Annotated in this window: 57 protein-coding genes and 2 tRNA genes (1 of these 59 running past the window's edge); 36 read left to right on the forward strand and 23 right to left on the reverse strand. The window is 40.3% G+C overall.

What is annotated here, in order from left to right:
- From G563_RS36330 to G563_RS0130720, 10 genes are all read left to right on the forward strand, one after another.
- Window positions 1-309: transposase family protein (locus G563_RS36330; RefSeq protein ID WP_037328664.1), on the forward strand; the 309-nt coding region annotated here is incomplete at its 5' end.
- Between the two features lie 424 nt (window positions 310-733).
- Window positions 734-1414: a hypothetical protein gene (locus G563_RS0130670; protein ID WP_028668702.1), complete on the forward strand. Its 681-nt coding sequence runs from the start codon at window positions 734-736 to the stop codon at window positions 1412-1414.
- Window positions 1415-1640: 226 nt separating this feature from the next.
- Window positions 1641-1931 carry a type III secretion system effector protein gene (locus tag G563_RS0130675; protein WP_028668703.1) on the forward strand — a complete coding sequence of 97 codons (291 nt, stop codon included), beginning with the start codon at window positions 1641-1643 and terminating at the stop codon, window positions 1929-1931.
- Window positions 1932-1933: 2 nt separating this feature from the next.
- Window positions 1934-2452, forward strand: a complete 519-nt coding sequence (locus G563_RS0130680) for a hypothetical protein (protein WP_028668704.1) — start codon at window positions 1934-1936, stop codon at window positions 2450-2452.
- A gap of 294 nt (window positions 2453-2746) precedes the next feature.
- Window positions 2747-3166, forward strand: a complete 420-nt coding sequence (locus G563_RS37395) for a hypothetical protein (protein WP_051211315.1) — start codon at window positions 2747-2749, stop codon at window positions 3164-3166.
- Window positions 3167-3564: 398 nt separating this feature from the next.
- Window positions 3565-3858 carry a hypothetical protein gene (locus G563_RS0130700; protein WP_157585741.1) on the forward strand — a complete coding sequence of 98 codons (294 nt, stop codon included), beginning with the start codon at window positions 3565-3567 and terminating at the stop codon, window positions 3856-3858.
- A 30-nt stretch (window positions 3859-3888) separates the two neighbouring features.
- A complete protein-coding gene (locus G563_RS39270) occupies window positions 3889-3999 on the forward strand; it encodes an HNH/ENDO VII family nuclease (RefSeq protein WP_510186889.1) in 111 nt (36 codons plus the stop codon).
- Between the two features lie 36 nt (window positions 4000-4035).
- Entirely contained in the window at window positions 4036-4482 is a 447-nt protein-coding gene (locus G563_RS0130705; RefSeq protein WP_028668706.1) for an SMI1/KNR4 family protein, read from the forward strand.
- A 463-nt stretch (window positions 4483-4945) separates the two neighbouring features.
- Window positions 4946-5386, forward strand: a complete 441-nt coding sequence (locus G563_RS0130715) for a hypothetical protein (protein ID WP_028668708.1) — start codon at window positions 4946-4948, stop codon at window positions 5384-5386.
- A 151-nt stretch (window positions 5387-5537) separates the two neighbouring features.
- Window positions 5538-6023: an Imm26 family immunity protein gene (locus G563_RS0130720; protein WP_028668709.1), complete on the forward strand. Its 486-nt coding sequence runs from the start codon at window positions 5538-5540 to the stop codon at window positions 6021-6023.
- A 701-nt stretch (window positions 6024-6724) separates the two neighbouring features.
- On the opposite strand, the gene cydB is transcribed toward G563_RS0130720, so the two are convergent.
- From cydB to G563_RS0130740, 4 genes are all read right to left on the reverse strand, one after another.
- Window positions 6725-7759, reverse strand: a complete 1035-nt coding sequence (gene cydB, locus G563_RS0130725) for a cytochrome d ubiquinol oxidase subunit II (RefSeq protein ID WP_028668710.1) — start codon at window positions 7757-7759, stop codon at window positions 6725-6727.
- Window positions 7759-9138: a cytochrome ubiquinol oxidase subunit I gene (locus G563_RS0130730; protein ID WP_028668711.1), complete on the reverse strand. Its 1380-nt coding sequence runs from the start codon at window positions 9136-9138 to the stop codon at window positions 7759-7761. Before G563_RS0130730 ends, cydB begins: the two co-directional genes overlap by 1 nt.
- Before the next feature lie 206 nt (window positions 9139-9344).
- Entirely contained in the window at window positions 9345-10730 is a 1386-nt protein-coding gene (locus tag G563_RS0130735; protein WP_028668712.1) for a sensor histidine kinase, read from the reverse strand.
- The gene (locus G563_RS0130740; RefSeq protein WP_028668713.1) at window positions 10727-11431 is read right to left on the reverse strand and encodes a response regulator transcription factor; all 705 of its coding nucleotides are present in this window, start codon (window positions 11429-11431) and stop codon (window positions 10727-10729) included. Before G563_RS0130740 ends, G563_RS0130735 begins: the two co-directional genes overlap by 4 nt.
- A gap of 134 nt (window positions 11432-11565) precedes the next feature.
- Between G563_RS0130740 and G563_RS0130745 the strand changes: the two genes are divergently transcribed.
- The 4 genes from G563_RS0130745 (at window position 11566) to nhaA (ending at window position 18431) form a co-directional block, all read left to right on the forward strand.
- Window positions 11566-12813, forward strand: a complete 1248-nt coding sequence (locus G563_RS0130745) for a TolC family protein (RefSeq protein WP_028668714.1) — start codon at window positions 11566-11568, stop codon at window positions 12811-12813.
- A gap of 129 nt (window positions 12814-12942) precedes the next feature.
- Window positions 12943-14028: an efflux RND transporter periplasmic adaptor subunit gene (locus G563_RS0130750; RefSeq protein WP_028668715.1), complete on the forward strand. Its 1086-nt coding sequence runs from the start codon at window positions 12943-12945 to the stop codon at window positions 14026-14028.
- 20 nt (window positions 14029-14048) lie between these two features.
- Window positions 14049-17159: an efflux RND transporter permease subunit gene (locus tag G563_RS0130755; RefSeq protein WP_028668716.1), complete on the forward strand. Its 3111-nt coding sequence runs from the start codon at window positions 14049-14051 to the stop codon at window positions 17157-17159.
- A gap of 117 nt (window positions 17160-17276) precedes the next feature.
- Window positions 17277-18431 carry a Na+/H+ antiporter NhaA gene (gene nhaA, locus G563_RS0130760; RefSeq protein WP_028668717.1) on the forward strand — a complete coding sequence of 385 codons (1155 nt, stop codon included), beginning with the start codon at window positions 17277-17279 and terminating at the stop codon, window positions 18429-18431.
- A gap of 81 nt (window positions 18432-18512) precedes the next feature.
- Here nhaA and G563_RS36340 read toward each other — a convergent pair whose 3' ends face one another.
- The 7 genes from G563_RS36340 to G563_RS36350 all read right to left on the reverse strand — a co-directional run bounded on the left by G563_RS36340 (window position 18513) and on the right by G563_RS36350 (window position 26244).
- Window positions 18513-20213, reverse strand: coding sequence for a tetratricopeptide repeat protein (locus G563_RS36340; RefSeq protein ID WP_051211316.1), 1701 nt, complete (start codon window positions 20211-20213; stop codon window positions 18513-18515).
- Between the two features lie 146 nt (window positions 20214-20359).
- Window positions 20360-21280 carry a DUF8428 domain-containing protein gene (locus G563_RS0130770; RefSeq protein WP_028668718.1) on the reverse strand — a complete coding sequence of 307 codons (921 nt, stop codon included), beginning with the start codon at window positions 21278-21280 and terminating at the stop codon, window positions 20360-20362.
- A gap of 121 nt (window positions 21281-21401) precedes the next feature.
- Complete coding sequence (locus tag G563_RS0130775; protein WP_028668719.1) at window positions 21402-22781, reverse strand: sensor histidine kinase; 1380 nt, start codon at window positions 22779-22781, stop codon at window positions 21402-21404.
- Between the two features lie 3 nt (window positions 22782-22784).
- Window positions 22785-23477 carry a response regulator transcription factor gene (locus G563_RS0130780; RefSeq protein WP_028668720.1) on the reverse strand — a complete coding sequence of 231 codons (693 nt, stop codon included), beginning with the start codon at window positions 23475-23477 and terminating at the stop codon, window positions 22785-22787.
- 7 nt (window positions 23478-23484) lie between these two features.
- Entirely contained in the window at window positions 23485-24771 is a 1287-nt protein-coding gene (locus G563_RS36345) for a DUF389 domain-containing protein (RefSeq protein ID WP_051211318.1), read from the reverse strand.
- Window positions 24772-24860: 89 nt separating this feature from the next.
- Entirely contained in the window at window positions 24861-25217 is a 357-nt protein-coding gene (locus G563_RS0130790; protein ID WP_028668721.1) for a hypothetical protein, read from the reverse strand.
- Between the two features lie 100 nt (window positions 25218-25317).
- Entirely contained in the window at window positions 25318-26244 is a 927-nt protein-coding gene (locus G563_RS36350; RefSeq protein ID WP_051211319.1) for a universal stress protein, read from the reverse strand.
- A gap of 375 nt (window positions 26245-26619) precedes the next feature.
- Here G563_RS36350 and G563_RS0130800 point away from each other — a divergent pair, with 375 nt between their 5' ends.
- The 5 genes from G563_RS0130800 (at window position 26620) to G563_RS0130820 (ending at window position 31327) form a co-directional block, all read left to right on the forward strand.
- Window positions 26620-28005 carry an aminopeptidase P family protein gene (locus tag G563_RS0130800; protein ID WP_028668722.1) on the forward strand — a complete coding sequence of 462 codons (1386 nt, stop codon included), beginning with the start codon at window positions 26620-26622 and terminating at the stop codon, window positions 28003-28005.
- 33 nt (window positions 28006-28038) lie between these two features.
- Window positions 28039-29328 carry an aminopeptidase P family protein gene (locus G563_RS0130805; RefSeq protein ID WP_028668723.1) on the forward strand — a complete coding sequence of 430 codons (1290 nt, stop codon included), beginning with the start codon at window positions 28039-28041 and terminating at the stop codon, window positions 29326-29328.
- An 82-nt stretch (window positions 29329-29410) separates the two neighbouring features.
- On the forward strand, window positions 29411-30043 hold the full coding sequence (locus G563_RS0130810) for an MgtC/SapB family protein (RefSeq protein ID WP_028668724.1): 633 nt from the start codon (window positions 29411-29413) through the stop codon (window positions 30041-30043).
- Window positions 30044-30234: 191 nt separating this feature from the next.
- The gene (locus G563_RS0130815; protein WP_028668725.1) at window positions 30235-30882 is read left to right on the forward strand and encodes an NAD(P)H-binding protein; all 648 of its coding nucleotides are present in this window, start codon (window positions 30235-30237) and stop codon (window positions 30880-30882) included.
- Window positions 30883-30892: 10 nt separating this feature from the next.
- Window positions 30893-31327 (forward strand): GNAT family N-acetyltransferase, encoded by a 435-nt coding sequence (locus G563_RS0130820; RefSeq protein WP_028668726.1) that lies wholly within the window; start codon window positions 30893-30895, stop codon window positions 31325-31327.
- On the opposite strand, the gene G563_RS36355 is transcribed toward G563_RS0130820, so the two are convergent.
- Entirely contained in the window at window positions 31324-31722 is a 399-nt protein-coding gene (locus G563_RS36355) for a DUF4174 domain-containing protein (protein WP_051211320.1), read from the reverse strand. The two genes, G563_RS0130820 and G563_RS36355, sit on opposite strands and share 4 nt — an antisense overlap.
- A gap of 86 nt (window positions 31723-31808) precedes the next feature.
- Window positions 31809-32669 carry a glycerophosphodiester phosphodiesterase family protein gene (locus tag G563_RS0130830; protein ID WP_028668727.1) on the reverse strand — a complete coding sequence of 287 codons (861 nt, stop codon included), beginning with the start codon at window positions 32667-32669 and terminating at the stop codon, window positions 31809-31811.
- Between the two features lie 52 nt (window positions 32670-32721).
- On the opposite strand from G563_RS0130830, the gene G563_RS0130835 reads away from it, so the two are divergent.
- Complete coding sequence (locus G563_RS0130835; protein WP_028668728.1) at window positions 32722-33453, forward strand: NIPSNAP family protein; 732 nt, start codon at window positions 32722-32724, stop codon at window positions 33451-33453.
- Window positions 33454-33462: 9 nt separating this feature from the next.
- On the forward strand, window positions 33463-34302 hold the full coding sequence (locus G563_RS36360) for a c-type cytochrome (RefSeq protein ID WP_037328668.1): 840 nt from the start codon (window positions 33463-33465) through the stop codon (window positions 34300-34302).
- Window positions 34303-34307: 5 nt separating this feature from the next.
- On the opposite strand, the gene G563_RS0130845 is transcribed toward G563_RS36360, so the two are convergent.
- A complete protein-coding gene (locus G563_RS0130845; protein WP_028668729.1) occupies window positions 34308-35171 on the reverse strand; it encodes an alpha-1,2-fucosyltransferase in 864 nt (287 codons plus the stop codon).
- The gene (locus G563_RS0130850; RefSeq protein WP_028668730.1) at window positions 35168-36313 is read right to left on the reverse strand and encodes a glycosyltransferase family 4 protein; all 1146 of its coding nucleotides are present in this window, start codon (window positions 36311-36313) and stop codon (window positions 35168-35170) included. Before G563_RS0130850 ends, G563_RS0130845 begins: the two co-directional genes overlap by 4 nt.
- 273 nt (window positions 36314-36586) lie before the next feature.
- Between G563_RS0130850 and rplS the strand changes: the two genes are divergently transcribed.
- Window positions 36587-36946: a 50S ribosomal protein L19 gene (gene rplS / locus G563_RS0130860; protein WP_028668731.1), complete on the forward strand. Its 360-nt coding sequence runs from the start codon at window positions 36587-36589 to the stop codon at window positions 36944-36946.
- Between the two features lie 92 nt (window positions 36947-37038).
- Window positions 37039-37833 (forward strand): diaminopimelate epimerase, encoded by a 795-nt coding sequence (dapF, locus tag G563_RS0130865; RefSeq protein ID WP_037328671.1) that lies wholly within the window; start codon window positions 37039-37041, stop codon window positions 37831-37833.
- 3 nt (window positions 37834-37836) lie between these two features.
- On the opposite strand, the gene G563_RS0130870 is transcribed toward dapF, so the two are convergent.
- The 7 genes from G563_RS0130870 to G563_RS0130900 form a co-directional block, all read right to left on the reverse strand.
- Window positions 37837-38142 carry a rhodanese-like domain-containing protein gene (locus tag G563_RS0130870; RefSeq protein ID WP_037328673.1) on the reverse strand — a complete coding sequence of 102 codons (306 nt, stop codon included), beginning with the start codon at window positions 38140-38142 and terminating at the stop codon, window positions 37837-37839.
- A complete protein-coding gene (locus G563_RS0130875; RefSeq protein ID WP_028668734.1) occupies window positions 38139-39521 on the reverse strand; it encodes a serine aminopeptidase domain-containing protein in 1383 nt (460 codons plus the stop codon). Before G563_RS0130875 ends, G563_RS0130870 begins: the two co-directional genes overlap by 4 nt.
- Before the next feature lie 84 nt (window positions 39522-39605).
- Window positions 39606-39998 (reverse strand): hypothetical protein, encoded by a 393-nt coding sequence (locus tag G563_RS0130880; RefSeq protein ID WP_051211321.1) that lies wholly within the window; start codon window positions 39996-39998, stop codon window positions 39606-39608.
- Window positions 39999-40009: 11 nt separating this feature from the next.
- Window positions 40010-41008: a M28 family peptidase gene (locus G563_RS0130885; protein WP_028668736.1), complete on the reverse strand. Its 999-nt coding sequence runs from the start codon at window positions 41006-41008 to the stop codon at window positions 40010-40012.
- Between the two features lie 269 nt (window positions 41009-41277).
- On the reverse strand, window positions 41278-41775 hold the full coding sequence (locus tag G563_RS0130890) for a hypothetical protein (RefSeq protein WP_028668737.1): 498 nt from the start codon (window positions 41773-41775) through the stop codon (window positions 41278-41280).
- A gap of 155 nt (window positions 41776-41930) precedes the next feature.
- Complete coding sequence (locus tag G563_RS0130895) at window positions 41931-42560, reverse strand: DJ-1/PfpI family protein (RefSeq protein WP_028668738.1); 630 nt, start codon at window positions 42558-42560, stop codon at window positions 41931-41933.
- Window positions 42561-42567: 7 nt separating this feature from the next.
- Entirely contained in the window at window positions 42568-43488 is a 921-nt protein-coding gene (locus tag G563_RS0130900) for an EamA family transporter (protein ID WP_028668739.1), read from the reverse strand.
- A gap of 180 nt (window positions 43489-43668) precedes the next feature.
- On the opposite strand from G563_RS0130900, the gene G563_RS0130905 reads away from it, so the two are divergent.
- The 7 genes from G563_RS0130905 to G563_RS0130940 all read left to right on the forward strand — a co-directional run bounded on the left by G563_RS0130905 (window position 43669) and on the right by G563_RS0130940 (window position 50086).
- Window positions 43669-44361: a sulfite oxidase-like oxidoreductase gene (locus G563_RS0130905; RefSeq protein ID WP_028668740.1), complete on the forward strand. Its 693-nt coding sequence runs from the start codon at window positions 43669-43671 to the stop codon at window positions 44359-44361.
- A 107-nt stretch (window positions 44362-44468) separates the two neighbouring features.
- Window positions 44469-45914 (forward strand): leucyl aminopeptidase family protein, encoded by a 1446-nt coding sequence (locus G563_RS0130910; RefSeq protein WP_028668741.1) that lies wholly within the window; start codon window positions 44469-44471, stop codon window positions 45912-45914.
- Between the two features lie 139 nt (window positions 45915-46053).
- Window positions 46054-47871, forward strand: a complete 1818-nt coding sequence (gene porG, locus G563_RS0130915) for a type IX secretion system protein PorG (protein WP_028668742.1) — start codon at window positions 46054-46056, stop codon at window positions 47869-47871.
- A gap of 252 nt (window positions 47872-48123) precedes the next feature.
- Entirely contained in the window at window positions 48124-48885 is a 762-nt protein-coding gene (gene porG, locus G563_RS0130920; RefSeq protein WP_028668743.1) for a type IX secretion system protein PorG, read from the forward strand.
- A 21-nt stretch (window positions 48886-48906) separates the two neighbouring features.
- Window positions 48907-49761, forward strand: coding sequence for a UbiA family prenyltransferase (locus G563_RS0130925; protein WP_028668744.1), 855 nt, complete (start codon window positions 48907-48909; stop codon window positions 49759-49761).
- A 118-nt stretch (window positions 49762-49879) separates the two neighbouring features.
- Window positions 49880-49952 (forward strand) — tRNA-Gly (locus G563_RS0130935).
- Between the two features lie 47 nt (window positions 49953-49999).
- Window positions 50000-50086 (forward strand) — tRNA-Leu (locus G563_RS0130940).
- A gap of 270 nt (window positions 50087-50356) precedes the next feature.
- Here G563_RS0130940 and G563_RS0130945 read toward each other — a convergent pair.
- Window positions 50357-50806, reverse strand: coding sequence for a DUF6756 family protein (locus G563_RS0130945; RefSeq protein ID WP_028668745.1), 450 nt, complete (start codon window positions 50804-50806; stop codon window positions 50357-50359).
- Window positions 50807-51394: 588 nt separating this feature from the next.
- Between G563_RS0130945 and G563_RS0130955 the strand changes: the two genes are divergently transcribed.
- The 6 genes from G563_RS0130955 to cas10 all read left to right on the forward strand — a co-directional run.
- On the forward strand, window positions 51395-51703 hold the full coding sequence (locus tag G563_RS0130955) for a helix-turn-helix domain-containing protein (protein ID WP_028668746.1): 309 nt from the start codon (window positions 51395-51397) through the stop codon (window positions 51701-51703).
- Entirely contained in the window at window positions 51700-52935 is a 1236-nt protein-coding gene (locus tag G563_RS0130960; RefSeq protein WP_028668747.1) for a type II toxin-antitoxin system HipA family toxin, read from the forward strand. Before G563_RS0130955 ends, G563_RS0130960 begins: the two co-directional genes overlap by 4 nt.
- Window positions 52936-53118: 183 nt before the next feature.
- Window positions 53119-53877 carry a hypothetical protein gene (locus G563_RS0130965; protein ID WP_028668748.1) on the forward strand — a complete coding sequence of 253 codons (759 nt, stop codon included), beginning with the start codon at window positions 53119-53121 and terminating at the stop codon, window positions 53875-53877.
- Window positions 53855-55468: a magnesium transporter CorA family protein gene (locus tag G563_RS0130970; RefSeq protein ID WP_028668749.1), complete on the forward strand. Its 1614-nt coding sequence runs from the start codon at window positions 53855-53857 to the stop codon at window positions 55466-55468. Before G563_RS0130965 ends, G563_RS0130970 begins: the two co-directional genes overlap by 23 nt.
- Window positions 55465-56715: a hypothetical protein gene (locus G563_RS0130975; RefSeq protein ID WP_028668750.1), complete on the forward strand. Its 1251-nt coding sequence runs from the start codon at window positions 55465-55467 to the stop codon at window positions 56713-56715. Before G563_RS0130970 ends, G563_RS0130975 begins: the two co-directional genes overlap by 4 nt.
- Window positions 56712-57671 carry the 5' portion of a type III-B CRISPR-associated protein Cas10/Cmr2 gene (gene cas10 / locus G563_RS0130980; protein ID WP_028668751.1) on the forward strand. It continues 711 nt past the right edge of the window, so 960 of the gene's 1671 nt are visible here — the first part of the coding sequence; its start codon is at window positions 56712-56714; its stop codon lies beyond the right edge, outside the window. The genes G563_RS0130975 and cas10 overlap by 4 nt, the downstream gene beginning before the upstream one ends.

Here is a 57671-nt window from a genome sequence, read left to right on the forward strand (position 1 = left end):
TATGTTGATTTAGGTTATCTTGGTATTCAGAAAGAATACAAATTTTTGTCTTTAAAGATTCCATTTAAAAAGCCCAAAAAAAGCAAAAAAAATCCTTATCCAAGCTTAACATTAGAGCAAAAAAACTACAACAAGTCTATTAGTAAAAAGCGAGTTTTTGTAGAAAATGCAATTGCAGGAATAAAACGTTATCATATTTTAATTAACAAGTATAGAGGAAAATCTAAGGAAAAATTTGATGAAAGTATTGAATTATGCGCAGGCCTTTGGAACTTCAAAATCGACTTTAAGAAAAAGATAACTTGTTAGTAATCAACAAGAAAACAACTCTATTATAAAGAATATCTCAAAACTAGATTAATTTTTGAGTCAGATAATGATATAATAGAGCTAATACAGGAGTTATTAGAAAACAATAATTAGTAATTTTTCGCATAAAAAAATGATTAGAAAATGATAAATAAAGTATAGTTATTAAATAAGAGTGTCGATGTTTTACTCATGATTTTACAAGATATGCCAACGTTACAATTGAGCAAGAAATACGAATATAATTAAAGTTAACTCAGTGTTTTCTAATACTATTTTTACACTATAATTTATAAATAAAGAAAATTGAAAAACAACTCTGATGATCAAAAAATCGCTTTTTATCTCCATAGCATGGTGGTGTAGAACGCGGATACTTTAATCAACTTATGGAGAACGAGGTCCTTCAAACCTTTTCCAAAGAATGGGATATGAAGGTATAACAACGAAAAATGGATTTATTGATATTTTGAAAAAATTTATTATAATGGTACTAAAAAATAATTTTTATTTATTTATTGGCTCTTTTTACTGGCTGACTTCTTGTGCTGACTGCTCTCCTCTCAACGAAAAAAAAGTATACCAAATATATCCTAATAACAACATAGTCTGTATTATTATTAACTGTGATGAGATAGATGATTGTGCTGAACAATATTTAAAAATTATAGACCGGAAAAGTAATAGTAGTATTCAAGTAAAAATACAGAGTGATATGCCAACTTGGATAGGTGAAATTGAAAATGATACAGTAGTCGTTAATATGAGCGTAGATAGTAGCATTTATATGAACATAAAAATACCTAATCGCCAAAGTGTATTTTTAAAAAATAAAAAATTTACAATAAAATACAATAAAGTGCTGACAAAGGGAGTAACTCAGATTGCTAGCTTAAAAACTATTTTTCTTAAAATACAAAGTGATTCATTGTTTATTCTTAAAAATGGAAAATCTGCTCAAATTCCTATTGGAAATGTAAGAAATTTTCATACATTATATCACTGTTGGTATTATCAAGATCAATACTTTATGCAAAAAATTGATTTTGATAATATTGACAAAGAAAAATATTTTTCAGCCTTAGAAAATGAGTATTTCGAATAAAATAATCTATTTTATAAAATATTGAGATATATAGAAGGTTCGGTGTTGTGTTCATATGATTTTTCACTTGATTCGATTCATATTTTGTAAGAATTGTGTCTTGGTTAAGAGTTAAGAGTGTGTTTGGGAAGGTTTTGCCAGTCCGTCGAAGGTGCTCTAAGGGATATAAGTTTAAACCTTGAACTTGCATTAAAGCCCAAACTAGGCCGCAGGCTTTGAGTTAAAAATGTCCTCACCCTCTTATATAAGTTTAGGAGATGAATTAGCTCATACAGAAGACTATTTAAAAGGTAAGCTGAATAAAAATAAAACTTGGATGGGTACACTCAACTATTTAGAAGCAGAGAAATACTCAACTCATCGTGAAAGTCAATTTAGGTCTGAAAATGGACTTCCTTTGAGAATACATTATGGGGTTCTAGAAATATCACCTAAGGTGTTTGTACCTGATCCATTAAACCCAATAATTGACAAAAAAGGGAGAAGTTTAATTTATCCAAAGATTAAATACAGATAGAAATGAAAAGCGATTGTTCAAATATAATTATACTTTTTATAGTAATAGTTGTTGCTTGTCAAACACAAAAAAGTGTTGTATCAACGAATATTTTTAAAAAGCAAAATGTGGTTGGCAAAGGTTTTGCTGACAGTGCAAAATGGACAAGGGACGATATATTATCAAAATATTCTAAAACAATTTTTCCTTGTGATACATTATTTTTGATTGAACGAATTGGCGAGCCAAGTTTAGAAGTTTGGGGTAATATATGGACTTCAAAAAGAAATGTAGTTTATGAATATGAAAGAGAATATGAAACCTTTAAAGATACGGTTCTAAATTACAATTTATGGAATAATCGTTATAAAACTAATGTAGAACAGTTCGATACAACCACAATAGATAAACATAAAATTTTAGGGGGTTATCGAACTTTTATTACCCAAGTGATACGAGGGAAAGAAGTCAAGACCTTTTACTTTTATGATTCATATTCTTCATTAAATATCAATAATTATAAACAAAAAAGCCTAAACTAGGCCGCAGGCTTTGAGTTAAAATGTTCTTTGAAATGTAAGTAAAAAGTAGCCTGTAGCTGCTTGGGGTTGGAATTTGGGGGGGGATTGAGGTACAGGGTGATGCTAAGCATCAATGGCAGTACCTTGACCGTGAAAAAATTAAGGATTTAGGGCTTGATTGGTACAACCTAAAAGCCCGTGGTTATGAGAAGATGATTTTTTTTCTTAAGATGTTATGGGTGTTTATAAAGTAAGAATAAATAACAAATTTAACGGGTTATTTATCAAAAATTATAACTTTAAATCTTAAAATTAATGCAAGACATTGTAAAAGAATTAAACCGAGATGTCAAGATTAAAAATGATATTGGTGTCTACCAAAAAGGTCATTTGAACGCTTGGATTTATTGCGATGGAAAAACACTGATTGAGATAGATGCATTTGGTAAAAAATTTTATTCTAAAGAACGCAGTAATTTATTTGATTGCCTTATAGATATTAGAAATGTTTTTTCAGAGTTAAATTGGTTAATCTTGTGCAATGGCGCACGAGAAGACGTATACCCTTCTGGAATGAGGCGTCAAATGAATAAAGGACTATTAGCTTATCAACTTACATTTGGCAAAGCTGTTGCTCAATCGGACTTGGTAGACATATTTCAAGAATGTTTGGAGGAAAGAATAGTTACGCCTGAGAAGCAAAAAGCATATTTTGAAGAATGGTTTAACGCTTAATATCCCCAATTTGTTTTGGTGTTTTAAGATATAAAAGTACCGCTTTAGGAAATAAGCGATTATCAAACGAAGCTATGCTAGAAATATCTGAGCAGCATAATGTAGAATTTGCTCAAATCTACGAACTTGGGAAAGGGGAGGTAGGGGCAATATTTTTTATATTCAGGGAACGTAAATAGTGCTGAAATACCTGTAGGAAATAATATTATTTGGATTAGTCATACTCATCCAGCTGGAACAAGAGTGCCAAGTGTATTTGATTATGATGCTTTAAAATCTTTGATTAATGCAGGATCACCTCAAAAATCATCAGTAATTTTACCTGTTAAAAGCTCTCCAGTGAGATTTAATTTAAAGACTCCATACCTAACACCGAAAACCCCAAATCAATAAATAAAATGATAAAAGATTTTGAATATTTGTGGACAACAAAAAAAGATGAGTATTGCTTAGTACAAATAGATACTAGATATACAATCATTAATTTGAATGATTATTTCCTGACAATTATAGAAGATAATGAGTTGGGTATAAAAGTAATCGAAAATATGATTAAGAATGGTGTTAGAGTATTTACATCAGAAGAATTTAAAGAATATAGAGCACAAAACCCAGTGTCATTTCCTAGCCCTGATCCTTTCTTTGGTGTTCCACCTAAAAAATTATTAGACAATCTAAAGCCATACAAATAATCAGAACTATTTAGTGCAGGAATGGTAGAAATGACGCAAACTTTCCACAAAAAAAACCATAAGGTTATACATATAAATCCCAATACCATTCCATCCGGTATTAAACGAGATGAATTTAACTCTTGGAGAAGCAATTATTGAATAAATAGATCTAATGACTTTAAAGAATAAAATACAATGGAAAATAGATATTATGAAATTGTTAAAATAATAGCTTCGAATGAGAATATAGCTCAATTTGGAGAATTTGGGAATGGGGCTTCTGATGAATGGGTCAAAAGAGCGCAAGAACGATTAAAGGTTCAATTTCCGCCTTCATATATTTGGTGGCTTAAAAATTATGGAGGTGGGGAAATTCACGGAAATGAAATATATAGTATTTATGAAATTGATTTTGATACAGTAGTAGGAGGCGATATTGTTTATATGAATGAATTAAACAGGAAGAACTTAGGCTTTTCTATCCATCAATTAGTAATACAAGAGAATGATCAAGGGGAAATATATTATTTTGATTTATCACAAATTGATGTTAATGGAGAAGCACCAGTTTACTGTGATATAACAGGGGATAAATACGCAAATGATTTCTTCGATTTTCTTAAAAAGAAAATTGAAGAGTAGGTTTCAATTCACTGTAGTCTTCTGAGAAGCACAGGCTTACCGTTGTGCTTTGTCTTCCTAGTAAAGACTGCTTACTGAAAATAACTGGAGAGTCTGTGATACGGTGAGTGCCTATAACCTGCCTCAAAGCCTAAACTAGGCCGTAGGCTTTGAGTTAAAAATGCCCTTTGAAATGTGGGTAGAGAGTAGCTTGTAAGTTTGGAAGGTTTGGAATGGCCCCGATACTAAAAAATATAATATTGCAAGGGGCGCAAGTGTATTCTGCTCAAGCTACTAATGCGATGAATAAAGCAAATAGTATGCTCAGTACAGATACATATAATGTATTCACAAATAGTTGTGTAAGTTACGCAAAAGATGTAATGAAAGCAGGAGATCTTAAACCTAAGCCTACAATTCTTGCTCTTAAAGGTTTAGAGAATTATATAAAACGACTTAAATAATTTTTTATAAGAAACACATTATGGGGCTTAGAAGACATGTATTTTTTTTTGATAGAAATCCGTCAAGAACGGATATTGAAGAAGGTTTAAATAAAATAACAGGGCTGAAACTAGTGTATGAAGAAATTGGTCAAGATGAAGCCGGCGAATTATGTTTACTTATAAAACATCCTATTAAAAAAAAGGAATTAATAGAGTTGGACTGGGTATATGAGGGTCAATCAATGCCAATTAATAATAAGGTTATGAAAAATTGTATTAGGGTTGAATCATATACTGGCCAAATAAAAAATAATTATATAGAAGTATCTGTTGTGTATTTATTAAAAAAAATGGGAGGAATAATTGATTCTGAATACAAATTAAAACTTCCAGGCTGGGCTGGCAAAAAATGGATAGAGGTTAAGCGTGTTTATCTTAACCATTTATGGAAATGTTTAAAAAGTAGTTGCTTTATTTGAATTTTGTAGTAATAGAAGTATTTTTAAATTTATTAAAAATATAATTTATCAATTTTACTTATAAACTAACAGCTTAAAGTGCGAGGTCGCTTTTGAGAATAAAAATGTAAACGTCCTTTGAAATATAGGTGAAAGACCAAATGAGTAAAAAATGGCAAAAATTAGAAAAAAAGAATGGAGCTTTGGTGATATTTTTTTAGTCCCATTGAAAAACGGCAAATACGGAACTGGTCAAGTGTTAGACTTACAAATGCCTAATATTGTTAGAGTGGCGCTGTTTGACGAAGTAATAAATAGCTTAGAAGAATTTAACATTGAACAATCTTGTTCTATTCCAAATCTTATTTCATTAGTGGCTTCTAGCTGTGAACAATTGGATTATGATGTTTGGAAGCTGATGGGAAATAAATGTATAGAAATTCCCAAAAAAAACTTTCCTAATGAAGAGTTTAGGCGTAAAAACTGGATAGGAGCAAGGCATTATGATGCAGCTTTGTTAGAAGATTTTTTAAATTCTTTCTATGCTTTATTGCCCTGGGATGACTGGTTCAATCCAAACTATTTAGATGAATTTTTAATAGATATTTCTAAAAAACCGACAAATTTAATATACAACAAACCATCTAGTTCATCATAGTATTTCAGTTTAAATCATTTCTTTATTCTTGAAACCAACCCTTAAGTAGGTGAATTTCAATTGTTCGCTCAAGGAAAATATAGCCCAATTTTGTTTGCTACGCTCTTTAGTAGATACTGTATTAATGGGCATTAAGCAAACTTTTTGTAATCAGGTTTATTGCTATGTCAGGTCTGAAGTTCATCATCTCAAAAGAAAACTCTGTCAATTTTTCAAGGTATGAGGTCGCTTATTAAGAATAAACTCCAAGTCTCCCGACTATCCCACTATTTTTCAAATACTCTTTTTTACACTATCGTTTATAAATAGACAAAAGTAAACAACAACTCTGATGATCAACAAATGGCTTTTAGCACCATACTTTGGTGGTGTGGAACAGGGGTACTTTGTGCCTAATCGGACTTCGTACCCAAGGTAGAATTGACACCATCAGAGTCGTAGATAACACAGTTATCAAATATATCTTTGCCTACAAAGAACGTGGGTACGATGATGATGAAGCAAGTTTTGGCAAATGCCACGTAAATGCAATATGTTGAGCCGTCCAAACTGCTTATAGGTAAGTTAGTGTTAATATGTCTAATTTTCATTTGAATTCTAACCCATTGCGTTCGATTTTTTGAGGCGCTATTTTACATACCTACTCCTCTTGTGGGGGCAGGTTGAGTTTTGTCTAAATAGGTGGAAACGGCATTTTTTACTCAATAACTCGTCTCATCAAGTTTGACTTTGCCTCGAAAAGTCCAAAAAACAAAACTCGTATAAAGTGCCACCAATGGTACGCCAATCGCCGCAAAAGTAAGCATGATTTTAAGGGATTTGTCGGTCGATGCTCCATTGTAAACCGTGATATGAAGGTTGGGGTCGATAGTAGAGAGAACGATATTGGGAAAAAGACCTACTGCTACCAAAATCATCAACATCGCCGTCACAAAAGCCGATGATAAAAAAGCGTAAAAATAACGCCGCCGTGAGATTTGGCGCGTAATGTTGGCTACGGCCAAAATAGCCAAAACCGGAAACGCAAACATATAAGGAACTTCGCGATAGCGGTTTATCATGTGAGGGATGAACAAAAGAGTGGCTAACGACGTAATCGCAAACATCAATACAAAAAAGATAGTCGTGTTTTTGGCCAAAACAGTGAGTTTAGCGTAAAGCCGATTTTCGGTTTTCATCACCAGATAGATAGCCCCGTGCATCATAAATAACGCCAATGTAGTGACCGATACAAGAAGTGCATAAGGGTTGAAGTAGTCGAGCAACGTACCTCGATAAATGTAGTTTTGGTCGATAGCAAAGCCTTGAATCACATTTCCCAACACCAAACCCAAAGCCAAAGCCAGCAAAATACTGGACACACTGTAGCTAATATCCCATGTCTTGCGCCACCAAAGCATGGGTTCTTTGGAACGAAATTCTATGGAAATTGCCCTTAGAATGAGCATGACCAAAAAAATCATAAACAACTCATAAAACGCCGAGAAAACCGTAGCATATACCACTGGAAAGCCCGCAAACAAGGCTCCGCCGCCAATCACCAACCATACTTCGTTGCCATCCCATACGGGGCCGATGGCGTTGAGGGCAATGCGCCTACTTTCTTCTTTTTTGAAAAACAAATGTAAAGCACCTGCTCCGAGGTCGAAGCCATCGAGAATGGCGTAGCCGCTAAATACGCCACCTACTACCAAAAACCACCAAGTGGGTAAATCAAGTCCGAGTATTGTTTCCATTAGTTGAGAATTGGGTTGTCGCGTTTTGAATAATCAGGAATCACTTCTTCGTGTAAATCGTCGGGGCCGTGTTTGATTTTTTTATTGAGTAAATACAAAAACAGCGCAAACAGCAAGCTATAAACCAACGTAAACAAAATCAATGAAAACAAAACCTGCTCGGTACGAAGTGATTGAGAAAGCGCATCGGAAGTACGCAAAAGCCCGTACACTACCCACGGTTGTCGGCCTACTTCGGCAGAGTACCAGCCTACTTGATTGGCGATTTGGGGGAGTAGCACCGCCCACGCAAATATTTGCAAGAGCCATTTTTGGTCAAAAAGACGACCTCGCCACCATAAAAACATCCCCAACAACGAAAGCCCAATCAATGCCATACCGATGGCTACCATGAGGTGATAGGTCTGAAACACGAAGTTGACGGCCCTGGCGGAAGGCCGTTGGTCGGTCGGAAAAGCGTTTAAGCCCGTGACGGGAGCTTTCAAATCTTGATGGATTAAAAACGACAGCCCACCCGGAATTTTGAGACCACTTACTTTCTGAGCTTGGGCATCTGTCCAGCCCAATAAGTACATATCAGCCACGGCTGAGGAGTCATAATGACCTTCAAAAGCGGCTAGTTTGGCAGGTTGGTTTTTGGCTACTCCATCAGCGGAGCGGTGCCCTGTAAAAAGCTGCAATAGCGAAGCTACCGTAGCTACCACAAGGGCGATTTTGAAGCCTGATTTGGCGATAGCTACATGGCGATTTCGGAGAAGATAATAAGCATTGACGCTCAAAACCAAAAACGAACCTGCTAAAAACGAACCGATAATGACGTGCGAAAGACGGTCAACACTCGAAGGATTGAAGACCATTGCCCAAAAATCCGTGATGACAGCCCGCGCTTTCATACCTTGGCCTTCGATTCGAAAGCCCGCAGGCGTTTGTTGCCAAGAGTTGGCGACTACAATCCAAATGGCCGAAAACATAGACCCCAACGCGACCATAATCGTAGAAAAGAAATGAACGCGAGGGCTGACCCGATTCCAACCAAAAATCAAAATACCCAAAAAACCAGATTCGAGGGCAAAAGCAAAAATACCTTCGGCGGCCAAGGCACTTCCGAAAATATCTCCCACATAGCGCGAATAAACCGCCCAGTTGGTGCCAAATTCAAACTCCATCACAATCCCCGTGGCTACGCCAATCCCGAAAATCAAAGCAAAAATTTTAATCCAAAACCGGGTCATTTGCTCGTAGATTTTTTGACCCGTGCGGAGGTACATACCTTCCATGATGATCATGACGACTCCTAAGCCGATACTTAGCGGAGGATAGATGTAATGGAAAGCCACCGTAAAAGCAAACTGAATGCGCGAAAGTATTTCAGTATTCATAAAGAGGGGCGCTGTATGATGAACTAAAAGTCTGCTCAGCAAAAAAAGCACTCTGCCCAGCGAAAGGAAAATTTGGGCGATGCGCAAAAGACACAGACAGATACCATTTGGTACCTGAAAATCTAACAAAATCAACTAGGCTTTTGTGCCTTTTGGGGAGGAAGAAAAGTAAACTTTTGTGACTTTTTTATTTTAAGGACAAAATTTTATTTGGTATCGCTAGAAGCATTCGCATTAGGAAAAATTACCGTAAAAGTACTGCCTTGATTAGGCGTACTGGTTAAATGAATTTTGCCCCGGTGCATCTCAACTATTTTTTTGCACACCGATAGCCCTACCCCAAAACCCGAAATCGACAGTACATTTTTGGAGCGGTAAAAAGGTTGAAAGATGCTTGATACGTCTTCATTAGGGATTCCGATTCCTTCATCTTGGATACTAATCATGGTCATGTCATTTTTAAAATCAATAACTACCAACGCTTGATGAGGGGAAGAGTATTTGCAGGCATTGTCGATAAGGTTGGTAAACACTGTCTTTAAAAGATTCTCTTCTCCAAGTACCGTGATATTGTTTTCATCTTCAGGGTCTTGGGCGTATTCTACCAAGATTTTATATTCGGGTCGGGAGAGGAGCAAATCATCTTGGGCTTGAAAAATCACATCGTCGATGCGTACTTTTTGGGCATTGCTAAGGGTTGTTTTAAAAGGCTTTACAATTTGTAAAAGACTATTGGTGAGGTTGATAAGTCGATTGATGTCTTTGCTGATATTTCGTAAAATACCTTTGTGTTGGGCCAAAGTGAGTTTTTCTTCAAGGCTGATTTCGACTTCTGACTTGAGAGCGGCGAGGGGTGTTCGGAGCTCATGAGACGCATGCGAAACAAAACTTTTTTGAAGTTCAAAAGATTCTTCGAGGCGATACATCATTTTGTTGAAGGCCGTAGCCAATAGCCCAATCTCATCTTTACCATTTCGTTCATCAAGCCGTTCAGTAAGGTTGTTGGCCGAAATCGCGCTGATTTGAACAATAAACTGATTGACCGGCCCCAAGGCTTTTCCCGCAAAAAATATCCCCAAAAGTATAGTTACGACGATTCCGAATACAAGCCCTACAAACAGCGTTTTGCGGAGGTTTTCCATTTTACTACGCCCAAATTTATCATAGGCAGAGGCCAAAATAATATATTTCTGTTGGTTAAGTTCGTAGATAAGCCCTACCACTTCGTTGTCGCCGCTGTTAGTTTCCACGTATTTTTCGCGTCTTACGCGTTCGAGCAAATCATTCCCATAATGAATCACGTGGTCGTCGAGACTACTGTAGAAGAGTTTATTGTTTTGGTCAAACACCAGTACCTTTTCATCAATTAGGGCCGTAAGGGTGTTTTTGTCGATGATTTTGAGGAGGTTACGGTCTATTTCATCTACCTTGATGAGCAATTGGGCCGTCGTGATTGCCTTGCTTTTGAGGCGGTCGTAGTATTCTTGCTCCCTAAATTCGGCAAAAATCTGATACACTATAAACGAAAAAATAGCCAACAGACTTCCTACAATGAGGGAAAATAGGATAGAAATTTTGGTCTGGATTTTCATGGTGTTTCTCTCAATAAATAGCCCAAACCGGGGCGGGTATGGATGAGTTTTGGTTCAAAATTTCGGTCGATTTTGCGGCGTAAAATATTGATATACACTTCTATTACATTGGTTCCTGTATCAAAATGTACATCCCAAACATTGGCAGCTATATCGTTTTTAGAAACCACTTTACCTTTGTTTTTTACTAAATAAACCAAAAATTCGTATTCGCGGGCTGTAAGGTTGATTTCTTGCGCTGCTCGCTTAACGAGCTTGCTATCTAAGAAAATTTCCAAATCGGCAATACGCAATACTTTGCCGACGGCTTGGGCTTCGGAGTGGTTGCGGCGCAGACCTACCAATACCCGATGATACAATTCCCTAAAATCGAAAGGTTTGACGAGATAGTCGTCGGCTCCTGCCTCAAAGCCCTCTATTTTATCTTCGATTTCGCTCATAGCGGTAAGCATCACAATCGGGAGCGAAGGTTTTTGCTCGCGAATTCGCTGACATACTTCATAGCCGCTTAGTTCGGGTAAATTGATGTCTAAAATCACTAAATCAAAACCAACAGCCAACGCACGGCGTAGCCCAAGAGTGCCCGTATAGGAGACTTCTGTCTCAAAACCTTTGTTGGTGAGGCCACGCGTGAGTAGTTGAGCAATGCGCAAATCGTCTTCAATGATGAGGATTTTCTTGGGTGTGGCGTCGGTTTTCATAAAGAAAAATAGATTTTTTGTTCAAATATAAAGTATAAGCATCTTCGTGATAGGCTATTTAGTTTTTTTTAAGGTGGTCTTTATAGGAGCTTAATCTTCGGCAGTCACCTTTGCAAAAAAGTATTGCCGACCTTATGCGAATTCTTCTTTTGATAGTTTTTTTGTGGCCGTTGCGAGGGCTTGCTCAAGATTCACTCCGAATCTCACTGAAGCAAGTGGATAGCCTTTTTTTGACCAACAACCTTCAGCTTTTAAGTGAGCGTTTTAGGATTGATGCGGCTCAAGCGGCAGTGATACAATCCCGTCTTTGGGACAATCCCACGCTTTCGGCCGAATGGAATATTTATAATCCTAACAAGAGACGAGTGCTAGATGTAGGAAAAGGAGGACAAAAAATCATTGCTATTGAGCAGCTGCTTCTTACGGCTGGCAAGCGCAGTAAGCAAGTTGCCCTTACTCTCGAAAACGCCCGCATGACCGAATATGAATTCATGGATTTGTTGAGGGTATTGAAGTTCGAGCTGCGCAATCACTTCTTTGATGTTTATTTTCTCCAAAATACCCTCAGTCGTTATGAAATTCAGATTCGAAATCTTCAAAATACAGTAGGGGCTTTTGAAAAACAATACGAAAAAAACAATGTATCGCTGCGCGAAATGCTGCGATTGAAGGCTTTGCTTTTTCAACTCAACAATGACAAGACGGAAATCTTGTTTGAGTTGGCCGAAAAACAAAAAATGTTGAAGACCATTCTTCATTTGGAAAAACCGCTTTCGCCGATTGTAAGTCAGGAAGAACTGACACGTTATCAATTGCGGAGCGACGATGTGGCTTATTTGAGCGATTTAGCATTGCAAAATCGCGGTGATTTAAAGGTCGTTTCGTCTTTGGCGCGGCAGGCCGAATTGAATTATAACTTACAGAAATCACTTGCGGTACCGGATTTGAAATTGGGTGCGGTTTATGACCAATCAGGGAGTTATGTCAATCATTATACGGGGTTGACGCTGTCGGCTGATTTGCCTTTTTTTAATAAAAACCAAGGGAATATCAAAGTAGCGAAACGCATGATTGAGTATCAAAAAGGGATACTTACGCAGAAAGAACAGCTGATTAAAAATGAAGTAACGGCTGCGCTCCAAAAAGTCAAATACGTAGAAAATATGGTCCAAAGTGTAGATGTGAGATTTACCGAACAGCTAGAACTCCTCAACCGTGGGGTGGTCGAAAACTTCCAAAAAGGTAATCTGACGTTGCTAGAATTTATTGATTTGATTGAGACTTACAGCGAAAGTATCAAAGAGCTAAATCGTCTCAAATCAGACCGCGTAGAGGCATACGAAGAATTGAATTTTATGGTAGGGCAAGAACTTTTTAACTAACTGACTTTCCAAGTTTTCGACTCGATCAAATCCAAACTTGGAAACTCTAACTAACTGACTTTCCAAGTTTTCGACTCGATCAAAACCTAAACTTGGAAAGTCTGACATATTACAAGAACTTTTTAACTCATGAAAAAGAGCCTTTTATTTTTACTAATTTCTGGAGGCGTTTGGCTGGTAGGCTGCGACAAAAAACAAACTACTGCCGAAGAAATCAAGGCCTTTATGCTATCAGATACGATGATGAAGCGTATTGAGCTTGCCACCGTAAAAACCGAACCGGTACGGAGCGAATTGACCCTTGTAGGGAAGGTGATTGCCGACGAAAACCGCGTCATTAAAGTGTTTCCGTTGGTGGGCGGCAATGTCGAAAATGTAAGCGTAGAGCTAGGGGATTATGTTCGCAAAGGCCAAGTCCTTGCTACGATACGTTCGGGCGAAGTAGCTGATTTTGAGCGACAAATGATTCAGGCTCAAGCGGAAGTATTGGTAGCCGAAAAAAACCTTAAAACCGCCGAGGAGCTTTTTGATAGCAAGCTCAATTCGCAACGAGAAGTGGTGGCAGCCAAAAAAGAACTCGAAAATGCGCAGGCCGAATTGAATCGTATCAAAGAAGTATTTCGGATTTATGGACTCGGCAAGACTCCCGTTTACTTGGTCAAATCACCGATTGATGGTTTTGTGATAAGTAAAAATGTGAATCCGGGTATGCAGCTACGCTCCGACAACGACGAGCAGATTTTTACCGTCGGTCAAATCAGCGAGGTATGGGTCATGGCCAACGTCAACGAAAGTGATATTCCGAAAGTGAAATTAGGAATGAAAGCTGATATTCAGACTATTAGTTATGGTAATGAGCTGTTTAGAGGGAGCGTTGACAAAATCTATAATGTACTCGACCCCGACACCAAAACCATGAAAGTGAGAATCAGACTCAACAATGTAGGGTACAAACTCAAGCCTGAAATGCACGCTACGGTATCGCTCAAGTTCAACGAAGGAGGAGAGATGATAGTGATTCCGGCAAGTTCGGTGATTTTTGACCGTAGCAAAAACTGGGTGATGGTGTTCCGCAATCGTTCTGATATTGAGACGCGTGAAGTGCAGGTTTACAAAATGCTTCATGACATAGCGTATATACGTGCAGGTTTGAGAACTGATGAACAGGTCATATCCAAAAATCAATTGTTGGTATATGATGCTTTAAATGATTAAAGGCAGATCCTTATTGACTTATGAACAAATTTATTAGAGGAATAGTAGGTTTTTCACTCAAAAACCGATTCTTTGTTTTCTTCATGACGGGCGTTTTGGTGATTTCGGGAGTGGTGAGCTATCTCAACACTCCTTTGGAGGCGTTTCCCGACGTGACCAATACCCAAATCATCGTAGTTACGGAATGGAACGGACGTAGTGCCGAAGAAATAGAGCGTTTTGTGACAGTACCTATCGAAGTAGCCATGAACTCCGTACAGCGCAAAACCAATGTACGGAGCGTTACGATGTTTGGGTTGAGTATTATCAAAATCATTTTTGAGGATGATGTAGAAGATTTTTTTGCGCGACAACAAGTCAACAACCAACTCCGAACGGTATCATTGCCCGACGGAGTGGAGCCGGATGTGCAGCCTCCATACGGCCCCACGGGCGAAATCTTCAGATTTACGCTTGAAAGCAAAGACCGCGACAGTAGAGAGCTACTGACTTTGCACAATTGGGTGATTGATAGACAATTAAGAAGCGTGCCGGGCGTGGCAGATGTGGTGGCGTTTGGCGGAAGAGAGAAAATCTACGAAATTCAGGTCAACCCTACGCAACTTGCCAAATATGGTATTGCGCCCTTAGAAGTATATGAAGCGGTGACCAAAAGCAACGTGAATGTGGGTGGAGATGTAATCGAAAAGAATGGACAGGCGTATGTAGTGCGGGGAATAGGATTGCTCAATTCTATTGCCGACATCGAAAACATCATCGTACAGTACGTCAACGATAACCCTATTTTGGTCAGAAATGTAGCGGACGTAAAAGAATCTAACCTGCCAAGGGTAGGGCAAGTAGGCCTTGACCAAAACGACGACGTAGTAGAAGGTATCGTAGTGCAGCGTAAAGGCGAAAATCCCAGTGAAGTATTGGGGCGAGTCAAAGCCAAAATCGAGGAGCTAAATACCAAAATATTGCCACCAGATGTAAAAATGGTGACTTTCTATGACCGCGACAATTTGATTGATTTTTGTACCAAAACAGTCTTACACAATCTTTTTGAAGGGATTTTGTTCGTGACGGTCATTGTATTTTTGTTTATGGCCGATTGGCGCACCACGCTCATTGTGTCTATTGTGATTCCTTTGGCGTTGTTGTTTGCTTTTATGTGCTTGCGTATGAGGGGCATGTCGGCCAATCTGCTCTCTATGGGAGCCGTCGATTTTGGGATTATCATTGACGGTGCGGTGGTGATGGTAGAGGGGATATTTGTGACACTCGACCACCTTGTCCACAAAAAAGGCATGGATAAGTTTAACAAATTGGCCAAATTAGGTCTTATCAAAAAAACGGGTGGAGAGCTTGGTAAGGCCGTCTTTTTTTCAAAACTTATCATTATTACGGCATTGCTGCCCATCTTTAGTTTTCAGAAAGTCGAAGGCAAAATGTTTAGTCCTTTGGCTTTTACTTTAGGCTTTGCCTTACTAGGGGCGTTGTTGTACACGCTCACTTTGGTACCGGTGCTTTGCTCGTTTTTATTACGAAAAAACGTAAGAGAAAAGTCAAATCCTATCGTTCGATTTTTTGATACTTGGGTAAGTCGTGGCTTTGAGTTTTGTTATAAGCACAAGAAAATAAGCGTTTTTGCCTCATTAGTGTTTTTAGGAACTACTTTGTTTTCGGCCAAATTGCTCGGAACTGAGTTTTTGCCACAGCTCAACGAAGGCTCTTTGTGGATTACGGCAGAGTTGCCGATGAGTTATTCTCAAAACGAAAGTGTGAAGATTGCCCGGATTATTAGACAAAAAATCAATAATCATCAAGAAGTAAAACAGGTACTTTCGCAAGAAGGTAGGTCAAACGACGGTACCGATCCCAATGGCTTTAACTTCTTGCAATTTCAGGTAGATCTTAAACCCAAGGAAGAACTCAACGGCAAATCCGTAGATGATATTATTGGTGAACTGGATTATGATTTGTCTCAATTTCAGGGAATTACCTATAATTATTCGCAGCCTATCATTGACAACGTAGCCGAAGCAGCTGCGGGAATAAAAGCCTCCAATGCCATCAAAATCTACGGCGAAGACCTTGATAAACTAGATGCCTTGGCCGACCAAGTGTTGGAGGAAATCAAGGTAGTACCGGGTGTAAAAGATGCGGGGATTTTAAGAAATACGGGGCAGCCCGAAATGAGTGTCATCTTGCATGACCACAAAATGGCGCTTTATGGCGTAAGCATTGCTGATGCCCAAGCGGTGATTGAGATGGCGATTGGCGGAAAAACGGCCTCTATTCTCTACGAAGGAGAGCGCAAGTTTGATATTAGGCTACGTTATCAAGAGCAATACCGCCGCAATGAAGACGATATTTTGATGCTGATGGTGCCTACTTTGAAAGGAAGTAAAATCCCGCTCAAAGAAATCGCTACGCTACGCAAGGTGACGGGACCGGCTTTTGTGTACCGCGACAACAACAAACGATTTATTGGGGTGAAATTTTCGGTGCGGGAGCGCGATTTGGGAAGTACCATCGCCGAAGCGCAGAAAAAAGTAGAACCTATCTTAAAGACATTGCCAAAAGGCTATTCGATTGATTGGACGGGAGAGTTTGAAAACCAAGTGCGTGCTACCGAGCGTCTTGGTCAAGTAGTGCCGATTAGCCTTGCGGCCATTTTTGTGTTGCTTTTTATCACTTTCGGCAATGCCAAAGATGCCGGGTTGGTTCTCATCAATGTGCCCTTTGCATTGATAGGAGGTATCTTGGCCTTGCATTTTACCCATATGAATTTTGGGATTTCGGCAGGGGTAGGTTTCATTGCCTTGTTTGGGATTTGTGTTCAAAATGGGGTCATTCTGATTTCGGTGTTCAACAAAAACCTAGCCTCCCGAATGTCTCTCGACAGTGCCATACGAGAAGGCGTAAAATCTCGGATTAGACCCGTAGTAATGACGGCTATGATGGCGGCGATTGGACTATTACCTGCGGCTGTTTCGACGGGTATCGGCTCCGAAACCCAAAAACCTCTGGCGATTGTGGTGATTGGAGGGTTGATTACCGCTACGGTATTGACGTTGCTTATCTTCCCGATTATTTATCGTTTCTTCTATCGTCACAACGTTCACACAATGAGGGATTTAGAGTAAGATAGTTACTTTAAAAGTTGTTTGTTTACCAAGATTTACCAGATAGTTGGCAAATCTTGGTATTTTAAGGCTGATTTGGTCAGTTTTGCGATAAAAGAATCATAAATCTCCGTAAATATGAAAATAACTCAACTCTTTAAAGAGTTTTTTGAAAGCGAAAAAACAGGAGGACTAACTCTTATTGCTTGTACAATTGTCTCACTTTTAGTCTCTAATTCACCATTAGCCAACGATTTTAATCACTTTTTGCATATTCAATGGGGCGGGCATAGCCTTGTCCATTGGGTGAATGATGGATTGATGGCTATTTTCTTTTTATTGATAGGTCTTGAGTTAGAAAGGGAAGTTTATGAAGGAGAGCTTTCGAATGTCAAAGATGCTTTGTTGCCGATGTTTGGCGCAATAGGTGGTATTATAGTTCCCGCTAGTATTTTTTTAGGATTCAATTGGGGAAGCGACACCCAATCGGGTGCCGGTATTCCAATGGCAACGGACATTGCATTTGCATTAGGTATTTTATCTTTGTTGGGTAATAGGATCCCCCTTTCTCTAAAAGTGTTTTTGACGGCATTGGCCGTGATTGATGATTTAGGAGCTATTTTGATTATTGCTATATTTTATACCAAAACGTTATATTGGAGCAACCTCCTGATTGCGATAGGTATTTTTGGAGTTCTCTTAGTTCTCAATCGTTTGAGGGTCCGGAATCTTATCCCATACTTAGTAGGAGGAATAGGGATGTGGTATTTTATGCTACATTCGGGGGTTCATGCTACCATTACAGGAGTATTGTTGGCTTTTGCCATTCCCTTTGGCAATGGAGACCAAAAATCAACTTCTTACATCTTGCAGCATTTTCTTCACAAACCGGTCGCTTTTATTATTTTACCCATTTTTGCTTTGGCCAATACCGCCATCACCGTAAACGGAAACTTGGGCGACATACTCACTCAAAACTATTCTTTGGGAATTGCGATGGGGCTGATAGTAGGAAAGCCTTTGGGGGTTTTTGCATTGAGTTATTTGGCGGTATCATTGGGATGGTGTAAGCTCCCTGTGGAGCTCAACTGGAGAGCAATAGTAGGAGTAGGTTTTTTAGCGGGTATTGGCTTCACAATGTCTATTTTTATAACCTTGCTTGCGTTTGAGAATGAGGTTATTGTCAACAATGCAAAACTTGTGATATTGCTTTCGTCGTTGACTGCGGGGCTGATTGGGTTTCTGGTATTAAAAACCTTTAAAGAAGGGCATGAGCCTGTAAGGGAGTTTTGACAAACCTTAGGATATAAAAAAATTGACTACTACCAGAAGTAGTAGCCAATGAGTCAACATACAGCCACGAAAACAATCAGATTATTGGGGTTTAGGACTAGCTGAGTCGGGGGCTCGCTTGTCAAGTTGAGCTATCATATCATTAAAATCTTTGTCGGCGGGGTCAAGTTCTTTCCCTTTTTGGGCAAACTCTAAGGCTTTGGCAGGGTCGTTTTCGATGGCGGTATAGTAAGAATACAAGAATTTAAGGGCGATTTTCATGTCATACTTAAACTTCTTTTCTTCTTTTTTGGTGTAGGCCAATTCTACAAAACGCTCATAAAACGGAACCGACTTCGCAAATGTGGTATCTTGACCCGCGTAGCCATAGTAATTGGACTTGGCTCGGTACAAAATAGTAGGAAGGTGGTCGGGGCTACTTTCCTGTACGGCGGCAAAAGCCGAATCTGCTTTGAGATACATGGTAGAGTCGTTGGGGCCCATTTTGTAAGCCGCCATAGCAAGCCAAAATTTATCTTTCACTGACGATTTGTTGAAACGTTTTTCGCCAGCTTCCACGTATTTTACTACATCTTTGTAGTTTTTGAGGCGGTAGCTCATTTCGGCAATTTCGCTGTAGAGATTCTCGGTAGTGTCGGTTTTTGCAGCTTTGGCCAAATAAAACACCGCTATCGAATCTTTGGCAATGGTAGTATCGGTAGTGTTTTGATAAGCTCTGCCAAGTAGTTTATATTCAAGTCCTTCGGCTTTGTCGGGCGCTTTTTCTAGAAAAGTTTCTAGGTTTTGGATAGATTTATCATAGTCTTTTAGACTAAAATATGACCTCCCCAATAAACGATATTTGACGGGTGTTTCTACCTCATTTTTGACTTGTTCTAGTTTTTCGACGGCTCGTGAGTATTGGCGAGCTAGATAATCAAACTGTGCTGAACGATAGCGAAGTTCGGCCGTAGGCGTTTCGACTAGCCACAAATATCTGTCCATATTGGCAGCGGCATCCTTGAATTTATTGGTTTGGAAGCTTAGTTCGGCCAACTGCAAATAGGAAGGAGCGTAGAGTGAATCGGCTCCGAGGGCTGCTTTGTAGTAATCGGAAGCGAGGTTGTAGCTTTTGCCTGCCCAGTATATATTTCCAATACGGTGATTTGGAAGACTGCGATTAGGAAGGTATTCCATCGCATATTCGTAGGCGGTTACGGCAGGGCCACCGTTGGTAGGAGTAGCCAAGGCTCGCGCGTCGCCTAGGGTAAGCCAAATACCTCCATTTTTCTTATCGCGTTTTAGGGCTTGCTCAAGATACTCAATGGCTTTTTGAGCATTGTGATGTGGATAAAGGGGCGTATCTACATCGTTGATTACTTGCGCATACCCAGTATAGGCTTCTCCGATTCGCCAAAGGATTTCGGGGTCTTTACTTTTGCTAGCTTTTAAAGCTTCTCCCAAAATTTGGTCAGCGTCGGCGGTACGTCCTTCTAAAAAAGCTACAATTCCTAAGCCCGTTTTATTAAGAGGGTGGCGTTTTTCGTCGAGCGCTGTTCCTTTTTCAAAGTATTGTTGAGCTTCGGAGAGGCGATTGGTGCGGATAGCTAAATAGCCGCTATAAAAGTACGTCTGACGCGTAGGTTGGATTTGGTGAATATCCTGTAACGTTTGTATTGCTTTATTGGGTTGATTTCTATCGAGCCATTGGATAGCACTTTGAATATCTTGGGCTTGCAGGGATCGAATTCCTAAGGTCAGACATAACAGACTGACCGTTAGGGGGCGAAAAATCTTTTTCATGCGTGTGGTTGTTTTAGGTTAACGAAAAAGATGTAAGGCGGGCAAATCAAGTAATAGAAAAGGTGTGGAGAGCAAATAATAACGGTGTGGAATTAACGGGTAACTACGATTTGGGGGGTTAGTAACTACGATTTGGATGAAATATTTTAGAAAAACAGAAAGCTATCTCTTAAATGAAACTCGACGGAGCCTAAGTAGGCATTGGTGGTATACACATTCGCTTTGTAAGTGCCGTCGGGTACTTTGGTAGAAGGCTCAAATTCAAAAACAATCTTTTGAGGATTACGGCCAAAATCCGCCGATTGAACTACATGAACAGGTACTTCGAGGGTAGATTCATTGTTTTTTACGTTTACATTTTGGATAGCCCCACTCAGCGGGCGATTTTCTAAATCGGTGAGGCTCAAATAGACTTGTTGAGAGCCTTCTTCTGAGAGTGCTTTGGGCAGGGTCAACGATACCAGAATGGTATTGGCCTTTTTGGCTTTAGCGGTTACTTTGTTGTTGTTTTTCAGTACATCCACCCTAAAGTTATTGGCCGTAATGAGGTCTTTTGAGACCATGCCACCAAGCTGAGTAGTAAGGTCATTGACTTGCGTTTGAAGACCTTCATTTGATTTTTTTAGAGAATTGTTTTCGGAAACCCATTTATTCTTTTCGTTTTGATAAGTCTCAATCTCTGCCTTCAAGTCGTTTTTGAGCTGTGTCAGCTCTGCTACTTGGTTGTTGAGTTCAGATACATCTTCTTGTTGTATTTTACTCTCTTTTTGAAGACGGGTCAGAATTTGGTTCTTTTGAGAAAGGAGTTTTTGGGTTGAATTGAGTCTTTGATGGAGCGATTCTTTATCAGTATTAGCAGAGGTAAGTTCTTGACTGAGGTTATGAATATCGCGTTCGAGATTGAGCTTGACCGACAACAGCGAATCTGCCTTAAGCGTTGTTTTGTCATTTTCTTTGGCCAAGTCTCCTGTTTTATCCCAAAAATAAATGCCTCCTATTACGCTGCCGGTGAGCAACAAAGCCAGTACGCCAGCGATGAGTTTTGAGTTTTGAGCAGTCCATTCCATAGTCTTGTGTTTTTGGGTGGAACTTTCATTTTGATGATACAAAGGTTTTACCCAAAACTTAAGAACACCTTAACGACACATTAGAATTTTCTTAGAAGACAAAAAATGGAGTTACAACGTCCTAGCTTTGAGGGTCTAAGTGCCTGATTTTAACCACAAACGATGTTCCGAGGTGTTGTTTGCTTTGTACTTCGATACTGCCCTCATGAAGGTCTATAATACGCTGCACTATCGACAGCCCCACCCCAAAACCCTGATAATCAATAGCGTTTTTGGAGCGATAAAAAGGCTGAAAAATATGAGGCAAATCTACTTTAGCAATCCCAATTCCTTGGTCAATCACCCTTATGATGCAATACTGCTCATCAAACCCTAAGCGAAGCGTGGCTTGGTGGGTGGGGGTATATTTGCAGGCATTTTCTAATAGATTTACAAATACATTTTTTAAGAGCGTTTCATTGCCTTTTACAAGTGTGAAGTAATCTTCTTCAGGAATCTGATCAAAATCAAAATTGATATGATAATCGGTGTGTACAGAAAGTACCTCCTGCTGTGCATTCAGTAGTACTTCTTCCATCCGCACTTCATCGAAGGGAAGTTGGTCGGGCGTTTCATGAATTCTGGCCAGTTGGAGCAGGCTATTGGAGAGTTGGATGAGGCGGTCGGTATCTTTGAGGAGATTTTGTAAAATATGATTATGGTCTTCTAAAGAGTGAAGCATCGACAATCCCACTTGTATTTCGGTTTTGAGGGCAGAAAGGGGCGTACGAAGTTCATGGGACGCTTGAGAAACAAATTGCTTTTGCTGCTGAAAAGCAAGTTCGAGCCTTTCTAGCATGAGATTAAAATTGGTAGCTAGCTGCGCTATTTCATCTTTACCGTTGCCTTCATTGATGCGTTTGCGGAGATTGCGAGCGGTGATTTCGCCTACTTCCTGATTGATAGTATGGATAGGACGTAACGCTTGATTAGCAAAAAATAAAGACAAGGCGATAGTGACAGCAATACCTCCCAAAAAAGCAAATAGAAGGGTAATCACCAACTCCTGAAGCTGGAGTTGTCCGTTTTTGTCGATTCCCGATGCAATGACTACAAAGCGGTCGTATCTTCCTTCAAATACGAGACCAATCACGGCTCTTTCTTCGTACAAAAACCTTATTTCTCGTCGGAGGCGGCTATTGTTGATGAGTTGTTGATTGACATAAGGAGACACCTTCTCGACGTTGGAGTAGAGCAACAAATTCCGATAATCATAGATGAATATTTCTTCGGCGGGTAGCCGAGACGAAGAGTTTCGGTCGATGAGCTTGAGGAGCGTAGTGTTAAATTCTTTGACATCAACTAGTAAGCGAGCGGTAGTTTTGGCGCGGCGAGCAAGGCGGTCATAAAAATTGGTGCGGCGTTGATTTTCTGCCCTAAAGTACACAATAGCCGAAAATACCAACAAAATGGCCAGTACTATCAAGGTAAATTGTAAGGCTATTTTGTACCGTATTTGCATAAGCTAGTCGGCTTTTAGATAGTACCCCAGCCCTGTTTTGGTATGAATCAATTTAGGCTCAAAATTTCGGTCTATCTTTTTTCGTAAATAATTGATAAATACTTCTATGACGTTGGTATTGGTGTCAAAATTAAGCTCCCATACGTGTTCGATGATGTCCATTTTTGAAAGTACGCGACCTTTGTTTCGCAGCAAAAACTCTAGCAGCTCAAACTCACGCGCCGTAAGGTCGATGAGCTGATTGTCCCGTCTCACGGTCTTGTTGACCAGATTCATCTCTAAGTTGGCCTCTCTCAGTATCTCCGAAGCTTGCTCATGTGTGGCATTGGTACGTCTCAACAAGGCGTGGATACGAGCTACTAATTCCCTAAAATCGAAAGGTTTGACCAAATAATCGTCTGCTCCAAAATCAAGTCCTTTGACGCGGTCGTCGATTTCGCCCAAGGCCGTAAGCATCAAAATCGGCGTAGCGACTCCGTGCTGTCTTATGGCCTTACATACCTCAAAGCCATTCATGAGTGGCAGGTTGATGTCCAAAATGATGAGGTCATAACTATAAGTAGTGGCAAGGCGAGCCCCTACAAAACCATCGTAGGCTGGCTCGACCACAAAACCATGTTTTTGGAGGCCATTGGTGGTAGCATCGGAGATGCGTTTGTCATCTTCTACAAAAAGTAATTTGGTGGAAGTCTCCATGGTGTGTTTAGAGATTTCTTAACAACAAAGTGTCTTTTTTTAAACGTATTTTTAGATAATTGTTGAGCCGGTTAAGGTCGGCGGTAGGAAGAGGACGCTTCTCTACTTCCAATAGTACTTGGGATATAGTGTCGGTTTTGGGGCCTATAAAAACCACTTCTCCAAAACCTATTTGTTTGACTTGGGGATAAAGGGCTTGAATTTCTTTCAAAATATTAGTTTGCGTGCGATTAGTCGAATCGGGTCTTTGGTTTACATTCAGTGTTTTGAGGAGGTTTTGAACGGCTTCATTGCTCATTTCGGAGATTTCTTCGCGACTCAGGTTCATCCTAAATAGTCGAATTTCGTAGTCAGGGATGTTGTTGAGTCGCAGACTTTTATTAAACTCCTCCATTTGAGGCTCTTCTAGCTGTTCGCCCGAATAATAAATCTTGACTTGGCGGGGGGCTAGTTCGCGATGAATCTCCCATTTCAATACTTCATTGCCTCGTTTTGTGATTTCATTGACTACTTGAGTTTCGATGATTTTTTTCTCACGATTGTTTTTATAAACGGTGTACAAAAAGTAAATACTTGGGATAAGCGTCACAACCAAAGCACCATAGATAAAATTGCGAACTCGTTTACGAACCGTATCATTTACATACTCTTTGAGGGGAAATCGTAAGTACTTTGCCACGGCAAATGTAGCCAGACTAATAAAGACGGCATTGATAGCAAAAAGGTAAAAAGCGCCACCGAAGATGCGCCAATCGCCATGCGCCAGTCCAAATCCTGCTGTACATACGGGTGGCATCAAGGCCGTAGCAATAGCTACACCCGGAATCGCGTTGGTTTTTTCGGAACGAGAACCTGCCACTATACCCGCTACGCCTCCAAATAAGGCGACCATTACATCTAGCAGGTTGGGTTGGGTACGGGCGAGCTCTTCAGCAGTGGGTTCGCTCAATGGTGATACCCAAAAATACACCGTACTGGTAGCCAAGCTAGCCACTGTCGCGATGGTAAGATTGCGGAGCGACCGCAGTAATATGTCTTGGTCATTGATCGCCAATCCTAACCCTACTCCTAAAATAGGAGACATAAGAGGGGAAATCAACATCGCCCCAATAATGACCGCCGTGGAGTTGGTATCAAGGCCAATGGAGGCCAGCATGGCTGAACAAATAAGAATCCATAAATTGTAGCCCCTCATGGAGATTCCACCCGAAATCTCACGGATGGTTTTGGGGGCATCGGTAGTATCAAAAAGATGAAAAAGGGAGTGGAATTGGGTTTGAATAAAATTCTTCATAGACTATACTCAAACGATAAAAACGAATAGAAAAAATAAGACAATTTGACCAAATGTCGAGGCACAGGCAAATTGTCTTATACGACTGACTAGGCGATTTTCACAACCTCACCGCTGATAGAATGCTTGAGGGCTAGCTCTTTGGCAAAATTGAGATGGCCAGAAGGGGCCATCATAAACAGTCGTCCACCTTTTTGACTAGCCAACATGCTCAGTAGCCGGAGTTTTGAAACTACTCTGTCGGGGTTGTCGGTTTTAAGAACTACCTCAAAATAAGATTTTTCATAAAGCAATTTTGCTGTCACATCTGGTATGAAGCGTTCGTCATCATTTTGACGTTCGTAAGCAATGGGTACTTCGAATCCCTCTAAGTTGGCTTTTATTTGTTCGTAACCTTTACGTTTTACCCACTCTACTACTTTGGGTATATAAGAATCTTTGTCCATGATTAAAAAAAAGTTTATGATTCGTAGCTGTGTTACCTAAGCAAAATAGGAATGGAGCAGCTACCAATCTAAATGAATAAGAAATTTTTAAAAAACAACCTTAAAAGGGTATTGTCAAATAAGGATTGGGGAAAATATTCGGCTCATGTTTTGTCTGTGTACCTTCTTGCTGGCTGGGGTGAGGTCTGATAGAAAGCACTGGGACTTTGGCATGATTGACGATTTGCTGGGCAAAAGGCCCAATGAAAAGTTCTTTGATTTGGTAATCAAGAGAAGCCGTTACTACTAGTAAATCTACTTCTAACTCATTGGCTTTTTCTAGAATAGTTTCGGCCAATGTATCCGAAAAATGAAACTGTGTTTCTACGATTACGCCATCTTCTTCAATGATTTTGATGAGTTTAGCTGCTTCGTCATTGAGGGCTTCAAAAGTATGATTCCCAAGACGTTCTAATACACCCATAACAATAAGCTTCGCGTTGTTTTTACGGATGATTCGCCGCGCAAAATCATATTTTTCTAAGGCATCAGCAATAGGCCGTACTGGAAACAGTATCTTTTTGAAATCGAGCCATTGCTGATGAGGCGGAATGGTCAAAACAGGGCACGAGGCACTCCGAATAACACTATAAGCGGTAGAACCCATAAAAAACTCCCGCAATCCCGATGCACCATGACTACCTAACACAATCAAATCTACTTGATGAGACTTGGCCATGTGTACAATCGAGTCTGTGACACTGCCTGTTTCTACTAATCCTTGGGCATCTATGCCATGAGTTGTGATAAGGGTCTCTACCCATTGTGCTAACTGCTGATTGGCCGTTTTCAAAACCTGATCAAGTCCCGAATCCAATATGACGCTTCCTTCGGGCATTACAAATGCGGTATTGACACTTACAACATGCACCAAAACCAATTTCGCTTGGTGTCGTTTAGCCATAGCGACGGCGGTTTGGAGCGCATTGAGCGAGGTATCGCTAAAGTCGATTGGAACAAGTATTTTTTGTAAGGCTAGAGTATCCATAGTGCTGATTTTTAGAATAAAATAAAATGCTATGCAGGGACGGTGACCGTAGCAAAAACAAACAATTCCCCAACTTCTAAGTGCGTTAGCTATTCGCATACCCAAAAGAATATGCAAATATACGACCATTATAGCTACAAATTTACTTATTCTAAACTTAATAAGGGCTTAATGTAAAATTAGAATTTTATAAAATACAATGAAGGTAGATGCGGTGTTTTTATTATAAAGATCTGAAAAATAGTAACTTATCTGGTGTTTGTTTACAAAAATACTGATGATTAGGTAAGTTTAAACTACGAAATTCACCACTTTTTAAATAAGAGTTATTTGAATAAATCATTAATATTGTCCGAATAAAATAATCCCAACTGTATGTTTTCATCTCAAACTTATATACAGCGCCGTGCTGTTCTCAAAAACTCCCTGCAAGGCGGGCTACTTCTATTTCTAGGAAACGAAGAAACGGGCATGAATTATACTGACAATACCTATCATTTTCGGCAGGATAGTACTTTTTTGTATTATTTTGGGCTTGATAAAGTAGGGTTGGCGGCGATTATTGACTTAGAATCGGGCGAAGAATGGATTGTAGGAGATGAGATTACGATGGATGATGTCATTTGGGCAGGGCCGCAGCCTACCCTTTTGGCGCAGGCTTTAGAAGTGGGAGTAACACAAGTGTTGCCCAAGTCAGCATTAGAAACCAAAATCAAAGGAAGCCTAAGTATAGGAAAATCAGTTCATTACTTGCCACCTTACCGTCCCGAGCATACCTTCAAATTACATCAGTTGACGGGCTGGGCGTTGGGCGAAATCGCGCATAAAGTTTCTCAGGAGTTTGTAATGGCCGTGATCAATCAGCGGTCTTATAAAACCGACGAAGAAATCATAGAAATGGATAAAGCCGTTGATATTTCGGCCCAAATGCACCTCAATGCTATCAAAGCTACGCAAGCTGGTAAATATGAATACGAAATCGTGGGAGTAGTGCATGGTACGGCACGGAGTGGGGGAGGAGATTTAGCTTATCCCATTATTTTGTCGGTCAATGGTCAAACACTCCATAACCACTACCATGGCAATCGTCTTACGAGTGGCAAACTCGTACTAGGAGATTTTGGTGCGGAGGCGGTTTCACATTATGCGGGAGATATCACGCGTACATGGCCTGTGGATCGTGTATTTACCCAAAAACAAAAGGAAATTTATCAGATTGTACTAGATGCTAATCTGAACGTAATCGATGCCCTCCGACCCGGAATAACGTATCTTGATTGTCATTTGATAGCTTGGCGCACTGTAGCAGAAGGTCTCAAAGACCTCGGTTTGCTAAAAGGTGACATTGACGAAATGCTTACACTTGGCGTACCGGCGTTGTTTATGCCTCATGGCGTAGGACACATGATTGGCTTGGATGTGCACGACATGGAAAACCTAGGCGAAGACCTCATCGGCTACCGTGAAGGCATGACGCGTAGCTCGCTATTGGGTCTCAAATCCCTACGTTTGGCCAAAGAGCTGGAGGCGGGTTTTGTACTTACGGTAGAGCCCGGGCTTTATTTTATTCCTGAGTTGATCCAACAATGGCATAGTCAAGGCAAGTTTTTGGAGTATGTAAATTATGATGCCTTGAAAGACTACTTTGATTTTGGAGGAGTGAGGATTGAAGACAATTATCTCATTACCCACGATGGCGCTCGCCTTATCGGAGCGCCTATTCCGAAGACCATAGCTGAAATAGAAGCACTAAGGGCTTAAAAATCCACCCGTTAGATTGACAGTGATACCAAAATGCGTTACGATATTATTGATAGAGAGCTGTTTGTACAAAACCGCCAACGACTTTATAAATTGCTAAAGCCTAAAAGCTTGGTAGTATTGAACGCCAATGATGTAATGCCTACCAATGCCGACGGTACCATGGGCTTTCAGCAAAATTCAGACTTATTTTATTTGTCGGGCATTGACCAAGAAGAGACTATCCTTGTTTTGTTTCCAGAGCATCCTGACCCGCGTTTTCGCGAAGTGCTTTTTTTACGTGAAACCAACGAATTGATTGCTGTTTGGGAAGGCGAAAAACTATCAAAAGAGCAAGCCACTAAGATTTCGGGGGTAGAGCGTATTTATTGGACTCATCAGTTTGAGGCGATTTTTGGCCAAATGGTATTTGAAGCCGACTATGTGTATCTCAATACCAATGAGCACGCCCGTGGTGAATTGCAGGTACAATCACGAGATGCGCGTTATATCCGTGATTTTAAGGAAAAATACCCCTTACATACCCTACAGCGCTTAGCACCTTTGACCTACTATCTGCGGGCTACCAAACAAACACCAGAAATTGGGTTGATTCAGCAAGCTATTGATATTACGAGGGAGGGGTTTTTGAGGGTGCTGAAGTTTACAAAACCAGAAGTGTGGGAATATGAGATTGAAGCGGAGTTTGTGCATGAGTTTATCAAACGACGCTCAAAAGGCTTCGCTTATACGCCTATTATTGCTTCGGGAGCCAATGCTTGTGTGCTTCATTATGTTCAAAACAATAAGCAGTGTAAAGATGGAGAAGTGTTGCTACTGGATGTAGCAGCCGAATATGCCAATTATAACGCCGATTTGACACGTTCTATTCCTGTCAATGGACGATTTACCCCGCGCCAACGAGAGGTGTATGAGGCTGTTTTACGGGTAATGAAAGCCGCTAAAATGATGCTCACCACGGGCAATACCTTGGATGAATACCAAGCCGAAGTGGCCAAAGTGATGGAAAGCGAATTGTTGGGGTTGGGTTTGTTGATTAAAACTGACATCGAAAATCAAGACCCCGAATGGCCTGCGTATAAAAAATATTTTATGCATGGCACTTCTCACTTACTGGGCTTGGATGTGCACGATGTCGGCAGCCGCTATCGCAAGTTTGCACCGGGTATGGTTTTTACGTGTGAGCCTGGGATTTATATCAAACAAGAAGGGCTGGGGATTCGGCTCGAAAACAATATCCTCATTACCGAAAGTGGTAATATCGATCTCATGGCTCATATTCCCATAGAAGCCGATGAAATCGAGCAATGGATGAATCCATAATGAAGTAAATGACACCACTCAGCGAGTTTCTGAAATGTGTTTTGGAAACTTACTGGCTTTTAATTTGATTTAAGTACACTCTATGGAACTCTTTCTAAGTGAGGATATAGTCAAGTTGCTTATTGCGGCTGGGCTGGGGGCATTGATAGGATTGGAGCGCGAATACCACAGCAAATCGGCAGGGCTGCGAACGATGATGCTTATATCGTTGGGAGCGACCCTGTTTACCGTTATTTCTACCAAATTAGGAAACGATACCGGACGAATCGCCGCCAATATCGTAACAGGTATCGGTTTTATTGGAGGGGGGATTATTTTTCGAGAAAACAACCGCGTCGTAGGGATCACTACCGCTGCCACCGCTTGGGCTACGGCGGCACTTGGGATGTGTGTTGGAATAGGGTTTTATCATATTGCATTAGTAGCTTCTGGATTGGTATTGGTGGTGTTGTATGTTTTGTTGCCTATCCAAAACATAGTGAAACGTCGCAATCAACTTCGTAACTACCGCATTGTATGTAAATTCCAGCAAAAAACACTCAAAAATTACGAAATGCTATTTAGGGATTTAGGGCTTGATGCCAAAAGAGGCATACAAAGCCGAGTCGGTAATACAATCACAGGTACTTGGATTGTGCAAGGTTCGGAAAGAGAGCATGAAAAATTGACCAAAATTTTGCTGAATGATAAGGAGGTAATAGAGTTTGATTTTTAACCAACACCTTGATGTAACAACTTTTGAATCTATTCTTCAAAACCGTTTAATAAATTGTTGAGTGCCTATTTTTTTTAATTAAACAATTTCTATTTATCTTACCCAAGAACATTATTATCAAAGTAGCATAAAAATGAAGACATATGTCTGAAATATAAATTAATTATACCAAAACAACCATTCAATAAAATATGGTCTCCGAAAAACGTAGTGCATTAGTGATTGGGGCTACAGGTTTGGTGGGAGCAAAAGTCGTAGAAAAACTACTGACTTCCGAAAAATACACACATATCAAAGTTCTTGTTCGTAAGCCATTGAATATCAGCCATTCGAAACTTGAGTGTATTGTTTTTGATTTTGACAAACCAGATATATCGCTCATAAAAGCCGACGACGTGTTTTGTTGTTTAGGCACTACTATGAAAAAAGCAGGTTCAAAAGAAGCTTTTTACAAAGTTGATTATACTTATCCTTACCAAATAGCCCAAATGGCTCTTACCAATGGTGCCAAACGATTTGCGATTGTGACGGCAATGGGCGCCAATTCAAAATCGCTTTTTTATTATAATCGGGTAAAAGGTGATATTGAAGAAGCCTTAAAAAAATTAGGGTATGAAGCGGTACTTATTTTCAGACCGTCGTTGCTGCTTGGTAATCGTTCCGAAAGCCGTACTGGTGAAAAAATAGGAGAAGCATTAGCCAAATTTTTTCAAGGTATTATCCCTATCAAGTACCGAGCCATCGAAGCCGAAAAGGTAGCTGCTGCTATGGTTTCTATTACTGCTAGCAACGTAAAAGGAGCACTTGTGTACGAATCAGACCTGATGCAAGAATTTTGACCTGAAATGTATGAGTCTCACAATTAGACCCGCGCTAGCACTCGATGTATCCATTATTTATCAATTTATCAGCGAGTTAGAGGAGGAAGTTTTTGATTTCGAGGAGTTTAATAGAATATATGCCCAAAACCTAGCTAATCCTGATTGTCATTATTTCTTGGCTTTCGACGCGGATGAGTGTATAGGGTATGCAAGTATACATGCTCAGTGGCTGTTGCATCACTGCGGTAAAGTAGGCGAAATTCAGGAGATGTTTGTCAAGGATGCTTATCGTGGCAAAGGCATCGGGAGTCTTCTTATAGAGGCAATTTTTGAAGTGGCAAAGCGCGAAAATTTCAAAATTTTAGAAGTAACAGCCAACAAAAAACGAATGGACACGCATCGGTTTTACGAAAGTAAAGGCTTGCTACCTACGCATTTTAAGTTTGTAAAAAAGTACGATTAACTTTTTTTCTTCTCTGCCTGACGCATAGGCATTGCATCTATCAGTCCAAAAAGCACTGAGCTATTGACTGGCTCATAGCTACTTAATTTGATAGTACCGTCTTTACCTACAAGCCAGCACCCAAAGCCCCGGGGATTGTATTCAAATCTTTGATTTAAAACCTGCCTATCTTCTACTGATAGATTGACTAGGGTGTATTCGAGTACCACTAAGTCTCGTTCCAAAAAATCGTTATAAAAACCTTCAAACAGTTTTTTCTGAAGTTGAAACTCAGCATCGTTGCGGTGAGGGCTATAAATCACCACTACTCGTTTTTTCCACGTCAAATTTTGGAGTTTTTCGGTAAGAGATGTTTCTCCTAGCAGTAATGCCGCCCATGCGAGATAAATCATCATGACATTTTGGATTAATATAGCTACTAAACTACTCCTCCCCAAATTATGTTTTCAGAGTATCTCATCAGGTCTTCATCGAAGGTATTCTATTGGGGTTTTATTGTTCTCCATGCTTCTAGAGGACGGTCCGAAGAAAGAATATCAGCCCCTTTTTTGACAAATTCTTGATAAAGCTGGTCTCCGCGCGCTGCTGCCATTTTGTCTAGGTTGCCAAGAGTCCCTAGTATACATCTGATGCCTTTGGCGTGCAAAAACTCACAAAGAGACGAATTGGGCTCTCTCGTACCCACAAAGGCAATCATGCGATTGTCGGGAATTCCTAGGTCGTGGTGGCGTTGGTATTCGTCTTGGCTACGGATTGTTACCGAAATCATCACTTCGGGGGCAAGGCGGTGTACCTTCGCCGCATCTTGGGCGTTGTAGGTAATAATAGCGGCATAGCTGTCGGCTTTATGCTTTTTGACTAGTTCTATTACTTTTTCGAAAGGGACGCTTCGTTTCACATCTAGGGTAAACAAAACTTTATTTTTGCCCCATTTCAGGACGTCATTGAGGGTCGGGATCTTGTAAGAAGTGAGCGTTCCTTTATTGTCTTCTAATCGCAAACTTTGGCAATATTTCCACGATACTTCTCTTACTTTTCCAGTGCCATTGGTGGTACGTTCAAGGGCATCATCGTGCATCATCATCATGATGCTGTCTTGGGTCATAGAAATGTCACATTCAATGATAAGAGGCATTTGCTTAGCCAACCATTCAAAGGATTCGATGCAGTTTTCGGGATAGCCCGCATAGTCTCCTCCTCCTCGGTGCGCGCTGATGAGAGGGGTACTAGAAGATTGGTATTGGAAAATAGCTTGGGAAGTACTATGAAGATAAGTTTTGGGCGAACAACCCATCAACAATAAACCTAACAAAAAAGAAAGAAAACTTGTTTTGAGAGACATAGAATGTGGTATGATGTGTCTTTAATAACTGCAAATAAACAAATAAGCACTTATGTTTAAACAAATTCTTTTTATTATGCTCATTTTAGGAGCGGTATTGTCGGCTGATGCACAAGATACCCGTTTATACGAAACCCGTATTTACTATACCGAACCAGGTCGTTTAGATGCTTTATTGACACGTTTTCGTAATCATACGACCAAAATCTTCGAAAAGCATGGGATGACCAATGTCGGATATTGGGTGCCCTTACACGAAGAAAACAAGCTCATCTACGTACTTTCGTACCCTGACCGAGCCGCTCGTGACGCTGCGTGGAAAGCTTTCGGGTCTGATCCTGAGTGGAAAAAAGTACAGAGTGAGTCGGAGTTAAGTGGCAAAATTGTTTCTAAAATAGAAAGCATTTTTATGAAAGCCACTGATTTTTCGCCCAAAATCAAATCCTCTAAAAGTAAAAAAGAGCGCGTATTTGAGCTACGAACGTATACCACCAATACAGGAAAATTGCCTGATTTGTTGACGCGTTTTAGGGATCATACGCTCAAGTTGTTTAAAAAACATGGCATGACCAACGTTGCCTATTGGACCGTGGATGGTAAAGATGATACATTGATTTATATTTTAGCACATCCTAGTGAAGAAGCTGGAAAACAGGCGTTTGAGGCGTTTAGGGCTGATCCTGTCTGGATAAAAGCACGCGACGAATCAGAAAAGAATGGTAAGTTGGCAGCTAAAGTAGAATCAGTCTATATGAAAGCTACCGATTTCTCAACTATTAAGTAACCGGAATCAATGAAAACCCAGCTCATTTGTTTGACTTTGGGAGTTGTTTTGGGTAGTTGTGGAGGCTCAGAAAAGCAAGCTTCTCACTCGACTGTGGCTGATACTACGGTAGTAAAGGTTGTGAAAGACAGCCTGAGTGTTTATTTGCCTGATGTGAAAGCCTCTCTTCCCGAAGCTCAAACGGTAGAAGTCAAAGATGACCCTGTATTTTTTAAGGCCAAGTCTTATAAAGCTATTCCTTTGCAGACGGTTCTTGATCAATTTTTGCCGGCTTACAAAAAACTTGACCTCAGCCAAACCCAAATTGTATTTGAGTGTGAAGACGGCTACAATCCTTCGATGTCGCTCGCAAAAATACTGAGTAAAAAAGCGTATCTGGCTGTGTCTGACACAGATGCTCCCGCAGGCGAAGATTGGATAAATCCCAAAAAAGGGAATCATGAAATGAAAATAGCGCCGTTTTATGTAGTCTACACAGACGTGCCTGCCAAGGATGTAACTTATAAATGGCCTTACAATTTGGTCAAAATAAGTTTGTCAGCCGCTTCAAAGGAATTAGCGGTACTGTTTCCTAAAGAAGATGATACGCAAGTCAAAGGATTTGAATTGTTTAAAGTAAATTGTTTGACTTGCCATTCGCTCAACAAAGTAGGAGGAAAAATGGGGCCTGAGCTCAATTATCCCAAAAGTATCACTGAGTATTGGCAAGTAGAGCATATCAAACAATTTGTGAAAGCTCCTTCATCGTATCGTAACGACTGCAAAATGCCAGCCGTGACTCATTTGAGCGATAGAGAACTCGACGAAATCGTGAGGTATTTGCAGTACATGGCGAAGCATAAAGTATAGGATTCTTAGATTCTAAGCCAAGACTCAGGAAGTAGGTCTTTGGTATCAAATCGCCCCGAATGGAACCACTCCAGCGGGGCGATTACTATTTTATTGGGATTGGGATTGAGCCAAGCGCCCCACCAGCTAAAGGTGCTGTTGGCGATGATGTGATGCTGACAAGAAGCCATCAGCCACAAGTCTTCGGGAGCAGAATGAGGCTCTACAAAATGGGTAGGATAGGAAAACGATAAATTGGCTTTGCACCATTCTATATCATCCGAAAATACAAATAAAGTAAAAGAAGAAGAGATTTGGGAGGTGAGCAAATCAAGCGCTCGGTGATAATAGTCTTGTGGGCAAGTACACAGATAAAGATTTGATTTGGAATAGTGTAGATAGTCTCCACGGCGTATATGTACACTTACGGCTAAAGTACTTTTGATTTTTTTTGACCAATTCTGATAAGCACCAGAAGGAGGAAATTGCATCACCAAATCTTCCCGGATAGTGGAGGCAATGGGAGCGAAATATTTTTCGGATTGCCAGTATCCATCCAGATAGGTATTGTCGGGGATAGATAGTATAGAAGGTGCAAAGTGAAAATAAGGCTCTCGATAATAATGGGTATGTAAATGTCTTGGAAGGTTTATTTTTGATAGCCAAGGCGAGAAAGTGCCTTTCAATGATTTGATTTCAGTTTTATTGGCAGCGGTAGCTTGGATATGAAATGCTTCCAATGCAAAACTACGATAAGTCCATTGATGAGAGTTGTCGAGGTAGGAGGTGTCAAATCTCAATTCAGTCTGATGCCGGAGAGCCAAATGCCTCCCCAAAGCATACTGAAAAAGTTGATTGCCCAGACCTCCTCGGAGTTTCGTGATAATCATGAGACTAATTTTTTTATTAATTCATCATAGGTCTTTATTACTTTTTGCCAATTATAGTCTGAGTGGAAGGCTTTCTTTCCAGCTTCACTCAATTGCATACGTTCTTGGGAATGTTGCAAGAGAAAAAAAACTTGTTTTTTGAACTGCTCTGAAGTACGAAAACACATCCCACCTGCTAGCTCAGATACGCTTCCTACGTCTCTACATATGAAAGGAACCCCAGCTGCCATCGAATCTAATAACACCAAAGGCTGAACTTCGGTGAAGGTAGCTGATACAAACAAAGTGGAGGCATGATAAGCGGCCTTTATATGTGATTGAGATAGTTTGTCAAAGATAAAGATAGTTTTGTTTAATTTTGTAGAAGCTAGTTTTTTTAGCTTTTTGGTATAGAAATTGACATGGCTTCCAATCAAAATCAAGGCAGTATCTTCCAAATTCATCTCTAAAAACCACTTTATCAACTGATGTTGGCCTTTGGATTTCATGAAATTACTTACACAAAGGAGCATATTTGAGGTAGATATTCCGTAGTGTTGCTTAAAATTGAGGCTTGGAGGTATATCAAAATCAGGTTGGGCCGCATTCGGAATCACCGAAAAGTTTGGTAGTGAGAGGCGTTTGAACCACACCACATCTGTCATGCGAAGTAGATCAGGTTTGTGGCTAAGAAAAACATAGTGGTCAAATTTTTTTAACTTTTCAGGAAAACGCCACGCCAATGGCCGATTGATCAACCACCTTATCCATCCTTTCACGCCGGGAAGTATTAGATTGAGAGTGGTGCCATGACTTACCAAGACGGTCTTGCCCCTAATATGCTGCCACAAGGGCAATGCAAGTTCAGACACCCATGTTTCCCAACAATGAAAAAAGAAAATATCCGCATTTGACTCAAGCAAGTAGGTCTGATAATCTTTTTCTTGTTCGGTTTTGGGGCGAAGCGAAAATCTGCGGTAGTGGATAGGAAAATAGACAAGTTTGAAGGGGAATTTTGGCACCTGTTTTGACAAAGGTTGCGTGACGACCGTGACATCATACCCTAGTTGATGCAATCCAAAGGCGTGCTGAAATGCTACTTGGGCTATTCCATGCTGGGCTGGATAAAAATCAAAACTAGCAATAACAATCTTGAGTGACATAACGCAAAAGAGGAATAGAGTTTTGCTTTTGACCCACTTATTCAAGAAAAGCAACATAAATTTTATAAAATTTATGTGAGAAAGATAAATCGCTGTGCTACTACCCACCTTGTAGCATACCTACGAGTGGATACTTGTGATAAAAAAATCTTTCTTCTAGTTTTAGTTTGCGTTTAAAATGTGTACTTTTGCGGGCAATTTTTTGATAACTCGCTTTTTTGAATGACGGTTTGTGTCCGTCCGCTGAAAAAAGCACCAATTTAATTTACAACAATGTCTAATGAGTTAATCAAGTTGGTTGATGCAGAATTCGCTGGAAAACGCGAAAGCATCCCTTCGTTTCAGGCAGGGGATACCCTCAATGTTCACCTTAAAATTATTGAAGGTACCAAAGAGCGGATTCAGGTATTTACTGGAACCGTAATTCAACGCCGCAATGTAGGTGGAAGTGGAGAGACCTTTACTATCCGTAAAGTATCAAATGGAGTGGGTGTAGAGCGTATAATCCCTATTCTGTCACCAAGCATCGACAAAATCGAATTGGTACGTCAGGGTAGAGTACGTCGTGCTCGTTTGTTTTATCTTCGTGGTAAACAAGGCAAAGCCGCTCGTGTTAAAGAGAAAAAGAAATAATTTCTCAAAGCGAGTGGTTATAAAAAAGCTGTCTTTTGAGGCGGCTTTTTTTATGTTTGTATTTTTGATTTTATACCAAATAGCTTCTTCCAATGCTGCCCGATAAATTTTCTATTAGATTTTCAAAGTACCAAGGTACAGGCAATGACTTTATCATGATAGACGACCGTGATGAGCAGTTTCCTGTCGACAAAAACTTTATCGAATTTTTATGTCATCGCCGTTTTGGAATAGGTGCTGATGGCCTTATCTTACTTCGCAATGCCGAAGGATATGATTTCAGAATGGTGTATTTCAACGCTGATGGAGGCGAAGGAAGTATGTGCGGCAATGGCGGGCGTTGTACCGTAAGATTTGCCCAGGATTTGGGACTTTTTGAAGAAAATACGCTTTTCATTGCCGTAGACGGTGAGCACAAGGCCGTCGCGTGTGAAGAAGAGATTTTCTTAAAAATGGGAGATGTGACAGGGGGGAGCCCAGATGGCAACGACTACTTTTTAAATACAGGCTCTCCTCACTATGTTACTTTTGTAGAAGCGGTAGAAGCGGTGGATGTGGTGACCGAGGGTAAAAAAATACGCTACGGAGATGTATATGGCCCGAAAGGAGGAACCAATGTCAATTTTGTGCAAAACCTCGATGAGCAGACGCTCTATGTACGTACTTATGAGCGAGGCGTAGAAGACGAAACCTACTCGTGTGGGACTGGTGTGACGGCCTGCGCTTTAGTAGCTCACAAACGATTTGGAATGACTGAGCCTATCAATGTCAAAACCAAAGGAGGAGACCTCCGAGTCTCGTTTGTAGAAGATGAGACAGGCTTCAACAATATATATCTAATCGGACCTGCCGTCAAAGTATATGAAGGCGTTTTTGTGGTCGATTAAGATTCAATCTTCCACTTCCAAAATACCCCCTTGGAGGTGGAAAATTGACTTTGTTTGTAATTCCTCCGCACGGCAGTAGTCTTTTGCTGCTACTTTCGAGCGCGTGCCATTGGTGCATACTACGATGATATTTTGGAAGGGTACCACCTCTTTTCGTCGCTCTCGAATGTCGGCCAGTGGAATATTAATCCCTCCTATATTAAACTCCTCAAACTCCCAAGGCTCGCGCACATCTACAACGACAGTTTGGGGATGTTGGGCCAGAATTTCTAAAGTAGCTAGCGAAATATCTTGATAAACAATACTCATTGCTGCTGCTGTTGTTTCATCCACTTAACAGTTACATCCACAATTTCGTGGTTAAAATTTTGCTCAATGTGCCGGGTGTATTTTTTACTTTGGATGAGTTTGTAATACTCTTCAAAAGACTGTATTTTCCCAAACCAGTGGTCACTATTTTTGATGAGTTGATAGCTACCTTTGTCTCCCAAAACTTCATTTACAAGCTGAGCAATATTTTGGGCAGATTCTGGACTCATGGCCTTTTCGTCAAACTCCCCATGCAGAGATAAGGTAGGAGTAGCTGCTTCTATCCATGCCTGAGTGATGTTTTGCTGATTGAGTTCAGGAAAAAAGAGTGCTGCTTTGCCAAAAAATGTTCCTCTGTAGTATTGTAGTGGATTTTCTTTAGAAGTAAGAATCGCTTCAAAATCTGGATTTTGGATTAAATCACTTACGCTTTTGTTTTGGACGAGCCATTCAAAAAGCAAGGGTGTGACCATGCGAGTCGTGGCGTCAATAGCTTGGAGAGATTCCTTATGAAGCAGAGGCTGTTTTCTGAAAACATCAATCATGTGTTCAAACCAAGGTTTGGTAGTACTACCATAAACCATGATACCACGCGGCTTATTAGGGGCTTGAGCTGCTAGGAGAGGGGCAATCGAGCCACCTACACCATGTCCAAAAATAAAGGCTTGGGTACTATCTACAAAAGATAGTTTTTTGAACGTAGTAAAAGCATTTTGAAAAGCAGAAAGCTCTTCTTGAAAACTCAACCGAGAGCAATCTTTTGTTCCTTGGCTTTCACCAATTCCGGGTTTTTCAACCCTAAACACCACATAACCAGCCTTTACCCAGCCATCAATAAGCTTTTTGACAGGAGATAAAGAATCTTTAGAAAAGTCGATAGAGCTACACTCGTAGTCTTGAATATAAAATATAGCAGGAAAACGAGCCGCCCCGTATGGCTTATGGATAAGGGTACGTAAATAACCTCGATTGTACGCCATTTCTTCGTATCTTACCTCTCCTTTTGATGATTCTTTTCGACCCGCTACCACCTGTCCGACGACTCTATTTTTACGACGTCCTCTGATGTATGTAATCGAAATAGGTTCGTTTTCGTAGATGCTTTTTTCTAATTTCTGAAAATCATATAAGTAAAGAGAGTCGATATTGTTGACAGCCACTAAAATATCATTGACTTGAATACCCAACGCCGCAGCGGTGAGACCTGGCGTAACGGATTTTACCCAAATTCCCCTGGTTTCTAGTACACGTTCTTCGGCCAACAAAGAATCAGATGCTTCGACGTATTGAATTCCGAGGGAACCTTTGTGCCTTAAATGCTGAGCTAGTACTGTAAAACCTGTCAGAAATAAGAGAAAAAATAATAAACTAAAACGCATCTGATTGGAAATTTTAATCGTTGATAGGCATATAGATTGCGACTGTTTTGTAACTTCTAACAACAGTGACATTGATAGGGTTTATTACAAAGGTTGTGCCTGAAAAGTGATTTCGGAGAGCAAACCTACAGAATTGAACCTCAAAATTAGTTTTTGAGCGTTGGATTTTTGAGCGATGTCGTTGCAATGAGGCCCTTTTTCTAAAAAATAGACATAAAATTTTTGGTCTCTTCCCGCCAACTGATTAATGTCTGGACGGCCAAACATCCTGCCTACTTCTTCAATATGCTTTCCTAAAAGTTTATCTTGGGTTTGTTTTAAGTCATTTTCAAGCCCTTTTCTGACGTCATTGCACCCGCCTCGGTCACTTCTCCATTTTACTAAATCTAAATTCCCGAATTTGTCGGGGGCAGAACTACATCCTACCCAAATAGATGACAAAAAGAAAGAAAAAACTAAAATACGTAGATGTTTCATGACAGCGGAGATTAAGATTCTTGATATAATGCTTGCAGCAATACCTGTCCTACCGCTTTCAAAGTAGCGGGATCGATATTGCGCATATCATCTTCATGGGTATGCCAATCTTCAAAAAAAGTTTTTTGAGGATTATTGAGTTGAAGGTGGATAATATCAACCATCGGAATCTTCGCAGTTTCGTTGACGGGCAGGTGGTCGTCAGTAATGGCCGAACCGTCTTGTTGGATAAAATACGAACTATACCCAAGTTGACTGGCTAGATTCCATAGGTTTTGGGTGATTTCGCCAGCGTATTGTTTTGAAAATGCTTCTTTGGGAAATGTCGCTCCTTTAGCACCCACCATGTCGAGCAATACGCCATAATAGGCAGAATAGTTAGGAACATGCTTATTGGCGGCCCAATATTGAGAACCTAGACAAAATCCCGTGAATTTGTCTTTGGCAACGGCTGAGTTACCGCCGTCTTCTACATCAAAGAAGATAAAGTCAATTCCCACGGTAGGTTTTTGATTGGTTTGTTGAATCGTACGAGCAAGTTCGAGCAAAACCCCCACACCACTTGCCCCGTCGTTGGCTCCATCGATAGCACCTTGCTTATTGGTAGGGTCTTCGTCGGCCACTGGTCGGCTATCCCAATGCGAAGCCAACAAGATACGCTTAGGAGCCTGTGGATTGATAGTACCAATGATATTACGGGCGTTGAGTTTGCGACCGTCGTAGTTGGTAGCCGTAAACTTCTGCTCAATGACACTGCAGCCCAACCTTTTCAGCTCGGCTACTAAATAATCCCCACAGCGAGTATGAGCAGTGGAGTTGGGGATGCGAGGGCCAAACTTGACTTGTTTTTCTACAAAAACATAAGCTGAATCACCACTAAAATCAGGTGTCTTGACAAGGGTAGAAGAGGTTTCGCTTTCGGTGGTTTGCTCGGAAGAGGTATTGGTTTTGCAATTCCAGAGAAGACTAAAAAAAGTGAGGATGATAAGTGCTTTATAGAATCTGTTCATGATTTTAATGTTGGAAGCGACAAAATTATGGGTTTATCGTTTAGATAAAATTCCAAATAACTAACTTATGTTTTTGATTAACGTCGAATGAGCGATAGATATTTGGCGTATGAGAAATAACAGTGAAGTTGGGTTTGTGAGTTATGGAGTTGATAAACAGTATATTATAGTGTGATTAAAGAAAAAAGATAATGTTTGTCACCAATCAAATAAAAAAAGCTACGAATCAACATTGATAGATTCGTAGCTTTTAAAAAAAAACAAAAAAATTATTGGGCTTTTTTGCCAGTTACTCTAAATGTATAAGTGTAGGCGCGACCAGTGCTGTCTTTAGCATTCACAATATCATCAAGAGCGATAGTGCCGCCGCCTATAGTACCACTTTTTGCACCTGCGTTGAACATATCAAAAATCGCTGAGTTAGACTCGTTTTTTTTGAGTTCAATACTGCTGTACACATCGGTATTTTTATCGGTAGTTCCGTCGGTATATTTTGCAGTTTCAATATAAGAAATCGTAACTACGTTCGAAGAGGTTTTAGAGACATCTAATATTGCACTCAATTCACCACCTGTGCCTTTGAAGGGTAAGACGTAGCTCTGGGATTCTTCAACAGGTGAATCATTGTATTTGAAAGCGATAGTTATTTTATCAACGTTGTATGTCCCAATTACCTGCTCCGCAGGCTCAGGTTCTGGTTCGGATTTAGAACACCCCCCCAAGAGTGCTACTGAGACAAATAAAAATGCGTACAGATGTTTTTTCATGGAATTTGTGTGTTAAATGTGGGATTGGAGTGTTTGGCAAAGTTATTCCCCCAAAAATAGGGAGGTTTGTAAAAAAACTTACAATTGTAAAGAAAAACCCTAGCAAAATATTAAATCTTTGTAAAAATTGCAAGTGTCGTGATGCATTTTTCTATCTAAGCTTTGGTGGGAGGCCAATAGTCATATTGGGCGTATTGGGCTGCTTCATTGGCTAGTTCTTCCCCGAGTAGTTTACTGACTACGTAGTAGGACATATCGATTCCTGCGGATACACCTGCCGACAAAATCACCTTGCCATTGTCAATGTATCTAATGTTTTCTATTACTTCGATATGGGGTGAAATAGCTCTTAGACCCTCCAGTGCTTTAAAATGAGTAGTGGCTTTTAGCCCTTCCAATACCCCCGCTTGTCCCAAGATAAGCGCCCCTGTACAGACAGAAAGTGAGAGCTCAGCAAAGTTGGCTTGTTTTTGTACCCATTCTAGCACTACAGGGTTGTGCATTTCGCGTCGGCTACCAAAAGGCGTACCATCCGCCCGATAACCACCCCCACCCGGCACCAGAAAAATAGGTGCCAAAGGACAATCTTCGAGTAAGTAATCGGGAATGATAGTGAGGCCATTGCGGGCTATGATTGGGGATTTCTCGGCTACGGTAAAGACATTGAAGGGCTTTTGGGGAAGTGTGCGTAAGCCCGCAACGCTAAATACCTCGTAAGGCCCCGCAAAATCAAGAACCTCTACATCGTCAAATAAAAATATGGCAACATCTCTAGTCGTAGACATAAGTCTTTTAGGTTTCTATGGTTTTTGGTTTACGAACAAATTTACGACCTAATGTAATCAAAACAACCCCCGCAAGTACTACCAATGACGCGATAAGCGAACGGCTGCTTAGTTTTTCGTTGACAAAGATCCACCCTAAAATCATCGCTACTACCGGATTGACATACGCATAAGTAGCCGTAAGGGTAGGAGGAGCATGATGCAGCAGCCACACATAAGCCGAATAACCTACAAATGACCCCATAATAATTAAATAAGCTAGGGCAAGGTAGGTTTGGGTAGTCATCAATGATAAAGTAGAAAATGCCTGTGGCTCCAACCACAAACTCATCAGCAGCGAAAATATACCCCCACCAAGCATCTGAATAGCCGTAGTCTGCATTTGAGGGGGCATGTCAAGGTAGGGGGATTGTAATGAACCCCACGCCCAAGTAATAGAGCCAATAAAAACCAAACTAGCAGGAAAAAGCGGGATTTCTTGGTTTTTGATTTGTCCCAAAGGATTGAGTAAAATATACATTCCTACCAAACCCACCGCCAATCCTAAAAGGGTAAGCCAGGAGGGTTTTTGTTTTGAAAAAAAATAATAATCCAAACCTACTATCCATCCGGGCAAGGTGGCTACCAGTAGCGCTACCATACCGGTAGGCATAAAACCAATAGCATATGCAACGGCACAATTGCCAATACCACTCAACAACAACCCAACCCAAGCCGCAGAAAGCCACTGCTTTAGGGAGGGTATAGAGTATCCACGCAGAAGTGTAAATAAGAAAAACAAAATACCCCCCACCAAAAAACGAATTGAGTTGGTTAGAAGAGGTGGAAGGGTTTGGATGGCATACCGTACGCCTAAAAAAGTGGAACCCCATACGATATATACCAATAGTAGATTGAGCCAAAGCTTGGCAGAAGATGACGATTTCATGTCACAAAAGTACTACAAATGTGCTTGGTTTGGGGAAAACAGTGTTTTTACCTTCGCCCATACCTTCGAAAATACCTTTGCTAGAGATTGTACTTAAAATCTATTCCATTAATCAACTTTTATGAGAGTAGAGAGGTTATTGTATTATACAAAAGAAATCTGTATCTAACTTTGTGCATCATGGAAGAAAATAACAAACTTGACCGCATCATCGAAGCGCGAATGAAACTTAAAGAACGCTTTGAAGAAAAAATCAAAAATACCCCTTCAATCGCCGATGCACGTCCCCAAGGACATGGCGAAACCAATCGACATGGTATGCCTCAAGTGCCAGTAGGACAGACCGTTACTGCCAAATGGCCCGTGCTGGATTTGGGCTATCAGCCCAATGTGACCCTTGACCGCTGGCGACTTTATATTGATGGCGAAGTAGAGCATCCGATGGTTTTGACATGGGATGATTTTATGGCCCTTCCCCAAACCGAAGATGTGTCTGATTTTCATTGTGTAACCACTTGGTCAAAACTTGATATGTCGTGGATTGGCGTACGTTTGATGGATATTGCGGCCCTCGTACAGCCCAAAGAAACCGCTACGCATTTGATGTGCTATGGATACGATACCTACACTACCAATGTGTCGCTCGAAGAAGCGCTCAAACCTGATGTCTTGTTGGCGCATACCGTCTATGGTGAGCCACTTCCCAAAGAACACGGCGGACCGGTCAGGATGATTACACCGCAGCTGTATGCTTGGAAAGGCTCCAAATGGATTAAAAGAATTGAGTTTCTGTCTAAAAATAAACGAGGTTTTTGGGAAGAAAGAGGATATTCTAATACAGCCTACCCTTGGCGTAACGACCGTTATAGCTAGCAAGTAAATACAAAAGCACAGTTAAAGGAAAGGATTAACTGTGCTTTTGTATTTAGTATATTTTTCAAATTAAATCGAAGACAACAAATTCTTATCCTTTGTCATTCATGAAAGTAGAAGTAGTTTATCAGAATACAAATACAGCTCAGACGGTTATTTATCTGTTTCGACAAGATGATACCCTCATAGAGCGCTTACAATCATTTCCTTTTGCTGATTTTTTGGTACAAGACTTTAAAGCAGAGGCCAAACAAACGCACCTTTTTTACCAAGAAAACCAGAAAGTTTTTTTTCTTGGGCTTGGCAAATCTCCCAAAGAAAGCGATTATATCAAGGTGCTTCGTTCATTTTTTTATAAACAAAAAAAAGATTTACCAGATACGGTAGCTTTGAATCTCACACTGGGTGGAATCGAAACCGAATGGATAAGTGCCATTGTCAATGGAGTAGTGTTGGGAGACTATGATTTGGGTTTGTATAAAACAGAGAGTATACCGCCCACTTTCTTTGGCAAAAATACTTCTTTACAAATAGTAGTGGAAGAGGCTAATGCTGAATTGGCTCAACAACAAGCTTTTAGGGGAGAAGCTACGGCTTGGACGCAGATAAGAATCATGGATTTGATGAATGCGCCGTCCAACAAAAAATCTCCTGAGAGCTTGGGGAATTGGGCGCTCGATTCGGGTACTAAGTATGGCTATTTGGTAAAAGTTTATGATGAGCTTGAGTGCGCCGAAATGGGGTTGCAGGCACTTCTAGGAGTAAGTGCCGGTAGCAAAAACCCACCAAGATTTATAGTGTTGGAGTATAAGCACCCTGAAGCGACTCAAAAGATAGGATTGGTGGGCAAAGGTGTGACGTTTGATACAGGCGGTGTTTCGCTCAAGCAATCGACTAATATGCACTATATGAAGTCTGATATGGGCGGGGCCGCAGCGGTACTAGGAACCATCGAACTAGCCGCTAAACTTCAGTTGCCAGTACATGTGATAGGGGTAATTCCTTCCACCGAAAATTCCATCGATGGCCTAGCGCTGAAACCGGGAGATGTGATAGGAAGTTTTTCGGGAAAAACAATCGAAGTCATAGATACAGATGCGGAAGGGCGTCTTATTTTGGCAGACGGCTTGAGCTATATTATCAAAAACTTTCAACCTGATGTACTCATCGATTTGGCAACCCTCACCGGAAGCTGCGTGGCTACATTGGGCTATCATGCCGCAGGGATGTTTACCAACAATGAAAAACTCGCGGAAAGCCTATACCAAAGTGGACAACAAACGGGTGAAAAATTATGGCGATTACCACTTTGGGATGATTATAAAGATGAACTAAAGTCTGATGTGGCGGATGTCAAAAATTTCCATGGAAAACCTTTTGCTGGAGCGATAGTTGCGGCAAAGTTTTTAGAGGTTTTTGTTGACAAACACCAAAGTTGGGCGCATTTAGATATTGCAGGCACCGCTTTTGGAGATTCTGAGTTTGGTACCATGAAATCAAGCACTGCTTACGGAGTTCGTTTGTTGATAGAATGGCTGAGAACGCGAGGATAATTTTCTTGTTTTCTTAAAAAATTAGTTTAAGGTTTTATTCGACAAAGACTCTCATCGGTAAAGCTATCAAGATAGCAAGATTATATTTTGGTATTCTAGCTAGCTTCTGTTAGTTTTAGGCGTAAAATGACGGATATTTATGAATAAAACATTACTGAAGAGTTTCGTATGGCTAAGCTTGACAGTCAGCACAGCTTATGCCCAACAAACCCAACCTCGTTGGGAAGTAGGGGCTGGACTTGGCCTATCTGGATATTTGGGCGACTTAAATAAATCTGACTTTTTTTCTCAAGAACCCAAATTTAGCGGAGGCCTTTTGGGACGTTATCATTTCAATAGAAATTGGGCTTTAAGGGGTGCTTTGACCTTCGGTACACTTTCTGGCAACGACGCCAATTTTGCCGATCGTGCAGTGCGCGGGTTTAAAACTCGTTCTTCTCTTACTGATTTGTCGGCCATTGTGGAATATGACTTTTTGGGCAAAGGGCGTTTTAAATATGACTCTACGACATTTCAAGTACGTTTCAAACGTAAATTGTCGCCTTATTTGTTTACGGGAGCGGGTCTTGGTTTTACCAATCCCAAGCCCGATTTTACAGGAACTCCTTCAACTCCTGCCAATTTCAGACAAGGGGCGATTGCCGACCAAGCGGCTAGCTATTCAAACACCAACTTTGTCATTCCTTTTGGGATAGGCGTCCGTTATGATTTGAATAGAAATTGGGTGGTAGGTGTAGAAGCTGGCTTTCGCCTTGCTTTTTCTGATTACTTGGATGGTATCAGTCAAGGGGCAAATCCTGGGCGCGACGACCGCTACAAGCTATCCAATATTTCGCTTACCTACCGCTTCGACAAAAAAGACACCGACCGAGATGGTATTCCTGACGAAAAAGACGCTTGCCCCACGGTGCCAGGGTCAGTTAGGATGAAAGGTTGCCCCGATAAAGACAACGACGGAGTGGCTGACAAAGATGATGATTGCCCAGATGTGGCTGGGCTGGCTTCGCTTAAAGGCTGCCCAGATGCTGATGGTGATGGTATAGCCGACAAAGATGATGCTTGTCCTAATGAGGCTGGACTAGTGTCATTGAGAGGTTGTCCTGACCGTGACAAGGATGGCATCGCCGACAAAGATGATGAGTGCCCTGACGTAGCTGGTAAGGCCGAATTTAAGGGCTGCCCTGATAAGGATAATGATGGCATCCCTGACAAAGAAGACGCTTGTCCAGACGCAGCTGGTAAGGCCGAACTCAAAGGCTGTCCTGATAAAGACAACGACGGAGTGGCCGATAAAGACGACGCTTGTCCAGACGCAGCAGGCAAGGCCGAACTCAAAGGTTGCCCTGATAAAGACAACGACGGAGTGGCTGACAAAGACGACGCTTGCCCAGACGTAGCGGGTGTGGCGCAATTTAATGGCTGTCCAGATTCAGATTCGGATGGAGTAGAAGATGCCAAAGACCGTTGTCCAGATGTAGCGGGCACTGCTGAATTTGAAGGTTGCCCTGATGCCAAGACGTTGAAGGCTATCATCAAAGCGGCCGAGAAAAAAGCCCTTTTGGAAGCAAAAGCGGCCAAAAAACAAGGCGTGAAAATTGATGAGTCGCAAAAACTGCTAGATGTGAAGATTGAGCCGATTTTGTTTGGTAGCAATAGTGCCGTACTACAAGATGCCTACAAAACGATCTTAAACAATGTCGCAGATTTGATGACCAAAAATCCAAGTTACAAATTACGGATTTCGGGACATGCCGACAATGTAGGCTCGGATTCTTATAATCAGCGTTTGTCAGAGAAAAGAGCCAAGGCTTGTCTTGATTACTTGCAATCCAAAGGAATCAGTGCCACACGAGTGTTGTTACGTGGCTTGGGGGAAACAACTCCTGCGGCCGATAATACTACCGAAGAAGGCAGACAACAAAACCGCCGTGCGGAAGTAGAAGCCTTTAAGCAATAACAAACTGACAACTTTTATAAAAATGCGAGTGGAGTTAGTTCCCCTCGCATTTTTATTTTAGAAAAGTACCTCTTGCCATGCTTGAGCGTGAAGATTATACTTAAAAACGCTTTGTAGTGTGGTGAAGTTTTTAAGTAGTTTTCATCAGAATCGATTTTGCCCGTTAAATACAAAACCCCTCATCACAAACTGAGTCGAATAACTTTCGCTCCGTTTTTGCGTTTTAGAAGAGTTATGATATAAAACTCTTTTATGAAAAGTGGCAGAGGGGGATTGATGACGCTTTGCTTGATTGTATGTACTACAATCTCAAAAGCACAACAACGATTAGAAGCAGGGCTTTGGGCAGGGATGTCGGGGTATTTAGGCGATCTGAACAAGTCAGATTGGTTGACTAGGGAGCCTCAACCTGCTTGGGGTATCTTGAGTAGGTATAATTTTTCGGAAAGGTTAGCGTTGAGATTATCATTTTTACAAGGGCAGTTGTCAGGAAGAGATAGTCATTATGAAGATAGGGCCTTTAGGAATTTTACGACACAGGCCTCCTTAAATGAACTATCAGCACAAGTCGAATGGCATTTTTGGCCGCTGTATCATCCTTCGTTGAAATCACGCTTCAAACCCTCGTTTTCGCCCTATTTACTAGCAGGTTTTGGGATGATTCATACTGTGTCTAAGCCTAACATGGACAATATGTTTGAAGAAAAACCTTTTATCGTAGAGGGCATACTTAAAGACAAACAAGCGCCGTCTCGTTTTTTGCACGGGGCAGTTCCTGTAGGTTTGGGATTGAAGTATCATTTTGCGTATCAATGGACTTTGGGTGTTGAGGCCACCTTCAGGTTTGCCTTTTCGGATTATTTAGACGGCATAAGTCATGCCGCCAATCCTGCCAAAAACGATAGATATCAATTTTGGGGAGTGTTGCTTACTTATCGTTTTCTTCAAAAACCCTTTGGTTTTAAAAATAGGAACCCTACTAAGTGTAAAGTCCCAATGAATGACTATTTTTAGCAGAATACTTATACCCCTCTAATGAAAAATATCATCATTCATCTACGGTTGCCTTTTTCTTTTTTATTACTTCCTATTTTTCTTTTTGCGTTGAGTCAAGCACCCCAAATCGACGTAGAAAAGGCATGGTGGGTGTTTTTTATTTTACATTTTTTGTTGTTTCCTGCCAGCAATGCTTACAACAGTTACTATGATAAAGACGAAGGTAGCATCGGATTGCTCGAAACGCCTCCGCCTGTCACCAAAGGATTATGGTACGTTGCTTGGGCAATGGATCTTGTGGGGTTGATAGTAGGGTACTTATTTGTTAATATCGAATTTGTAGTTTACTTATTTGTGTATGGACTAGTGTCGAAAGCCTACAGTCACCCTATGATTCGGCTCAAAAAGTATCCTATTTTGAGTTGGATTGTGGTTACTACCTTTCAAGGAGCACTTACCTACGTGGCTGTTTTTAGGGCTGTAGCGCCACAAGCGACTTTTTCTGAGCTAATACCCCAACTTGTACCAGCGCTGATTTGTACGTCCAATTTATTGGCTATCTATCCACTGACTCAAGTATATCAACATGAAGAAGACGCAAAACGCGGAGATATGACCATGAGCAGATTGCTGGGAATTAAGGGTACGTTTGTGAATGCTTGCTTTTGGCTAGGGCTATCTGGAGGGGGATTTTTATATTATTTTGGTTTTACGACTCATTTGCTGTTGTTAGTCATCTTACTTGGGCCCTTACTACTTTTCTTTGGAAGGTGGATGTGGAAGGTTTGGCAAGACGAACGTCAAGCTAATTTTAAAAATACCATGTATTTGAACCTAATAGCGGCGGTATGTCTCAATATTTGTTTTGGCGTTTTACTTTTTTGGAAGTTCTGATTTTCAATAAATTGTAAATTTTTCTCAAAAAAAAGGCATTTTTTTTGAGAAAAAACTTGCGTGATATACTTAAACCGCCTACTTTTGCACCACCAAATAACAATTGGCAACAACATACGCGGAAGTAGCTCAGCTGGTAGAGCGCGACCTTGCCAAGGTCGAGGTCGCGGGTTCGAACCCCGTCTTCCGCTCAAAGCACCGCCAAAACGGTGCTTTTTTTATCCCTAATGCACGCCGGGCTGGAATGGCGGAATAGGTAGACGCGCAGGACTTAAAATCCTGTGGACCGTAAAAGTCCGTGCGGGTTCGATTCCCGCTTCCAGTACTGATTATCAACGGGTTGTACAAGAAATTGTGCAACCCGTTTTTGTTTGGTACAACATTTTTGAACGTATCGGACTACCAATTAGTAAAAAAGCTTTGGTTTTCTCCTCAGCCAACCTTAGTGGAGATTGGTACTAACATTTTGGTACTTAGGTTTCGGAGTCCCAAGTTTCAACTTATTATTAAAGTTTATTAGAAGCACAAAGCTCCAAGTTTGCATCGCAGCGACTCAGCCCGCCTGATGTAAAACCTGTGTTGGCTATAGTCATCTTCATTTGTCAAAGGGAGTTTCACCATTGCCACTCTTAATCAACGAAATTTGCTCATTGTCGATTTGAAAGTAGGTGAGCCATTTGTATTTTTTGTCGATAATGAAGAAGTGGCTGTTTGCAAGTGAAATGAGAGAATTTATTGGAGATACTTTACAGTCATAGATAAGCATCTTTGAAGTTGGAGCGTCGCCTACAATAACGAGCCAATAGTTAGTGGTCGGATTGAGCTTATTTATCTCAGCTGTGATCTGGTGACGAGGAAATGTTCTAATAAGGGATTGATTTTTTATGTTGTCTATCCAGTTTGTGAAATGATAGTTTGAATCGTGCTTCGCAATAAACTTCGCTTGGATGCTCTGGAGTACAGTGTACCAATCTGTAAAAGGATATCGAAAGTCAGATTGCGGATACTTTTTCTTGAGGATGTCTATGTGCTCTTGCCAAAACATTTACACTTCTTGTTTATAATTGTAGCCAACGGTTCGGGTATTGCTGAAGGCAGGGTGTTTGAAAAACGTCAGTTCAAATATAGCACAAAAGCTAATAGAAGAACATCAGTTGATATACTTCCGTCAGCCCTCATTTTGGGAATACTACGTTAGCAACTGGTCTATTACTTTCACGTCAATCAAAGTCCTGATTTGTGGCAGTTTTTCAGTTATGACCTAAGTTTTGACAGCATAAATCATTTTGAGAAATGGTTTATTATTTGAGTTGACCACTCTTCTATTGTTGCTGCATGTGTTTTATCGGCTTTGTCAAAAAAGAAATGCTGGTTAATTTCAAGATTGCCGACTAACTACCAATGTGGCCCGACGATGATAAAGTGCCGCTTCAAATGCTCCAAAAATTATGCAAACACAGTGATAAAAGGCAAGATAAGAAATGGTCAGAGCAGTGGCTTAGTGGCAGCCAATAGTGAGGAGTGATAGTGAATGGGATAAAGATAATGTTTTACTCAATATTTTACCCTTGATTTGGTAAATTTGTAATACTATTATATTAGTAATGTAAAATAATAAAAGTTAAATAATATAATGATATTACTTATAACTGTTTCAAAAGCACAAAAAAAACTTGCTGAGAATATCCGCGAGCGGCGACTACGACTGGGTCTGACTCAAGAAGGATTGGCAGATAGATCAGGTGTTGCCTTGCCAACCCTACGTAAGTTTGAACAAAAGGGGATGATTTCGTTAGAATCCTTTCTGAAATTACTTCTGATAGTAGGTGGACTAGAAGAAATCGTTGAGGCAATTAAACCCCTAAAGCCTGCCTTCTCTTCGATTGATGAAGTTTTGAAAAAGGATGAGCACCCCATTCGTAAACGAGGACGTCGCAAATGAAGCATAGAGGTTCGATAAAAGAAGTGAAGGTTGGCCTTGATTTTGGCACTGAAACTATTCCCGTAGGAAGGTTGGCTATGCGAGAACGTGATATATACTTCGAATACCTTCCTTCCTTTATAAAGAGCGGCCTCGAAATATCCCCCCGCATCCTTCCTCTAAAATCGGGTGTTTTTTCATTTTCGTATCGGCTGTTTGAAGGACTTCCAGGCGTTTTTAATGATAGTTTGCCAGATGGATGGGGACGTTTATTGTTTGATCGTCTAATGCGTTCCCAAGGCAAGACACCTGATGAAATCACACCCTTGGAGCGTTTGGCTCATGTAGGGAAATATGGCATGGGAGCGCTTATTTATGAGCCAGACTATAGTATCAGTGAGAGAGAAGGGGCTATCAATCTTGATATATTAGCGGATCATGCACAGCAGGTATTGGCGGGCAGGGCCGAAGATATTTTGCAAGAACTATTGGCTCTAAATGGCTCCTCTGCCGGAGCGCGGCCAAAAGCAATGATTAGCGTGGATGTGACTCGTGAACATATTTCTCATGGAGTTAGCAGTTTGCCTGAAGGTTATGAACATTGGCTGGTTAAGTTTCCTAATACACAAGATGGTACGGATGCGGGAGCTATTGAATATGTGTATGCTCTCATGGCTCAGGAAGCAGGACTTACTATGCCGCCGGTGCATTTATTTCCGTCGAATAAAGGGGCTGGTTTTTTTGGGGTAAAACGTTTTGATAGGGAAGGCAACAAACGCATTCATGTGCATACAGCAAGTGGCCTTTTACACGCAGATTTCCGAACACCTTCTCTTGATTATGAGGATTTAATTGCCGTGACGGGGATGCTGACGCGAGATGTTAGAGAAGCCGAAAAAATGTTCCGTTTGGCCGTTTTCAATGTATTAGCTCACAATCGAGACGACCACGCTAAGAATTTCAGTTTTTTAATGAATGAGGCAGGAGTTTGGAAACTGGCTCCGGCCTATGATTTGACCTTTTCGTCTGGACCAGGTGGCGAACAGAGTACCATGGTTTTGGGAGAAGGGCGTAATCCGGGGATAGAGCATTTGACTAAATTGGGTCTTGAAGCAAAAATTCCTATGACACAGATAAAAGGCATTCTGGCTCAAACGCAAATGGCTTTAAAGAAATGGCGACCATTGGCAAAAGAATATGGAGTTCACAAACCTACTATTGATTTGATAGAAAAGGTAATAGAGAGACATTGAGTAGATTTTAAATCTCTAGGCAATAACAGCTACTTTCTCAGGGATATATTACTTTTTGAAAAGAAAAATTAAGACCGATAAAAATGTAACGGACAATAATTTCCTGCTTTATATGAGAGCGATTTTTTGAATTTTACTGTCCAAAGATTGGATAATTTTTGACTTATCAAACATTAAAAAAAAATGTCGCAATATCACTTTTTATTGGGAGGGCAAGACCTTGAAATGCTCGAAATCAGGGCATTGTTAGAGTCTCACCAACAACCATTTACCGACAAAAAATTAAGTTGGGGAGCATCAATTGATGCATATCAATCCATTATTGCGGCACAGCCCGATTGGCATTTTGTAGGCATCGAACTTGCCGTAGGACCAAAGAGTAAACTCCCACGTTTTTATACCGAGATAGACCACCACAACGAAAAGGTGCATTTGCCCAGTTCTATTGAGCAAATAGCCAAGTTGCTTGGAGTGGAACTTACGCGCTATCAACAGCTTGTGGCCGCCAACGACCGAGGCTACAAACCTGCGATGCGGGCTATGGGGGCAAGCGAAGAAGAGATTCAGTACATCCGGCGGTTGGATCGCCAAGCGCAAGGCGTAACCGACGAAATGGAACGCCTTGCCGAAGCATCTTTGCAAGATGCAAGGATGATAAAAGGAATATTAGTACTAAAAACGCCACTTGATAAATTTTCGCCGATTGTGGATAGGATAGAAGAAAAAAAAATCCTTATTTACAACGAAAATGTTCTAAACTATTATGGTGAGGGTATTGGTCTATTAGCAAAAAAATATAAAAACTTAATAGCTCAAAAAAAAGCCTATTACGGTGGAGGCGATAGTGGTTATTTTGGGATAGCAAAAGGCGTTTTTTCGGCAAATGAATTAACTAAAGTTGTACAAAATATCATCGATTATGTCTCAGAAAACTCTTCATAGCTATCATATTTTTTTGTTTCCGTTTAAGTGGGAGATTTATCAGGGGGCAAAACATGATGAAAGCGCAATAGATAAACGGTATCAATTACAGGAAATCCCTATTGATGTAAGCTATTGGAAACCTTTCACATTTGAAGCTTTACCGGATAAAGAAGGATTCCATAGTTACAATGAATACACGTATTTCTATGAACAGGTACGCGACGTGCTTAATGTAGACAATACAGTAGATACAATTCATTTAAAACAGTTTGTTTATCAGGGACTTAGTGAAGTTTCTAGTTTTAGTATAAAAGCTAAAGGAAGTACTTATACCTTATCTTTAGAAAATATAGTGGCTAACTTTTACGAAAATGGAGTAGGTGTCTTATCTCTATTCTTACGTAACACTAAATATCATGATAAAAAGGATATTTTCAAAATCAATGATTTTGGACGACGTATTTATCCTCAATACTTAGGTGACAATGAACCGTTTACTTCAGTTCATAATGGTGCAAAAGATAACTTTTTAGCACAAGAAATTAAACTAAGTAGCATTCAAAGTTGGCTTGATTCTGAGGTAAGCGAAGATTTTTCCCATTATGATACCCAACAGGGGATTAGTAGAAATTTATTTGTTTTACCTAAATATTTTAAAGCATTATTAGGGCCTGCGTTTTGTGAACCAACTAAAAATGCGCCGAAAGGTACAGTGTTCATCAGCCCAGTCATAGATGATAGGATGTTTACTCTATGTATTTACTACAATCAAGATTTTATCAATCAGCTTGCTTTAAGAAACATCGCTAACGATGGGTATGAATATTTAAGCAACTCTGATTGGTACCAAATGGTTTTTGTGGATGGTAGTTATCCCTCGTGTCATAGTCCTGAAATGATGAAGGAGCAGTTACAAAAAGTAACTTACAGTCGCTGGTTAGTACCTTATACTTTTGGGAAAAATGGAGATTCATGGGGTCAAGTTTTTGGAATTAGCCGCTATTCATTTGTAGTAGTAGCTGCTCCTAACGATTTTAATTTGAATGTTATTCAAAAGCATATTACTCACCACTATTTTCAAATGGTAATGTTGAGTTTAATTCAGAGATCATATTTGGTGAATTTTTCAAATGAAGTCGCTAGAATTTCTAGACATCTCAATAATGATAATGATTTATTTGGGAAAAATGTTTCAGAAATTTCTATACTTTACCGCCAATATATAAAATTTGTCAATAGAATATTTTTTCGTGAAATTACTCCTCAAGAACAAGGGATTGAACTCTATGAGAAGCTACAGGAAAACATGCGTATTCGAGAAGAAGTGAAAGATTTAGATCAACAAATTAATGAATTGAACACTTACGCAGAGACACAGCAGCAGAACCGACTAACACTTATTGCCAGTTGGTTTGCAGTGCCTTCTCTTTTAGCCACAATTATTGGACTCAATCCTTTTTGGAATGACAAAGACAAATGGCATTGGTGGTTGTTTGAAAGAGGAGGAGGGGAGTGGAATAGTATTGTAGCTATAATACTGGTAATAATTAGCCTTCTTGCTTCTAATTATGTTCTAAAACTATTAGCTAAAAATAAAAGAAAAAAATGAATAAACTTGAATTCACCCTCCGCCAACACACTCCCCTCATTCACTTCCAACACGACCAAGAGGGGGCTACACTGCGAGCTACTGAAGTAAAGCCGAAGTTGGATAGGTTTATTTTACAACGACTTGGGGGTGGCAATTATGAAAGTGGCCTTGAAATCGCACGCAGAAATGAATGGATGATTGGAAAACAAAGCACTTCGGAATCGCTAAACTATAAGATAGACTTTAGAGACCACGATTATTGGAAACAAGAAATAAGCCAGGATGAAAAATTTTCTTGCTATTTCGGTAATATGGGGGAGGAAAATGCTAAAAATTCAAAAGGTTTTGTTTTTGCAAAAAAGGAAATAATTGGCTGTATATCAACATTTGATTCTACACTTTATAAATGTTTAGAAGCAGATATAAGTGCATTTTGGGCTTCTCACAACTTTGGTACGCGTCAAACAAAGGGATTTGGATCATTTTTTATCAGAACGGTTTTTATACCTACTCAATTTTACTTTGATGTATACGTAAATAGGCTCGAAAACATCCATCTTGCTACTAAGTCTCATTTTAAGACCCTTTTCGAGGCGATTGATTTATTTCATAAAATTATTCGCAGTGGTGTAAATTATCCACATTTAGGTATTTATATCAAATCTGCTCTATTTTCATATTATAAAGATGTTGATATACAATGGGATAAAAGAACTATTAAAAACTTTTTCTTCTCAAATGCTTTAAGTATTCAAAATAGAAGATATGATTCGCCAGATATATTAAAAGAGTATTCTAAAAAAAGTCAGAGTGATAATCATTTTTTAATCAGAGACTTATTAGGTTTAGCTACTGAATCTGATTGGAAAGGAAGCGAATATAACAATGCTAAAATATCAAAGACGCACATTGATGAAAAAATAGAACGAATGCTTTCACCAATTGTTTATAAACCACGCTTCGTTATAAAAACACTTCCAAACGGCCAAAAGGAGTACTATTTTCGAGTATATATATATCCTAAGTCTGTTCATAATGATTTTCTTGATCAAACTTTTGATGTTAAAGCTTCCACTTCTAGTGATATTTTAAAGCTAAATACGCCAAAAGTATTTAAAATTGAAAAATATTTAAAATATCTGTGCACTGAATTTGAATTAGAGAATAACTTTAAAGATGTCGAAAATCATAGGAATCATCTCGCCTTAAATATTTTTGAACAGTTGAGAGATAATTATATCAAAGAAACCACCCCCAAACCATGAAATACCTCGCTATCACCCTCGGCCCGATTTATGAGACCTGTCGTAGCGTGCGGCACACGCGTGAGGTATGGGCTGCCAGTTATCTGTTTTCGTATATCGCCAAGCGAATTATCGAAAAGCTATGTGAAAACGGTGGTACAGCCGCTGATGCTCACTATTTTGTCCAGCCAAATATTTCTGATGCACGGCTTTTTGACAAAAATCAAAAAATAGGTGTGGGACTTTTTCCCGACCGTATTATTGTCAATGCTGACATTTTGAAAGAGAGAGATTTTGATGTAGATATAAAAGGTGAAATTATCGAAGAGTTGGCTACGTTGATGGGGGATACGCAAGGTTTTTTGGGGAAATATTTTCGCATAGATTCATGTTTATGCCAAGTAGAAGAGTCTAAAAACCCCATAAAAGTAGCTGCTGAATATTTGGAAACTGCTGAGTTACAGCCTCGACTTGTCAGTAGTTTTGATTTGATACCCGAAGGCAAAAAGGGAAGTAAACTCCAAGCCAATGTATTGAAACTGTTTATGAAAGCCGTCAATAAAAACGGGTTTTTAAAAGAACATTATCAAGCAAAAGACATCAACAATACCGAACGTTTTGAATCGTTGGTTGAGATTTCTACCCGTGAACTTTGGAAAAAAGATGCGCTTGCTAAAAGTAAATACATACAGCTGGTGAATCGGTATTTGTGGAAAAATGGTGAAGATGTGGACTTGGATGGTGATTTTGTTAAAGCATTGCAAAAAGACTTCAAGGACGATTTCAAGACCTACCACAAATACGTTTGCGTTGTCAAAGCTGATGGCGATGGCATTGGTAAACTTATCACAGGATTTACGGGGAGCGACAAAATTGAACAAATAGAAAAATTATCTAAAGGCCTGCTCGAATGGGGACTGGAAGTAAAAGACGTTATTCGTGATTATGGAGGTGTCCCTATTTACGTAGGTGGGGAT

The organism is Runella zeae DSM 19591, assembly GCF_000423565.1.
GTDB lineage: Bacteria > Bacteroidota > Bacteroidia > Cytophagales > Spirosomataceae > Runella > Runella zeae.

Coding starts and splice junctions, on each gene's coding strand:
- G563_RS0130670 (WP_028668702.1), top strand. CDS start 734: ATGGGATATGAAGGTATAACAACGAAAAATGGATTTATTGATATTTTG.
- G563_RS0130675 (WP_028668703.1), top strand. CDS start 1,641: ATGTCCTCACCCTCTTATATAAGTTTAGGAGATGAATTAGCTCATACA.
- G563_RS0130680 (WP_028668704.1), top strand. CDS start 1,934: ATGAAAAGCGATTGTTCAAATATAATTATACTTTTTATAGTAATAGTT.
- G563_RS37395 (WP_051211315.1), top strand. CDS start 2,747: ATGCAAGACATTGTAAAAGAATTAAACCGAGATGTCAAGATTAAAAAT.
- G563_RS0130700 (WP_157585741.1), top strand. CDS start 3,565: ATGATAAAAGATTTTGAATATTTGTGGACAACAAAAAAAGATGAGTAT.
- G563_RS39270 (WP_510186889.1), top strand. CDS start 3,889: ATGACGCAAACTTTCCACAAAAAAAACCATAAGGTTATACATATAAAT.
- G563_RS0130705 (WP_028668706.1), top strand. CDS start 4,036: ATGGAAAATAGATATTATGAAATTGTTAAAATAATAGCTTCGAATGAG.
- G563_RS0130715 (WP_028668708.1), top strand. CDS start 4,946: ATGGGGCTTAGAAGACATGTATTTTTTTTTGATAGAAATCCGTCAAGA.
- G563_RS0130720 (WP_028668709.1), top strand. CDS start 5,538: ATGGCAAAAATTAGAAAAAAAGAATGGAGCTTTGGTGATATTTTTTTA.
- cydB (WP_028668710.1), bottom strand. CDS start 7,759: ATGGAAACAATACTCGGACTTGATTTACCCACTTGGTGGTTTTTGGTA.
- G563_RS0130730 (WP_028668711.1), bottom strand. CDS start 9,138: ATGAATACTGAAATACTTTCGCGCATTCAGTTTGCTTTTACGGTGGCT.
- G563_RS0130735 (WP_028668712.1), bottom strand. CDS start 10,730: ATGAAAATCCAGACCAAAATTTCTATCCTATTTTCCCTCATTGTAGGA.
- G563_RS0130740 (WP_028668713.1), bottom strand. CDS start 11,431: ATGAAAACCGACGCCACACCCAAGAAAATCCTCATCATTGAAGACGAT.
- G563_RS0130745 (WP_028668714.1), top strand. CDS start 11,566: ATGCGAATTCTTCTTTTGATAGTTTTTTTGTGGCCGTTGCGAGGGCTT.
- G563_RS0130750 (WP_028668715.1), top strand. CDS start 12,943: ATGAAAAAGAGCCTTTTATTTTTACTAATTTCTGGAGGCGTTTGGCTG.
- G563_RS0130755 (WP_028668716.1), top strand. CDS start 14,049: ATGAACAAATTTATTAGAGGAATAGTAGGTTTTTCACTCAAAAACCGA.
- nhaA (WP_028668717.1), top strand. CDS start 17,277: ATGAAAATAACTCAACTCTTTAAAGAGTTTTTTGAAAGCGAAAAAACA.
- G563_RS36340 (WP_051211316.1), bottom strand. CDS start 20,213: ATGAAAAAGATTTTTCGCCCCCTAACGGTCAGTCTGTTATGTCTGACC.
- G563_RS0130770 (WP_028668718.1), bottom strand. CDS start 21,280: ATGGAATGGACTGCTCAAAACTCAAAACTCATCGCTGGCGTACTGGCT.
- G563_RS0130775 (WP_028668719.1), bottom strand. CDS start 22,781: ATGCAAATACGGTACAAAATAGCCTTACAATTTACCTTGATAGTACTG.
- G563_RS0130780 (WP_028668720.1), bottom strand. CDS start 23,477: ATGGAGACTTCCACCAAATTACTTTTTGTAGAAGATGACAAACGCATC.
- G563_RS36345 (WP_051211318.1), bottom strand. CDS start 24,771: ATGAAGAATTTTATTCAAACCCAATTCCACTCCCTTTTTCATCTTTTT.
- G563_RS0130790 (WP_028668721.1), bottom strand. CDS start 25,217: ATGGACAAAGATTCTTATATACCCAAAGTAGTAGAGTGGGTAAAACGT.
- G563_RS36350 (WP_051211319.1), bottom strand. CDS start 26,244: ATGGATACTCTAGCCTTACAAAAAATACTTGTTCCAATCGACTTTAGC.
- G563_RS0130800 (WP_028668722.1), top strand. CDS start 26,620: ATGTTTTCATCTCAAACTTATATACAGCGCCGTGCTGTTCTCAAAAAC.
- G563_RS0130805 (WP_028668723.1), top strand. CDS start 28,039: ATGCGTTACGATATTATTGATAGAGAGCTGTTTGTACAAAACCGCCAA.
- G563_RS0130810 (WP_028668724.1), top strand. CDS start 29,411: ATGGAACTCTTTCTAAGTGAGGATATAGTCAAGTTGCTTATTGCGGCT.
- G563_RS0130815 (WP_028668725.1), top strand. CDS start 30,235: ATGGTCTCCGAAAAACGTAGTGCATTAGTGATTGGGGCTACAGGTTTG.
- G563_RS0130820 (WP_028668726.1), top strand. CDS start 30,893: ATGAGTCTCACAATTAGACCCGCGCTAGCACTCGATGTATCCATTATT.
- G563_RS36355 (WP_051211320.1), bottom strand. CDS start 31,722: ATGATGATTTATCTCGCATGGGCGGCATTACTGCTAGGAGAAACATCT.
- G563_RS0130830 (WP_028668727.1), bottom strand. CDS start 32,669: ATGTCTCTCAAAACAAGTTTTCTTTCTTTTTTGTTAGGTTTATTGTTG.
- G563_RS0130835 (WP_028668728.1), top strand. CDS start 32,722: ATGTTTAAACAAATTCTTTTTATTATGCTCATTTTAGGAGCGGTATTG.
- G563_RS36360 (WP_037328668.1), top strand. CDS start 33,463: ATGAAAACCCAGCTCATTTGTTTGACTTTGGGAGTTGTTTTGGGTAGT.
- G563_RS0130845 (WP_028668729.1), bottom strand. CDS start 35,171: ATGATTATCACGAAACTCCGAGGAGGTCTGGGCAATCAACTTTTTCAG.
- G563_RS0130850 (WP_028668730.1), bottom strand. CDS start 36,313: ATGTCACTCAAGATTGTTATTGCTAGTTTTGATTTTTATCCAGCCCAG.
- rplS (WP_028668731.1), top strand. CDS start 36,587: ATGTCTAATGAGTTAATCAAGTTGGTTGATGCAGAATTCGCTGGAAAA.
- dapF (WP_037328671.1), top strand. CDS start 37,039: ATGCTGCCCGATAAATTTTCTATTAGATTTTCAAAGTACCAAGGTACA.
- G563_RS0130870 (WP_037328673.1), bottom strand. CDS start 38,142: ATGAGTATTGTTTATCAAGATATTTCGCTAGCTACTTTAGAAATTCTG.
- G563_RS0130875 (WP_028668734.1), bottom strand. CDS start 39,521: ATGCGTTTTAGTTTATTATTTTTTCTCTTATTTCTGACAGGTTTTACA.
- G563_RS0130880 (WP_051211321.1), bottom strand. CDS start 39,998: ATGAAACATCTACGTATTTTAGTTTTTTCTTTCTTTTTGTCATCTATT.
- G563_RS0130885 (WP_028668736.1), bottom strand. CDS start 41,008: ATGAACAGATTCTATAAAGCACTTATCATCCTCACTTTTTTTAGTCTT.
- G563_RS0130890 (WP_028668737.1), bottom strand. CDS start 41,775: ATGAAAAAACATCTGTACGCATTTTTATTTGTCTCAGTAGCACTCTTG.
- G563_RS0130895 (WP_028668738.1), bottom strand. CDS start 42,560: ATGTCTACGACTAGAGATGTTGCCATATTTTTATTTGACGATGTAGAG.
- G563_RS0130900 (WP_028668739.1), bottom strand. CDS start 43,488: ATGAAATCGTCATCTTCTGCCAAGCTTTGGCTCAATCTACTATTGGTA.
- G563_RS0130905 (WP_028668740.1), top strand. CDS start 43,669: ATGGAAGAAAATAACAAACTTGACCGCATCATCGAAGCGCGAATGAAA.
- G563_RS0130910 (WP_028668741.1), top strand. CDS start 44,469: ATGAAAGTAGAAGTAGTTTATCAGAATACAAATACAGCTCAGACGGTT.
- porG (WP_028668742.1), top strand. CDS start 46,054: ATGAATAAAACATTACTGAAGAGTTTCGTATGGCTAAGCTTGACAGTC.
- porG (WP_028668743.1), top strand. CDS start 48,124: ATGAAAAGTGGCAGAGGGGGATTGATGACGCTTTGCTTGATTGTATGT.
- G563_RS0130925 (WP_028668744.1), top strand. CDS start 48,907: ATGAAAAATATCATCATTCATCTACGGTTGCCTTTTTCTTTTTTATTA.
- G563_RS0130945 (WP_028668745.1), bottom strand. CDS start 50,806: ATGTTTTGGCAAGAGCACATAGACATCCTCAAGAAAAAGTATCCGCAA.
- G563_RS0130955 (WP_028668746.1), top strand. CDS start 51,395: ATGATATTACTTATAACTGTTTCAAAAGCACAAAAAAAACTTGCTGAG.
- G563_RS0130960 (WP_028668747.1), top strand. CDS start 51,700: ATGAAGCATAGAGGTTCGATAAAAGAAGTGAAGGTTGGCCTTGATTTT.
- G563_RS0130965 (WP_028668748.1), top strand. CDS start 53,119: ATGTCGCAATATCACTTTTTATTGGGAGGGCAAGACCTTGAAATGCTC.
- G563_RS0130970 (WP_028668749.1), top strand. CDS start 53,855: ATGTCTCAGAAAACTCTTCATAGCTATCATATTTTTTTGTTTCCGTTT.
- G563_RS0130975 (WP_028668750.1), top strand. CDS start 55,465: ATGAATAAACTTGAATTCACCCTCCGCCAACACACTCCCCTCATTCAC.